Source organism: Candidatus Eisenbacteria bacterium, from assembly GCA_016867495.1.
Lineage (GTDB): Bacteria > Eisenbacteria > RBG-16-71-46 > CAIMUX01 > VGJL01 > VGJL01.
Genome location: VGJL01000005.1, coordinates 1 through 57,671, shown reverse-complemented (window position 1 = coordinate 57,671; position 57,671 = coordinate 1). Strand labels below are relative to the sequence as shown.

At 67.5% G+C, this 57,671-nt stretch carries 42 protein-coding genes (1 of these 42 running past the window's edge); 2 read left to right on the top strand and 40 right to left on the bottom strand.

The genetic code is table 11. The features are described 5' to 3' along the window. The 20 genes from FJY88_01945 to fsa form a co-directional block, all read right to left on the bottom strand. On the bottom strand, positions 1-1,696 hold the 5' portion of the coding sequence (locus FJY88_01945) for a lipid-A-disaccharide synthase (protein ID MBM3286102.1). Its footprint begins 101 nt before the window's first position; 1,696 of the gene's 1,797 nt are visible here — the first part of the coding sequence; the start codon lies at positions 1,694-1,696; its stop codon lies off the left edge, out of view. Then, a complete protein-coding gene (locus FJY88_01940) occupies positions 1,024-2,079 on the bottom strand; it encodes a Gfo/Idh/MocA family oxidoreductase (protein MBM3286101.1) in 1,056 nt (351 codons plus the stop codon). The genes FJY88_01945 and FJY88_01940 overlap by 673 nt, the downstream gene beginning before the upstream one ends. Continuing rightward, positions 2,076-2,849: an acyl-ACP--UDP-N-acetylglucosamine O-acyltransferase gene (gene lpxA, locus FJY88_01935; GenBank protein MBM3286100.1), complete on the bottom strand. Its 774-nt coding sequence runs from the start codon at positions 2,847-2,849 to the stop codon at positions 2,076-2,078. The genes FJY88_01940 and lpxA overlap by 4 nt, the downstream gene beginning before the upstream one ends. Positions 2,850-2,867: 18 nt before the next feature. Then, complete coding sequence (locus FJY88_01930) at positions 2,868-4,178, bottom strand: bifunctional UDP-3-O-[3-hydroxymyristoyl] N-acetylglucosamine deacetylase/3-hydroxyacyl-ACP dehydratase (protein ID MBM3286099.1); 1,311 nt, start codon at positions 4,176-4,178, stop codon at positions 2,868-2,870. Position 4,179: 1 nt separating this feature from the next. Then, positions 4,180-5,229, bottom strand: a complete 1,050-nt coding sequence (gene lpxD / locus FJY88_01925) for a UDP-3-O-(3-hydroxymyristoyl)glucosamine N-acyltransferase (protein MBM3286098.1) — start codon at positions 5,227-5,229, stop codon at positions 4,180-4,182. A 37-nt stretch (positions 5,230-5,266) separates the two neighbouring features. After that, entirely contained in the window at positions 5,267-5,809 is a 543-nt protein-coding gene (locus FJY88_01920; protein MBM3286097.1) for an OmpH family outer membrane protein, read from the bottom strand. 79 nt (positions 5,810-5,888) lie between these two features. After that, complete coding sequence (gene bamA / locus FJY88_01915; GenBank protein MBM3286096.1) at positions 5,889-8,222, bottom strand: outer membrane protein assembly factor BamA; 2,334 nt, start codon at positions 8,220-8,222, stop codon at positions 5,889-5,891. Between the two features lie 25 nt (positions 8,223-8,247). After that, on the bottom strand, positions 8,248-10,686 hold the full coding sequence (locus FJY88_01910; protein ID MBM3286095.1) for an ATP-dependent Clp protease ATP-binding subunit: 2,439 nt from the start codon (positions 10,684-10,686) through the stop codon (positions 8,248-8,250). A 25-nt stretch (positions 10,687-10,711) separates the two neighbouring features. Next, positions 10,712-11,194, bottom strand: coding sequence for a hypothetical protein (locus tag FJY88_01905; GenBank protein MBM3286094.1), 483 nt, complete (start codon positions 11,192-11,194; stop codon positions 10,712-10,714). A 15-nt stretch (positions 11,195-11,209) separates the two neighbouring features. Beyond that, on the bottom strand, positions 11,210-11,794 hold the full coding sequence (locus FJY88_01900; GenBank protein ID MBM3286093.1) for a hypothetical protein: 585 nt from the start codon (positions 11,792-11,794) through the stop codon (positions 11,210-11,212). Continuing rightward, entirely contained in the window at positions 11,791-12,315 is a 525-nt protein-coding gene (locus FJY88_01895) for a hypothetical protein (protein ID MBM3286092.1), read from the bottom strand. Before FJY88_01895 ends, FJY88_01900 begins: the two co-directional genes overlap by 4 nt. Continuing rightward, the gene (locus tag FJY88_01890) at positions 12,312-13,046 is read right to left on the bottom strand and encodes an ABC transporter ATP-binding protein (protein ID MBM3286091.1); all 735 of its coding nucleotides are present in this window, start codon (positions 13,044-13,046) and stop codon (positions 12,312-12,314) included. Before FJY88_01890 ends, FJY88_01895 begins: the two co-directional genes overlap by 4 nt. Beyond that, positions 13,039-14,277: an ABC transporter permease gene (locus tag FJY88_01885; protein MBM3286090.1), complete on the bottom strand. Its 1,239-nt coding sequence runs from the start codon at positions 14,275-14,277 to the stop codon at positions 13,039-13,041. The genes FJY88_01890 and FJY88_01885 overlap by 8 nt, the downstream gene beginning before the upstream one ends. 3 nt (positions 14,278-14,280) lie before the next feature. Next, positions 14,281-15,678, bottom strand: coding sequence for an amidophosphoribosyltransferase (locus FJY88_01880; GenBank protein MBM3286089.1), 1,398 nt, complete (start codon positions 15,676-15,678; stop codon positions 14,281-14,283). 6 nt (positions 15,679-15,684) lie between these two features. Further along, positions 15,685-16,251 (bottom strand): hypothetical protein, encoded by a 567-nt coding sequence (locus FJY88_01875; GenBank protein ID MBM3286088.1) that lies wholly within the window; start codon positions 16,249-16,251, stop codon positions 15,685-15,687. A gap of 3 nt (positions 16,252-16,254) precedes the next feature. Then, positions 16,255-17,058 (bottom strand): phosphoribosylformylglycinamidine synthase I, encoded by an 804-nt coding sequence (gene purQ / locus FJY88_01870; GenBank protein ID MBM3286087.1) that lies wholly within the window; start codon positions 17,056-17,058, stop codon positions 16,255-16,257. Further along, positions 17,040-19,400, bottom strand: a complete 2,361-nt coding sequence (purL, locus tag FJY88_01865; protein MBM3286086.1) for a phosphoribosylformylglycinamidine synthase subunit PurL — start codon at positions 19,398-19,400, stop codon at positions 17,040-17,042. Before purL ends, purQ begins: the two co-directional genes overlap by 19 nt. Further along, complete coding sequence (locus FJY88_01860; protein MBM3286085.1) at positions 19,385-20,695, bottom strand: adenylosuccinate lyase; 1,311 nt, start codon at positions 20,693-20,695, stop codon at positions 19,385-19,387. Before FJY88_01860 ends, purL begins: the two co-directional genes overlap by 16 nt. Then, the gene (locus FJY88_01855) at positions 20,692-21,975 is read right to left on the bottom strand and encodes a trypsin-like serine protease (GenBank protein ID MBM3286084.1); all 1,284 of its coding nucleotides are present in this window, start codon (positions 21,973-21,975) and stop codon (positions 20,692-20,694) included. Before FJY88_01855 ends, FJY88_01860 begins: the two co-directional genes overlap by 4 nt. Then, positions 21,972-22,637 carry a fructose-6-phosphate aldolase gene (fsa, locus tag FJY88_01850; protein ID MBM3286083.1) on the bottom strand — a complete coding sequence of 222 codons (666 nt, stop codon included), beginning with the start codon at positions 22,635-22,637 and terminating at the stop codon, positions 21,972-21,974. Before fsa ends, FJY88_01855 begins: the two co-directional genes overlap by 4 nt. A 224-nt stretch (positions 22,638-22,861) precedes the next feature. On the opposite strand from fsa, the gene FJY88_01845 reads away from it, so the two are divergent. Next, positions 22,862-27,865 carry a hypothetical protein gene (locus FJY88_01845; GenBank protein ID MBM3286082.1) on the top strand — a complete coding sequence of 1,668 codons (5,004 nt, stop codon included), beginning with the start codon at positions 22,862-22,864 and terminating at the stop codon, positions 27,863-27,865. Between the two features lie 45 nt (positions 27,866-27,910). Here FJY88_01845 and FJY88_01840 read toward each other — a convergent pair whose 3' ends face one another. From FJY88_01840 to lnt, 5 genes are read right to left on the bottom strand one after another with little or no spacing between them, the layout of a single operon-like run. Next, positions 27,911-28,657 (bottom strand): tRNA pseudouridine synthase A, encoded by a 747-nt coding sequence (locus tag FJY88_01840; GenBank protein ID MBM3286081.1) that lies wholly within the window; start codon positions 28,655-28,657, stop codon positions 27,911-27,913. Next, positions 28,626-29,666 carry an aspartate-semialdehyde dehydrogenase gene (locus FJY88_01835; GenBank protein ID MBM3286080.1) on the bottom strand — a complete coding sequence of 347 codons (1,041 nt, stop codon included), beginning with the start codon at positions 29,664-29,666 and terminating at the stop codon, positions 28,626-28,628. Before FJY88_01835 ends, FJY88_01840 begins: the two co-directional genes overlap by 32 nt. Next, positions 29,663-30,325 carry a class I SAM-dependent methyltransferase gene (locus FJY88_01830; GenBank protein MBM3286079.1) on the bottom strand — a complete coding sequence of 221 codons (663 nt, stop codon included), beginning with the start codon at positions 30,323-30,325 and terminating at the stop codon, positions 29,663-29,665. Before FJY88_01830 ends, FJY88_01835 begins: the two co-directional genes overlap by 4 nt. 14 nt (positions 30,326-30,339) lie before the next feature. After that, positions 30,340-31,548 carry a class I SAM-dependent rRNA methyltransferase gene (locus FJY88_01825; GenBank protein ID MBM3286078.1) on the bottom strand — a complete coding sequence of 403 codons (1,209 nt, stop codon included), beginning with the start codon at positions 31,546-31,548 and terminating at the stop codon, positions 30,340-30,342. Then, on the bottom strand, positions 31,512-33,080 hold the full coding sequence (gene lnt, locus FJY88_01820) for an apolipoprotein N-acyltransferase (protein MBM3286077.1): 1,569 nt from the start codon (positions 33,078-33,080) through the stop codon (positions 31,512-31,514). The genes FJY88_01825 and lnt overlap by 37 nt, the downstream gene beginning before the upstream one ends. A gap of 81 nt (positions 33,081-33,161) precedes the next feature. Here lnt and rpsT point away from each other — a divergent pair, with 81 nt between their 5' ends. Further along, complete coding sequence (gene rpsT, locus FJY88_01815; GenBank protein ID MBM3286076.1) at positions 33,162-33,434, top strand: 30S ribosomal protein S20; 273 nt, start codon at positions 33,162-33,164, stop codon at positions 33,432-33,434. Here the strand turns inward: rpsT and dapB are convergent. Genes dapB through FJY88_01740 form a run of 15 tightly spaced genes read right to left on the bottom strand, consistent with a single transcriptional unit; the run spans position 33,431 to position 55,752 of the window. Beyond that, positions 33,431-34,198: a 4-hydroxy-tetrahydrodipicolinate reductase gene (gene dapB, locus FJY88_01810; GenBank protein ID MBM3286075.1), complete on the bottom strand. Its 768-nt coding sequence runs from the start codon at positions 34,196-34,198 to the stop codon at positions 33,431-33,433. The two genes, rpsT and dapB, sit on opposite strands and share 4 nt — an antisense overlap. An 8-nt stretch (positions 34,199-34,206) precedes the next feature. Continuing rightward, on the bottom strand, positions 34,207-35,085 hold the full coding sequence (locus tag FJY88_01805) for a 4-hydroxy-tetrahydrodipicolinate synthase (protein MBM3286074.1): 879 nt from the start codon (positions 35,083-35,085) through the stop codon (positions 34,207-34,209). Between the two features lie 4 nt (positions 35,086-35,089). Beyond that, a complete protein-coding gene (gene dapF, locus FJY88_01800) occupies positions 35,090-36,181 on the bottom strand; it encodes a diaminopimelate epimerase (GenBank protein ID MBM3286073.1) in 1,092 nt (363 codons plus the stop codon). Beyond that, entirely contained in the window at positions 36,072-37,322 is a 1,251-nt protein-coding gene (locus FJY88_01795) for a hypothetical protein (protein MBM3286072.1), read from the bottom strand. The genes dapF and FJY88_01795 overlap by 110 nt, the downstream gene beginning before the upstream one ends. A gap of 17 nt (positions 37,323-37,339) precedes the next feature. Then, entirely contained in the window at positions 37,340-38,272 is a 933-nt protein-coding gene (argF, locus tag FJY88_01790) for an ornithine carbamoyltransferase (GenBank protein ID MBM3286071.1), read from the bottom strand. Positions 38,273-38,283: 11 nt separating this feature from the next. Continuing rightward, the gene (locus FJY88_01785; GenBank protein ID MBM3286070.1) at positions 38,284-39,231 is read right to left on the bottom strand and encodes a tyrosine recombinase XerC; all 948 of its coding nucleotides are present in this window, start codon (positions 39,229-39,231) and stop codon (positions 38,284-38,286) included. A 3-nt stretch (positions 39,232-39,234) separates the two neighbouring features. Next, positions 39,235-41,496: a type I DNA topoisomerase gene (gene topA, locus FJY88_01780; GenBank protein ID MBM3286069.1), complete on the bottom strand. Its 2,262-nt coding sequence runs from the start codon at positions 41,494-41,496 to the stop codon at positions 39,235-39,237. Positions 41,497-41,503: 7 nt separating this feature from the next. After that, entirely contained in the window at positions 41,504-44,617 is a 3,114-nt protein-coding gene (gene secA / locus FJY88_01775) for a preprotein translocase subunit SecA (protein ID MBM3286068.1), read from the bottom strand. A gap of 55 nt (positions 44,618-44,672) precedes the next feature. Beyond that, positions 44,673-45,245, bottom strand: a complete 573-nt coding sequence (locus tag FJY88_01770; protein MBM3286067.1) for a phosphatidate cytidylyltransferase — start codon at positions 45,243-45,245, stop codon at positions 44,673-44,675. After that, positions 45,242-47,494, bottom strand: a complete 2,253-nt coding sequence (locus FJY88_01765) for a lytic transglycosylase domain-containing protein (GenBank protein MBM3286066.1) — start codon at positions 47,492-47,494, stop codon at positions 45,242-45,244. Before FJY88_01765 ends, FJY88_01770 begins: the two co-directional genes overlap by 4 nt. Next, a complete protein-coding gene (gene guaA / locus FJY88_01760; protein MBM3286065.1) occupies positions 47,491-49,017 on the bottom strand; it encodes a glutamine-hydrolyzing GMP synthase in 1,527 nt (508 codons plus the stop codon). The genes FJY88_01765 and guaA overlap by 4 nt, the downstream gene beginning before the upstream one ends. Before the next feature lie 6 nt (positions 49,018-49,023). Then, positions 49,024-50,583: a bifunctional phosphoribosylaminoimidazolecarboxamide formyltransferase/IMP cyclohydrolase gene (gene purH / locus FJY88_01755; protein MBM3286064.1), complete on the bottom strand. Its 1,560-nt coding sequence runs from the start codon at positions 50,581-50,583 to the stop codon at positions 49,024-49,026. Then, positions 50,583-51,500 (bottom strand): phosphoribosylaminoimidazolesuccinocarboxamide synthase, encoded by a 918-nt coding sequence (locus FJY88_01750; protein MBM3286063.1) that lies wholly within the window; start codon positions 51,498-51,500, stop codon positions 50,583-50,585. Before FJY88_01750 ends, purH begins: the two co-directional genes overlap by 1 nt. Positions 51,501-51,521: 21 nt before the next feature. Next, positions 51,522-53,924: an MBL fold metallo-hydrolase gene (locus tag FJY88_01745; GenBank protein MBM3286062.1), complete on the bottom strand. Its 2,403-nt coding sequence runs from the start codon at positions 53,922-53,924 to the stop codon at positions 51,522-51,524. Between the two features lie 31 nt (positions 53,925-53,955). Next, positions 53,956-55,752, bottom strand: coding sequence for a hypothetical protein (locus FJY88_01740; protein MBM3286061.1), 1,797 nt, complete (start codon positions 55,750-55,752; stop codon positions 53,956-53,958). Positions 55,753-57,671: the final 1,919 nt, after the last annotated feature.

Sequence of the window (57,671 nt, the reverse complement as noted above, 5' to 3'; positions counted from 1 at the left end):
GCCTGCGCTCCGGGTCCTCGAGCCAATCGACCACCTCGCGCGACAACCCCACGGGATCCGCCCGCCCCTGCAGGAACTCGGGCACGACCCGCTCCCCAGCCAGCAAGTTGGCCATCGCGACATGAGGCACGCGGACGAGGCGGCTTGCGAGGAGCCATGTCAGGGGGTGCATGCGGTAGACGACGAGCATCGGCGTTCCGAGAATCGCTCCTTCGAGCGTCGCCGTCCCCGAGGCGACGATGGCGAGATCGGCCGCCGCGAGGATGTCGTAGGTCTGCCCCTGCCTGACGGCCACGCTCTCGCCGGCCCCTCGCGAGATCTCAATCGCTTTCTCTCCCAGACCAGGGGCGAGTGCGAGAACCCACCGAATTCGGGCATCGCCGCGGAGCCTCTCCCTGGTGGCCAACAGGACGGGCAGGATCCTCTCGATCTCGCTCCTGCGGCTGCCCGGCAGCAGCGCCACAAGCCATTCGCCGGTGCCCACCCCAAGCGATTGCCGGATCTCCTCGCGAGAGCGCCCCGCGCGGACTCGTTCCACGAGCGGGTGTCCGACATAGGTCACCGCAATCCCCTCGCGCCGGTAGAACTCCTCCTCGAATGGGAAGATCACGACCAGCCTCCGGATGAGGCGGCGCATCGAGCGGATCCGGCCTCGCCGCCACGCCCACGCTTGGGGAGCGATGTAATAGATGGTCGGGATCCCCGCCTCCCTGGCGCGGGCGGCGAGCCGGAGGTTGAAGTCGGGGTAGTCGATCGGAATGAAGGCGTCGGGGCGCTCGGTCTCGATCCAGCGGGCCATCTCGCCCAGACGCTTCCTGAGGCGCGGCAGCTCCCGAACAACCTCCGCGAGGCCCGTGACGCCCATCTCGTCGCTTCGCGCGATCAGGCGCACGCCCGCCCGCTCCATCTCGGATCCGCCGAGCCCGTAGAGCTCCACCGTCGGCATCCGCTCCCGCAGCGCCCGCGCGAGCAGGCCGCCGTGCAGGTCTCCGGAGGCCTCGCCCGCGACGAGCAAGAGGCGCGTCATCGCGAGTCGAGATCTCCCAGTCGCTCCACGCTGCGCGCGACGGCGGCGCGCACCTGCAGCGCGAGGTCGAGGCTCTTCAACCCCGCCTCCCCGTCTACCGCGACGGGGCCGAGGCCTCGGCAGCCCGCCAGAAAGGCCTCGATCTCGTTCTCGAGGGCGTCGCCCTCGCTCACGTCGATCGTCTCGTGGCTCAAGGCGAGCCCCTTCGCCGCGAGCATCGCAGCCTCCGGCGGCAGCGGCGCCTGGGCGCCTGTCCCATGCCCCGGCTCCCCCGGCGGGGCGAAGCCGCTCGCCCGAGAGAGGCGGATGACGTCCACCTTGCGAGCGTTCAGGTCGATGGAGACGTAGCGCGAGCGCTCGAAGAAGCGGATCTTGCGCATCCGCTGTCTCGAGACGCGGCTCGCCGTCAAGTTCGCGACGCGGCCGTCCGCGAACCGCAGGCGCGCGTTCGCGATGTCCGCTCCATCCGTGATCACGGAAACTCCCACCGCGTCGATCGCTTCCACGGGGGACTGGACGAGTGAGAGGACGAGGTCCAGATCGTGGATCATGAGATCGAGGATCACGTCGACATCGAGGCTCCGGGGCACGAAGGTCGCCAGCCTGTGGGATTCGATGAACTGCGGGGTCCTGAGCTCTCGCCGAGCGACGAGGAAGGCCGGGTTGCATCGCTCGATCTGCCCCACGGCGAGCGTCCGGCCCGCCTTGCGCGCGGCGGCGACGACGCGCGCGCCGGCGGCGGAATCCGCCGCCAGCGGTTTCTCGATGAGGAGGTCAACGCCTCCCGCCAGAAGCGGGAGGGCGACTTCCTCGTGGGTCGTCGTCGGCGTCGCGATGCTCGCGGCCGCGACCCTGCCAGGCAGGGAGTCGATCGTCTGCAGGGCGTCGCAGCTCAACTCGGCCGCGAGCTTTTGCGCCTTGTGCGGATCGCTGTCGACGACGGCAACGACCCGGCAACCGGGCGTCCGCGCGTAGACGCGCGCGTGATAGGTCCCGAGATGACCGCAACCGACGATCGCGACGGGGAGTGGTTCCACTTCGCGCACCGTCAACGGGTGATCCCGCGCTCAGAGCGCTCCACGAAACTGCAGAAGTACTCCACCTCCGGATACGGTTTGCACTCGCTGCGGATGCGGGCAAGGGCATCGGCAACGAGGAGGTTCTTGCGGAAGAAGATCCTGTATGCCTTCTTGAGTTCGGAGCGCAGGTCATCTCCGAATCCGCGCCGCTGTAGACCGATCGAGTTCAGTCCGTTGACGCGCAGAGGCTCTCCCGCCGCCCTCACGTAGGGCACGACGTCCTTGGGAACCCTGCAACCGCCCCCAATGATCGAGTGGGCTCCGATCTTCACGAACTGGTGGACCGGCGTCACCCCGCCGACGATCGCATAGTCGCCCATCTCGACATGCCCGGCTACATTGGCCGAGTTGGCCAGGATCACGTGGCTGCCGATCACGCAGTTGTGGGCGATGTGGGCGTAGGACATGATCAGATTGCTGTCACCGATCCGCGTCGCCTCCCCCGCCCCCGTCGCGCGATTGACCGTGCTGCACTCGCGGAAGACATTCCCGCTCCCGATGATGAGGGAGGAGGGCGCGCCGCGGTACTTCAGATCCTGCGGGGCGGTACCGATCGCCGCCCCGTGATGGAAGCGGCAGTTCGGCCCCACATGGGTGTCTCCGTCGATCAGGACGTTCGAGTCGAGCACGCACCCGGACGCGAGCCGGACCTTCCTGCCCACGATGCACCAGGGTCCGACGCGGACGTCATCGGCAAGCTCGGCGTGCAGTGAGACGCGAGCCGAGGGATCGATCTTCGGCATGGAGTAACCCCCGCCACCCTACCGGTCGACGATCATCGAGAGCAGATCGGCCTCGGCCACGAGCTGGCCGCGACAGAAGCAGCGTCCCGCCATCTTGCAGATCCGGCTCTTCATCTTCGCCATCTCGAGATCGAAGATGAGTTGATCCCCGGGAAGGACAGGCCTGCGGAACTTCGCCTTGTCGATTCCCATGAAGTAGACCAGCTTGTCGTCAGGCTCATCCACCGTGTGCAACAACAGGACCCCACCCACCTGGGCCATGGCCTCGATGATGAGAACGGCCGGCATGATCGGATGGCCGGGAAAGTGGCCGGCGAAGAAGGGTTCGTTGATCGTCACGTTCTTCAGTCCGACCACCCTCCGCCCTTCCTCGATCAACAGGATCCGGTCCACGAGGAGCATGGGGTAGCGATGCGGCATGATCCGCTCGATCGCCTGGATGTCGAAGTGGACGAGATCCGCCAGCTTCTCGTACGGCGAGGCCTGGGTCTGCGCGGCGCAGATCTTCTTCACGAACTGCACGTTCGAGTCATGGCCGCTGCGGAGCGAAAGCACATGCCCCTCGATCGGGCGGCCCAGCAGCGAGAGATCGCCGATCAAGTCGAGGATCTTGTGGCGCACGAACTCGTCTTGGTAGCGGAGGGGCTCGTCCGACTCAATGCGATCGTCATGCACCACGACCGCGTTGCGGGTCGATCCACCCTTGATCATTCCCGCGTCCCGAAGGGCCTGGACGTCGCGGAAGAGGACAAAGGTCCTTGCGGGCGCGATCTCCTTCGCGAAGGTCTCCGGAGTGATCTCATAGCTCGCGTGCTGGGTGCCGACGAGGGCGCTGTCATAGTGGATCGTGAAGGAGATCCGGAATCCGTCGTGGGGAAGGCCGATGATCTGCGCGCCCCGTTCCGAGTGCGCGATCGGTTCCGCCAGCTTCAGCGGGCGGCGCTCGGCCTTCTGCTCCGCGATTCCCGCCGCCAGGATGGCCTCGACGATCGGGCGCGCGCTGCCGTCAATCGGCTCGGGGGCCTCGGGGCCGTCGATTTCGAGGACGGCATTGTCGATCGAAAGCCCGGCCAAGGAGGCCAGCACATGCTCAACGGTATGGACTTCGGTCGAACCCGCCCGGAGGACCGTCCGGCGCATCGCCGAGGCGAGATTCCCGGCGTTCTCAGGACAGACGCGGACCTCGGGCCGACCTGAGATGTCGACGCGGACGAAACGGACTCCGGTGTCCGCCTCGGCCGGCTTCAGCGTGAGCTGTGTCTCGATACCCGTGTGGAGACCGATGCCGCGGATCGTGGCGGGGCCGGCCAGAGTTCTCTGCTGAGGCATGTCAGGCGTTCTCCTCGGGCTTCGCCGGCCGACGCTCGAGTTCCTCGAGTCTCCGGCAGAGATCCCTGATCGTTCTGAGCATCTCCGGCAGGTGGCGCATCGACGCGTAGACCCTCCGGGCCTGCTCGTGCGGCAGCGCGGGATAGCCGGAGACGCTACGGCCGGAGGGGACGGACTTCGTCACTCCCCCCTGCGCTCCGACCTGGACTCCGTCTCCCAGCTCGATGTGCCCCACAACGCCGACCTGCCCCGCGAGAGTCACATCGCTGCCCAGGATGGTGCTTCCCGAGATCCCCACCTGCGCGCACAGGAGGCTGTTCTCCCCCACCTGCACGTTGTGGGCGATCATGACCAGATTGTCGATCTTGGTGCCAGATCCTATCCTCGTCGTTCCCGTCGTCGCCCGATCGATCGTCGTGTTGGCTCCGATCTCGACGTCCGATCCGATCTCCACGTTGCCGATCTGCGGGATCTTGCGGATCTTCCCGCCGTCGCGCGCGAATCCGAATCCATCGCTCCCGAGGATGGCGCCGCTGTGAACGATCACCCGCTGCCCGAGCACGGTCCCTTCCCTTATGACGACGTTCGGATAGATGAAAGCGTCGTCTCCGATCCGAACGCCGCCGCCGAGGTAGCAGCCCGCGAGGACGGCGACCCGATCGCCGAGGACGACATCATCGCAGATGACCACGTGGGGGCCTATCGAGGCTGCCGCGCCCATGCGGACCCGCTCGCCGATCACGGCCGTCGGATGGACTCCCGGAGCAACCGGGCCTCTCTGCGCGGCGAAGATGTTCAGAACGGTCAGGAAGGCGAGCTGGGGATTCGGCGCGATGAGCGCCGGGATGGGGCAGTTGGGCCGCGGCGCTTGCATGATCACGGCGGAGGCCTCCGTGGTCGCGAGAAAGGAGTCGTACTTCGGGTTGGCAAGGAACGTGATCTGCCCGGCGCGGGCTTCCCGTATGCCGGCAACCCCGCTGATCTCGACGTCGCCGTTTCCCTCGAGCAGCGCTCCCAGCCTCCCCGCCAGCTCGCTGAGCAGCATCCGCATCCGCCTCAATCCCTCCGTCGACTTCCAGAAGCGCGCATCACTCGGGTTGGTTGAGGCCCTCGATCACCTTCTGGGTGAGATCGTGCGCCCTGTCAGCATAGATGATGTTGCCCCCCGAGGCATCGAAAACAAAGTCGTACTCTTCCTCGTCGGCGATCTTCCGCGCCACCCGCTGGATCTTGTCGACAAGGCCGCGGAGAAGCTCCTCGTTTCGCTGCGCGACGAGCCCGCCGGGGCCCCAGATCCCCTGGACATACTGGTCATACTCGGCGAGCTTGCGCTGGTAGTCCGCCTCCTTGTCCCGCCGCACCTGGTCGGTCAGCATGGGCGACTGCGACTCGAGCTCCTTGCCGAGGAGATCGAGATCCTTCCGGCGCTGCTGCGCCTCCTGATTCCAGGCGGTGACGTCCTGATTGAACGTCTGCGTGACCGCGCGCGCCCCTTCGTACTGGTCGAGAATCGTCGCGGAGCGGATGAAGCCGATCTTGATCTCCTGCCCCGCCGACAGGTGGGGGCAAACCGCCAAACCGAATATGATGAGAGCGGTTTCGAACGCCCGTCGCACCCAAATGCGTCTCATGAGCACCCCCTCCCCGGGCCGCCAACTCCGGTCCCGGATGGTAGCCGATCCGCGCGCGTCTGACGATAGGGAAAAGCGGTCAGAGCGAGGTTCCGATGATGAAGTGGAACCGCCAATCCCGGGCGGCGGTTCCGTAGGCGTAGTCCAGCCCGATGGGGCCCAGCATCGGGATCTCGAAGCGCAGACCGGGGCCGAAGGCGGCCCTCAGCCCAGTGAGGCCTATCTCCGAGCGATGACGCCAGGTGTCCCCCGCCTCGAAGAAGAAGAGGCCGTGCAGCGGGTGGACGATCGGGAACTGCACCTCCGACGTGAATGCGAACATGGACCGCCCGCCGGGGAAGCGTACGGCCGCGTTCTCCGCGGGGACGATGTCATAATCGTCGTAGCCCCGGAGGCTCTCGAAGACCCTCGTGCCGCCGAGTCGGAAGGTCTCCGTGCTCGGGACGGCGTCCTTTCCCGAGAGCGGGGCGAGCCACCCAAGGCGCCACCTGAGCATGAGGACCGGCTTCCAGAAGGGGCGGAAGTAGATCCGATGGTCCAGAGTGGGCTTTATGTAGTGCTGCTGCCCGCCCAGAGCTCCGCCGGCGAGCTCGAAGCGCGCCAGGGTCTTCGCCCCGAAGGTCGGATAGAAGGGGTTGTCGGTCGAGTTCCGCGACACGAGCAGATAGGTGCTGCTGATCACGCCCGCGCTCTCGCGCAGCCTCTCTGCGATCGGCACGCCGTCGGTGCTGGACTCCGTCTCCTCGAGGCTCCTGTCGAAGTTGCTGAACTCGAAGTCTTCCAGGTTGTAGCCCACATAGACACGAGTGTAGTCGGGGAAGCGATACGGCCAGACGCGCCCCAGGCTGACTCCTCCGCCGCGTCGCGTCTCCGTGTAAAGGTCCCGCTCACGGCGCGTGTTGAATACATCGAACCCGAATGAGATCGGCGTCCCGAGCATCCACGGGTTCTGGTACGAGATCTCGTAGTTCTCCCTCTTGCCGCCTCGCTCGAGGAAGAGGGAAACGCTCTGCCCGGTGCCGAAGATGTTCGGATGCCGCAGCTCGAGGGTTCCCGTCAGCCCGGTCTCTCCCGAGTAGCCGATGCCCCCGCCGGCCTGACCGGAACTCCTCTCCTTCACGCGGAAGGTGAGATCGACGTCGGTCCCCTCGCCCGTCGGCTCGTAGTCCATCTGGACATCCTCGAAGAAACCGAGGGCGAAGATGTCACGCTGGGCCCTCAAGAGGGCGGAGCGGCGCAGCAGGTCTCCGGGGTAGAGAAGCACTTCCCGCCGGATCACCCTTTCCTTGGTGCTGCGGTTGCCGCGGATGGCGATCTCGCGCACGTGCGACTGCCGCCCCTCCGTGACCTCGTACTCCACCCTGACGGTGTCCCCGGACAGGCTCGTCTCGGGGATGATCGAGATTTCCAAGAGGTAGCCCCGGTCGGTGTAGAGGGCATACGCCTCGCCCGTGGTCTGCTCGAGCTTCTCCTGGCTGAAGGGATCTCCGGGCACGAACTTCGCCGCCTGTTCGAGGGCCGTGGTCGCGACGGATTCGTTGCCGCGCCACGTCCGCGGACCGAACACATAGGGGCGGCCTTCCGCGACGACATAGCTCAGAACGGCGGCGCGCCCTTCCTCGAGGAACTCCGTTTCCTCCAGCGTCACCACCGCGTCCCTGTAGCCGTGATTCCGATAGAAGTCCTCGAGCTTCTGGCGGTCCTCCTGCACCCGATCCGCCGTGTATCGCTTGCGCCGAAACAGGCTGTTCTTCTTGAGGCTCAGTTTTCCGCGGAGCGTCTTGTCGCTGAAGGCCGCGTTTCCGGCGACCTCGACGCGCGAGATCTTGACCCTGGGCCCCTCCTCCAGTTGCAGCGTGACGGCGGCCTCTCCCGGAACCGAGGCGTCGACAGCCGGCAGGCAGAGCGCCTTGGCGTATCCCTCATCGACATAGGCGCGCTCCACCGCGCGGCAGCTCTCCCAGAGCCTCGGCCGGCTCAAGATCTGTCCGCTGCGGATCAGGATCTTCCCCTTGAGATCCTCGGTGCCGATCTTCTCATTGCCCAGGAAGTCGACCGCCGTGAGTCTCGGATTCTCGGCCAGCCGCACGATGAGACAGGCGGCGGAGTCCGGTTGCGCGGAGCTGACGAAGGAGATGTCCGAGAAGACCCCGAGATTGTGGAGAGCCCGAGCCCCCGCCTGAAGGCGGCGGCGCGAGACCGGCTCGCCGAGAGGGACATTGAGCGTTCTGAGGACCAGCTTGGTGTCGGCGGTCCGGTTCCCCTCGACGACGATCTGCTGGAACGGACCCAGGGCGGCCGCATCGACCGCCATCGCCAGCAGCCCCCCGGCCATGAAGAGGCCAGCCAGCATCCTGGCTCCCCCGGATCCCCTGCGACGCGGAGACTCGATCATCCGATCCGACCTGCCCATCCTGGCGGTCCGGCCGCCTTCCGTCTCAGCGCGAGACCTCGGGAACCTTCTCCTCGAAGAAGAGCTCCTCCCCCCTCTTGGAGATCTTGACCTCGGTCCCCGCTCGGATCTTCCCCTTCATGACCAGCTCGGCGAGAGGATCCTCGATCAGCTTCTGGATCGCCCGCCGGAGGGGACGCGCCCCGAGCGCTGGTTCATACCCCTTGTCGAGCAGAAGGTTCACGGCCCCCGGCGTCATCGTCAAGGCAATGTCGTTCTCCCTCAGACGGTCGCGGACCTGGTTCAGGAGGATCTCGATGATCTTCTCCAGGTCGGGCCTCTCGAGGCCGCGGAAGACGATGATCTCGTCAATGCGGTTCAGAAACTCGGGATTGAAGACCTTCCTGACCTCATCCATCACGGTGGCCTTCATCTGGTTGTACGTCACGTCGGCATCCTGCCGCTGGAAGCCCATCCGGCCCTGGCCGCGAATGAGCCTCGCCCCGATATTGGAGGTCATGATGAGAACCGTGTTCTTGAAGTTGACCTTCCGCTTCAGGCTGTCGGTCAGCTGGCCGTCCTCGAGGACCTGCAGCAGGATGTTGAAGACGTCCGGATGCGCCTTCTCGATTTCGTCCAGCAGGACGACCGAGTAGGGCTTGCGCCTGACTTTCTCCGTCAGCTGCCCCCCTTCCTCGTAGCCGACGTATCCCGGAGGGGCTCCAACGAGCCTCGAGACGGAGAACTTCTCCATGTACTCGCTCATGTCGACGCGGATCAAGGCGTCGGGATCGCTGAAGAGGTAGCGGGCGATCACCCTGGCCAACTCGGTCTTTCCGACCCCGGTCGGCCCGAGGAAGATGAAGGTTCCGATCGGCCGCCTCGGATCGCGCAGGCCAGCCCGATTGCGGCGGACGGCCTTGGCGATCGCCGTCACGGCCTCCTCCTGGCCGATGATGTACTTGCCCAGCTCGTCCTCGAGCTTGAGCATCTTCTCCTGCTCCTTCTCCTCCAGCTTCGCCAGCGGGATCTTGGTCATCCGCGAGATGATGAAGGCGATGTCCTCGCTGGTCACTTCCGTGCGGCGCACGCTCTTGGTGTCGGCCCACTCCTTCTTGAGGCGGTAGTACTCCTGTCTCAGCTCCTTCTCCCGGTCGCGGAACGAGGCCGCCTTCTCGAACTCCTGAGCGCGGATGGCGGCCTCCTTCTCGCTCGCGATCCTCTCGATCTTCTTGTCGAGCTCGTGCAGCTCGCTCGGGACAGTTGACATCGATAGGCGAGCCCGGGAGCCCGCCTCGTCGATGACGTCGATCGACTTGTCGGGAAGATGGCGATCGGTGATGAAGCGGTCCGAGAGCTTCACCGCCGACACGAGCGCCTCGTCCTGATAGCGGACCCTGTGGTGCGCCTCGTACTTGTCCCGCAGTCCCCTCAGGATCTGGATCGTCTCTTCGACGCTCGGGGCCTCCACAAGGATCATCTGGAACCTTCGTTCGAGCGCTCCGTCCTTTTCGATGTACTTCCTGTACTCGTCCAGGGTGGTCGCGCCGATGCACTGCAGCTCGCCGCGGGAGAGGGCCGGCTTGAGCATGTTGGAGGCATCGATCGCCCCCTCCGCGCCGCCCGCTCCGACGATGGTGTGCAGCTCGTCGATGAAGATGATCGTGTCTTGCGACTCGCGGATCTCGTTCATGATGTTCTTCAGGCGTTCCTCGAACTGTCCGCGATACTTCGTTCCGGCAACTACAGATGCAAGATCCAGCGTTATGAGTCTCTTATTGCGCAACAGCTCCGGGACCTTCCCCTCGACGATCTGGGCCGCCAGCCCCTCCACGATCGCCGTCTTCCCGACCCCTGGCTCCCCGATCAGGATCGGGTTGTTCTTCTTCCGCCGGCAGAGGATCTGGATCACCCGCTCGATCTCCTCGGAGCGGCCGAAGATCGGATCGAGCTTTCCCTCACGGGCAAGCTGGGTCAGATCGCGTCCGAACTGGTTGAGGCTTGGGGTCTCCGCCTTCTCCTCCGCCTCCCCCTGGCTCGCCTGAGAGGCTCCCCCGAGCAGCTTCAGAGTCTCGTCGCGGACCTTCTTGCGATCCACGCCCATGTCCATGAGAACCTTCGCTGCGACCCCCTCCCCCTCCCGGATGAGGCCGAGCAGGAGATGCTCGGTGCCGATGTAGTTGTGGTTCAGTTGCCTGGCTTCGTCGACGGCGAGCTCCAGAACGCGCTTCGCGTTCGACGTGAACGGGATCTCGCCGATCGTCAGCGTCCCCCCCGTCTGCGAGACCATGCTCTCAACCGCATGGCGTATGACATCGAGGTCGAGGCCGAGGTTGTTCAGAACCGTGGCGGCGATCCCCTCCCCCTCGCGCAGGAGACCCAGCAGAAGGTGCTCCGTTCCAATCGAATCGTGCTGGAGCCGGCTCGCTTCCTCGCGGGCCAGGAAGATCACCTTCCGAACCCTGTCGGTGAACTTGTCGTGCATCGCTTCCTTCCTGTCGACTGCGCCTCTAGGGCTTGGTCGAGGCCCGCGGCGCGTCCGTGACGCCGAGCCGCTCCTGGATCCACCTGGCCCGGAACTCGGCCCTCTCCGCGGAACCCATCTCCCTTCCGGCCAGCTTCTGCAGGTGGGCAGGCTGGCAGTAAATCAGAAGCTCGTTCAGCGTGCCGATCGAGGGGAGGTTCTCGACCCCGATGGAGTGCCCGAATCGGACGGCCGACAGGAGCGCCACGCACTCCTGCGAGGAGAGAACCCGCGCGTAGCGCAACGTTCCCAGGGAGCGTCCGATCTTGTCGAGCACCTGGGTGCGCGCGTCGCGAAGGAGGCCCTCCCTCGCCTTCGTCTCCATCTCGAGAATCTGCAGGACGACGCCCCGCAGCTTCTCGATCGTCGCCTCCTCGGAAACTCCGAGGGTCACCTGATTGCTGATCTGGAAGAAGTTGCCCACAACGTCGGTCCCCTCGCCGTGGAAGCCGCGGACGGCAAGACCCACCTGAGTCCACGCCGGTCAGGACCTCTTGATCCTCTGCGTCAGAACAAGGGAGGGGAGGTGGACCAGAAGGCTCGCGCGCAGCCCCGTTCCCACGTTGGTGGGACAGGCGGTGAGATAGCCGAACTCCTCCGACCAGGCGAATGGAACGTGCTCGCTCAGCTGATCGTCCAGGGCGTTCGCGGCCTGCAACGCCTCATCGAGCTGCATGCCGCTCTTGAGGCACTGAAGGCGGAGATGGTCCTCCTCGTTGATCATGACGCTCAGCGTCTCGTCCGACGAGATCGCCAGGCCGCGGTGCTTCGCCTCGGAAGTCAGATCGGGCGATAAGAGATGGCGCTCTAGGAGGAAGTGCCGGTCGAGAACCCCCAGCTGGTCGATCGGGCTCATCGAGCCCGGCCGCAGCGCCTCCACCAGTCGCACGGCCCCGACGATTCGCAGGAAGATCGCCTCCAGATCCTCTTCCGAGGCGCGGCCGACGAAACGCATGCCGGCCAGATTGCGCGCGAGGCGAACGCGAGTTGAGAGGATCTCGTCGGCCCGGCTTCCGCTCCCGTTGAGCCACGGGCCGCCCTCGGCGAGCATCCGATCGATCGGGATCACTCCGTCTTCCCCTCGGGACTTGCGGCTGCTCCCTCGATGACCCGAATGCGGTCGCGCAGCTCCGCGGCCCTCTCGAAATCCTCCCGCGCGACGGCCCGCTGCAGCTCCTCCTGGAGGCGGCGGACGGTCGTGCGCGCCCCGGACGGGGCGATCGGCCTCCCCGGGGTCTTGCCGCCGTGTCTAGTCGCGCCGTGGATCCGCCGCAGAAGCCTGCGGAGCTGCAGGTCGAAGGCGCCGTAGCAGTCCATGCAGCCGAGCCGTCCGTGGCGGGTGAACTCGGTATAGCGGAGCCCGCACTTCGAGCAGTGGATCTCCCCGATCTTGGCCGCGCTCTCCGGGTAGAGATTCTCGGCCATCCAGACGAATTGGCTCGCGAGCGAGAGCTTGTCCTGCTCCACGACGCCATGGAGCCCCTTCTCCTCCGCACATGCGGGACAGAGATGAAGCTCCCGCATCTCGTCGTTCTTGAGCTCCTTGAAATGGATCGACGCCTCAGCTTCGCCGCAGACTTGGCACTTCACTCTGTCAACACCTCCGGTGGACGAGCGGCCGAGGCCGAATCCAGGCCGGCCGCCTCGGTCCTCATGCGCCCCCCCACCAACCTACCCCTTCTATCGGCAATCCTCGCCAGGTTCTCGTTGTGCGTCGCGATGACCCAGGCGACTCCCCGCTCCTTGGCCAGAGTATACACCAGCTCATGGAGACGCTCCGCCGTCCCGGGATCGAGGTTGCCGGAGGGCTCGTCCGCGATGACCAGCCTCGGGGACTGGAAGAGACTGCGCGCGACCGCGACCCGCTGCTGCTCTCCTCCGGAGAGCTCCTGAGGCTTGTGGCGCGCCCGATCCTGAAGGCCGACGGTGGCCAAGAGCTCTGCGGCCCGCAACCGGGCTTCCCTGCGAGGAGCGGCGGCGATCAGGCCGGGCATCATGACGTTTTCGAGCGCCGTGAACTCCGGGAGAAGGTGGTGGAACTGAAAGACGAAGCCGATGTGCCGGTTCCGGAAGCTAGCCAGCTCCCGGTCGGAGAGATCGAGGACGTTTCCCTCGGCGAAGCGAATGACGCCGCCGCTCGGCCTGTCCAGGGTTCCCAGGATGTGGAGAAGAGTGCTCTTGCCGACACCGGAGGCCCCCTGGATCGCCAGGATCTCGCCGGCCAGCACATCGAGATCGACCCCCTGCAGCACCTCGAGAACCTCGCCCGCCATCACGAAGCGCTTGGTGATTCCGGAGGCGACGACGATCTTCTCACTCATGCCGGATCGCCTCGACGGGATCGAACCTCGACGCCCACCAGGCGGGGAGGAAGGTCGCCAGGGCGCTGAGCAGCAGCACTGCCAGCTCGATCGCCAGCACGTCCATCCCCTCCAGGCGCACGGGCAAGGTGTCGATGAAGTAGACATCCCCGGGAAGCTTGATGAACTTGTAGCGATCGAGGAGCCAGCAGAGGAGAAGCCCCGCGAGGGTTCCGAGGGCCATGCCCACGGCCCCGACGGCAACCCCCTCGATGACGAAGAGGCGGCGGATCCCGCCCTGGGTCGCTCCCATCGCCTTGAGCACACCGATCTCCCTTCGCTTGACCTTCACCAGCATGATCTGGGAGGAAGCGATGTTGAAGGCCGCGACCAGGATGATCAGGGCGAGGATGATGAACATCACCTCCTTTTCCGTCTCCATCCACGAGAAGAGGTTCGCGTTGAGGGCCATCCAGTCGTTCGTCCTGTACGGGAATCCCCCCGCAACCGCGAGCACCTCCTCCGCCACCTCCGGGGCCTTGTACATGTCACGGACCCTGATCTCCAGGGCCGTGACTCGATTCCCGAGGTCGAAGAACTGCTGCGCCTGCTCGAGATCGATGAAGGCCATCCCCGCGTCGTACTCCCACATGCCTGAGCGGAAGACCCCGGAGAGGACGAAGGTCCTCACCTTGGGGATGAAACCGAGCGGCGTGGGGGCGGTTCCCTTGGGAGAGACGAGCTGCAACTTGTCGCCGACCGTGAGACCGAGGCCGTCGGCCAGGTGGACGCCAAGGATGATCCCCGGAGTCGCCCCGGGCGCCGGCCTCAGCGGCGGCGCGTCCGGAAACGTCTCCACATACGTCATCACCTGCGTCACGAGATCCTCGCGGTCGGCGTCGATCCCCTTGATCACACCCCCATCCGCCTTGCCGTCCGCGATCATCATCGCCTTGGCGTAGACGAACGGCGCCACGGCGACGACATCGGCCACGCCCTCCAGGCGGGCCGCCAGGGAATCGAATTCGGCGATGCCGTCCTCGCCGTAGGCCAGCAGGATCACGTGCGCATTCGTGCCCACGATCCGGTCCTTGACCTCCTTCTCGAAGCCGTTCATCACGGCGAGGATCACGATCAAGGCCATCACACCGAGCGCGACCGCGCCGATCGTTATCAGGGTGATGAAGGAGAGGAAGATCCTTCCCCGATGCGGGAGCAAGTGACGCCGCGCGACGAAGAGCTCGAATCCCACGGGTCAGTCCACGTCGAACACGAGGGGATCCGCCTCGGAGGGCACGCGCGTCGGATAGACTCCCCCGAAGCAGGCGTAGCAGTAGGAGTGGGGCGCGGAGACGGCGGCGCGCAGGTCCTCGATCGATAGGTAGCCGAGCGTCGTCGCGCCGAGGAAGCTCTGGATCTGCTCGATCTCCATCCGGCTGCCGATCAGGTCGACCTTGCGCGGCGTGTCGATCCCGTAGTGGCAGGGATTGATGATCGGAGGGCTGGCGACCCTGAAGTGGACTTCCCGCGCCCCGGCCCGGAAGAGCAGGCGCACGAGCTGCCGACTCGTCGTCCCGCGGACGATCGAGTCGTCGACCACGATGAGCCGCTTTCCCCGGATGATCTCCTCCACCGGGTTGAACTTCACCCGGACGGCATCGACGCGCGATCTCTGCCCGGGACGGATGAAAGTCCGACCCACATAGTGGTTGCGGATCAGGGCAAGCTCGTAGGGCAGGCCCGTCTCCGCGGCGAAACCGAGGGCGGCGCTGTTAGAGGAGTCCGGGATCGACATCACGATGTCGGCCTCGACGGGATGCCGCCGCGCGAGAATGCGCCCGAGCTGGCGCCGGACGGCATTGACGCTTTCCCCGAAGACGGTCGAGTCGGGCCTCGAGAAGTAGATCTGCTCGAAGACGCAGTAGGCGTGCTTCTCTCCCGCCCTGTGCATCCGGCTCTGGACCCCGTGTCCGTCGAGGACGATCATCTCGCCGGGCGTCACGTCCCGGACCGCCTGGGCGCCGAGGATGTCGAATGCGCAGCTCTCGGAGGCGAGGATGTAGGCGCCGTCGAGGTAGCCGAGCGAGAGGGGACGGAACCCGAGGGGATCGCGGTAGCCGATGATCATCCGCTCGTTCATGATGAGGCAGCTGAGGGCTCCTTCCACCTGATCCACTGCGTCGAGAACTCGCTCGGGCAGCGTCTCCGCCCTGGAGCGCGCGATCAGATGCAGGACGACCTCCGAATCGGTGCTCGTCTGGAAGATGCTTCCCTCACGCTCCATCTGGCGGCGCAGCTCGACGACATTCACCAGATTGCCGTTGTGCGCGATCGCCAGCTTGCCAGCTTTGTAGTCGACAAGGATCGGCTGGACATTGCGAAGCTTGGTCGCCTTGCCCGTCGTCGCGTATCGATTGTGGCCGATCCCCATGTGGCCGTCCAGATGCGCGCGCACAGACTCCGGGAAGATGTCAGAAACGAGTCCGAGCCCTCTGTGCACGCGGGTCCTGCGTCCGTTGTGCACGACCATGCCCGCCCCCTCCTGGCCCCGGTGCTGGAGGGCGTAGAGGCCGAAGTAGATCATCTCGGCGATGTCACCCTGTCCGTAGATCCCGAACAGCCCGCACTCCTCATGGAACCCCGAAGTCTCCATCCCCTCTCACCCCGTTGCCCGCGGAAGCCAGGGCGGCGCCAGCGTGGCCGCGACGATCCTGTGATCCTCGAGATGCGGATGGACCAGGAGCCCCTCCCTTGGCCCCCGGCAGCGGGCCGCCTCGATCGTCAGGCGATCGACCTCGGCCTCGTCGAGGGCGTCCCATCGCAGCGCCCAGAGCGTGCCGCGGGCGAGCCGCATGCCGCGATCCCTCGCCTCGCGCAGGGACCTGAGCGGCCGGTCGATGTCCCGCTCGGGATCCCACGCCAGTACGAAACGCCACCTGGCGGGACTGTCGCACCCGGGCGGAACGAGCTCCACGTCGGAAGCGCCGGGCATGCGAGTCGTGGCGACCTCCTTGTTCGGGTTCCACAGCTCGCCGCTCGTCCGCACGAGCGAAAGCCCCCCCTCGACGTCGGCCTCCTCGGACGCCGTCAGCTCCCAGAGCACCCCCCGGCGCAGATCCCTCAGGCGCTCCCCGTAGCCCAGCCAGCGTTGCAGGCAGCTCTTCGCTGTCAGCGCCGTCGGATCGGCATTGCGGAGGGTCACGAGGATCTGCGCCGTGCAGGGCATCGATCAGGCTCCCAGCGCGGCCACGAGGGCTCGAAAGAGCCTCATCCCGGGCCCGGGCGATTCAGGGTCGGACATCGCTTCAGGATCGATCCAGGGGGGGATCTGCGCGCGCAGGACCGCGCGCTCCGGATGGGGCATCAAGGCCAGGACATTCCCGCGCGCGTTGGTCAGCCCGGCCGCTTCAGCCATGCTCCCGTTCGGATTCCAGGGGAACTCCTTCGCTCGAGATCCCTCGGGCGTCCTGTAGGTCAACGCCACATACCGGCCGATCACGCGAGCGATCCCGGCGTCGCGAGTCGTGAAGCGCCCCTCCCCGTGCGCCATCGGCACGGCAAGCGTGGCATCGCCCATGCCGCGCGTGAAGAGGCATCGCTCGCTGGCCTCCGCCGGCCCCAGAAGACTCCAGCGCGTGTAGTAGCCATCCCTCCCCGGCATCCGGTTGGGGGCGAGGACGACTTCCAAGCGCCCCGGTTCGATGCCCGGGACCAGACCCGCTTCGACGAGAATCTGCGCCCCGTTGCAGATTCCTAGGACCGGGGCCCCCTCGCGGGCCCGCGCCGCCACGCAGTCGAGAACGGGCAGCCGGGCGGCCACGGCGCCGGCCCGTATCCTGTCCTGGAACGAGAACCCTCCGGGAATGACATAGGCGCCGAACGCGCCCAGACGCGATGCGGGCTCGTTCCAGCGTACGATCTCCCCCCGGCCGCCGGCCAACACCACGGCGCGCAGCGTTTCCCTCTCGCAGTTGCTTCCCGGCAACTGCAGGACCGCGACCGCCCTCCTGAGATCTACATTCCCTCGATCCATGGCCCCAGCCTTCCCGCCCACCCTTCCCAGAGGAGACGGACTTCGAGGTCGAAGAGCTCGCGGCCTCTCTCCCTTGCCCTAAACCGCGGCGCGGCGATCACCTCTCCCACTCGCAGCGTCTCGACCTGCGCCGCCGCCATGACCCGGCGATACTCCGCTTCCCGCTCCGGGTCGATCTCCAGCAGGAATCCGCCGCTCTCGGAGAGGAGCGCTTCCTCCGCGCCGAGAGCGAGCCTCGTCAGGTCGAGATCGAGTCCTCGGCCCGTGGGCCCTTCCTCGACGAAGAGAGTCTCGATCGCCCCTACAAGAAGCCCGCCTTCGGCGAAGTCGTGGCAGGCGGTCACGAGGCCCCGCTCGATGGCGGCGAGGACCGCCCACGCCCGCGCCCCTTCCTGCCTCATGTCGTGCCTCGGCGCGACACCGGCGCCGCCCAACAGGTCGAGGGCTGGAGAGCCGCCGTAGGCCGGCTGCAGATCCGCAACTAGATGAACGAGACGCCCCGCGCGGGTCATCTGAGGCCGCAACGATCTCCGCCAGTCTTCGAGCGCCCCGAAACAGGCGATGATCGGCGTCGGCTTGATCCTCCTCCCCGCGGCCGACTGGTTGTAGAACGATACGTTGCCGGAGACGACCGGCAGCGCCAGCGAGCGGTCTTCCGGCAGGCCGAGGGCGACGCAGGCGTCGCGCATGCCGCGCAGGGCCTGCTCGAACTCCCAGAGGCACTCGGGATCCTCCGGCGAACCGAAGTTCATGCAGTCCGTCAGGGCGCGAGGCCGCGCCCCCACCGCCACCACATTGCGCACGGCCTCGAGGACCGTGGCCGCGGCCCCGTGGTAGGGATCGAGGTCGCACGCCCGCGCCTTGCCGTCCATGCTGACGGCCACGCCGAGCCTGCATTCAGGGATCGGCCGACAGACGCCCGCGTCCGCCTCTCCCGGGCGCAACAGCGCCTCGCCCCTCACCTCCGCATCGTAGTGCCGGTAGATGTGCTGCCTGCTGCAGAGCGAGGGATGCCGCAGCAGGGCTGCGACGAAGGAAGCCCAGTCGCCAGGAGGCCGCAACGCGTCGCCCCTCTCCTCCACCACGCGCGGCCGGGTCGGCCGGGTCAACACCGGGGTGTCGCGCACGACATCGAAGGGGAGATCGACGATGAGATCGCCCTTCCAGTAGACCTTGTAGCGTTTCTCCGCGCTCACGCGTCCCAGCAACGCGGCGCAGGCCCCCGGATAGACGCCCGGAAGATCGAACGCGTCGTTGTAGAGGGCCAGCACCTCCGGGACCACTCGCGACGGGAGGGCCCAGACGAAGCGCTCCTGGGTCTCGCCTACGAGCAGGTGTTCCGGGGGGATCGACGGGTCGGCGGCCGGGATTCGCGTCAGGTCGATCTCGAGGCCGAATCCCCCGGCGACGGCCAGCTCCGAGGAGGCCCCACCGAAGCCGCCGGCCCCGAGGTCCTTGAAGCCGGCGGAGCATCCGCGCTCCGCGAGGAGGTCGCAGACTGCCCGCGTCGCCTCGACCAGTACGCGCTTCAGGAAGGGATCGTGGATCTGGACCGCCCCGAGATTCCGCTCGGCCGCTTCGCTGTCGAGGATCTGCGACGCGAAGGAGGCGCCTCCCAGCCCGGAGCGATCGGTCGGTTTCCCGACCAGGACGATCTCGTACGGCTCCCTCCCCGCCTCCTCCGGGACCCGGCTGCGGATGATCCGATCGGCGGGGGCGATCCCGACGGCGACGACGTTGACGAGGCAGTTGTCGTCATAGCATGGATCGAAGTCGACATCGCCACCCAGGTTCGGAACTCCCAGGGCGTCGCCGTACTCCCAGATCCCGCGAACGACGCCCCGCGCGACGCCCCGCGCGATCTCGCCGCGCGGCCCGTCCAGATCGCCGAAGCGCAACCCGTCGAGCACGCCGATCACGTCCGCGCCCATGCAGTAGACGTCCCTGACGATCCCTCCGATTCCTGTCGCGGCCCCCTCCACCGGCAGGAGCTGCGAGGGATGGTTGTGGCTCTCGTGGGCCACGACGAGCGCGTAGCGCCTCCCGTTCCAGACTCCGAGGTCGACGACCCCGGCGTCCTCCCCGGGCCCCAGAAGGACGTGGGGCGGCAGCGGAGGGAGGAGCTCGCGCAGGAACCGCCGGCTGCTCTTGTAGGAGCAGTGCTCGCTGTAGGCGACATCGATGAAGAAGGCCTCGGCGGGCGTGAGGTCGCGGCCCAGCTTCCGGGCGACGGCCCGCAGCTCGTCGAGGCCTGCCCGGATCCCCGCCCGGAGCAGCTGTTCGGTCGCCTCAGACTCTGTCGCCTCGAGCAGGCGCAGCCGGTCCGTCATCCGCGACCCCATGCCGATGACAGGACGCGGTCGAAGATCGGATCGAGGTGAGCGTAGAAGGACTCAACGTCGAAGAGGCGCTCCATGCCGCCGGCCCCAAGGACCGCGAGGACTTCCCCGTCGGCGAGGAGCCTCTCGCGGAACGAGTCGCCTTCCTCCCAAGCGGCCATCGCGTGTTCCTGCACGCGGCGATAGGCGCGCTCCCTGTCCCCCCAGGCTTCGGTGAGGGCGAGGAGAACCTTCTGGGAGAAGATGAGGCCGCCCGTCGCCTCCAGGTTGCGTCGCATCGCGTCAGGCCGCACACCGAGGTTCGCGAGAACGAACCTCATCCGGTCGATCATGTAGTCCAGGACAGTGCATGAGTCCGCGAAGACAACCCGTTCCGCGGAGGAGTGGCTGATGTCGCGCTCGTGCCAGAGGGGCACGTTCTCGAGCCCCACCAGCGCGTAGCCCCGCAACAGGCGCGCAAGACCCGCGATCCTCTCACAGAGGATCGGATTGCGCTTGTGCGGCATCGCAGAGGAGCCCTTCTGCCCTTTGCCGAAGGGCTCTTCCAGCTCTCGAACCTCCGTCCTCTGGAGATGTCGGACTTCCAGCGCCCAGCGTTCGCAGCTTCCACCCATCCCCGCGAGGACGGAGAGCAGGTGGGCGTGACGATCGCGTGGGACGACCTGCGTCGCCACAGGCTCCGCCTTGAGCCCCAACCGCAGGAGCACGGCCTTCTCCAGATCGGGCGGCAGATGGGCCGCCGTACCCACCGCCCCCGAGAGCTTGCCGAAGCCTATCCCCTCACGAGCCTCCTCCAGGCGTCGCGCCTGCCTCTCGGCCTCGGCGAACCAGCCGAGCAGCTTGAATCCGAATGTGATCGGCTCCGCGTGGACGCCGTGGGTTCGTCCGACCATGGGGAGCCGGCGGTGGCGTGTCGCCAGATCCCGCAGAATGCTCCCCAGCCCCTCCCAGGCCGCCAGCAGCTTCCCCACCGCCTCATCCAGCACCAGCGCCTGGGCCGTGTCGACGAGATCCGAGGAGGTCATTCCGTAGTGGAGCCACTTCTTCTCGGGGCCCAGCTCCTCGCCCACGCTGGTCAGGAAGGCGATGACGTCGTGGTGCAGCGTCTCCTCGAGCTCCAGGATCCGCGATGGCCGCGCTTGCGCCTTTTCGCGAACCGCGGCGGCCGTCCCCGCCGGGGCCATCCGCATCTCCTCGAGGATCTCGAGCTGCGCGATCTCGACGCGCAACCATGTGGCGAAGCGATGCTCGTCAGAGAAGAGAGCCCCCATCTCGGGGCGTGTGTAGCGGGCGATCATCCCGGCCTGGCTCCTCTGCTCGGAACCGCCTCGAGCCGTATCTGCACATCCCGCCTGCTCCCCGCCCGCTCCACGCTCAGGGTGATCCGGTCGCCGACCGCGGCTCCGAAGATCAGCCTCTGGGCCTGGCTCAGCCGCGAGACGCTCTCCCCGTTCACGGCGAGGATCAGGTCGCCGACGACGATGCCCGCCCGATCGGCCGGGCTGTCGTTCTCGATCTCCCTGACGAACAGTCCATGCCCTTCCCGGAGATTGAAGTAGGCGGCGAGGTAGGGCGTCACCTCCATGACTGTCAGTCCGATCCAGATGCGTCTGACCTCTCCGTACTGCAGGATCTCCCGGACGACCCGCTCGGCGACATTGATGGGGATTGCGAAGCCGATCCCGAGGGAGCCGCCCGACTCGGTGAAGATGAAGGTGTTGATCCCGATCACCTTCCCCTCGCCGTTGACGAGAGGGCCGCCGGAGTTGCCCGGATTGATCGCGGCGTCGGTCTGGATCATGTTCTTGTAGATCCCCTCGGTCCCCGACGAGGGAGCGATATCGCGGTTCTTGGCGCTGATGACGCCCGCCGTGACGGTCGGCTGATAGTCGTTCAGAAGGAAGCCGAACGGGTTTCCAATCGCGATCGCCCACTCGCCAACGACGATCTCGTCCGAGTCTCCCAACGGACATACAGGCAGCGACTCGCCGCTGATGCGCAGGACGGCCAGGTCGTAGTTCGGATCCGATCCGATGACCCTGGCGTCGAACGTCCGTCCATCGGTGAGGGTCACCTTGATCTGTTCCGCCTCGCGGACGACATGCTCGTTGGTCAGAACGATGCCGTTGCGGTCGATGATGAATCCGCTCCCGAGACCGGGGACCCGCTCGCGGTAGATGGGTCCCGGGAGGTAGCGGTCGAAGAAGAAGCCGAACGGATCGCTCGCGGCCCGGCCGCGGACATAGCGCGTTTGAACGACGCTGATCGAGACGACCCCCGGACCCACCGCCCCGGCGGCGGCGACAATCGCGTTGCTCCGCTGCTCGCCGATGCCGGCGGCGCCGGAGGGTCCTCTGCCGGGAGGCGTAATCGCGCCGGAGTCGTTCTCTGCAGCTTCCCGCACGGAGTCGGCGACCACGCCGGTCTCAGTCCCATTGCCTCCCGGGGGAGGGGTCGGCGACCTGCCGTGCCAGAGGGTCCACAGGAGGCCCCCGGCCAGGATGCCGCCGGCGAAGAGAAGGAAGGGAAGGAAGGAGCGAAGCCGCGTCGATCCACCCGTATCAGACGGATCTCTCATCGCCGATCGGCCTTCAGCCTTTCCTGCGCCTTCCGCCAGTCATCGAGGAAGAGCTGGATCCCGCGATCGGTGAGGGGATGCCGGAAGAGCGCGTCGAAGACGGCTACGGGCATCGTCGCGACGTGCGCTCCGGCCAGCGCGGCCTCGACCACATGCATCGGGTGGCGAATGCTGGCGGCGAGCACCTCCGTCTCGAAGTCGTGCACCTCATAGATCTCCACGATCTGCCTGACGACATCGAGCCCCTCCTGAGAGATGTCGTCCATTCTTCCCACGAACGGGCTTACGAAGGTCGCGCCGGCTTTCGCGACAAGGAGGGCCTGCGCGGGGCTGAAAACCAGCGTCGCGTTCGTCTTGATTCGCTCTTCGGCCAGCGCATGGATGGCGCGAACGCCCTCGCGCGTCATCGGGACCTTGACCACGACATTCGGGGCGATCGTCGTCAGATGGTGCGCCTCGCGGATCATCCCATCGAAGTCCTCGGCGATCACCTCTGCGCTCACAGGTCCGTCGACCGCCGCGCAGATCTCGGCGAGCGTCTTCTGCCAGTCTCCCGCCTCCCTGGCGAGGAGCGACGGGTTGGTCGTCACGCCGTCGACGACGCCCAAGCGCGCCGAGGTTCGAATCTGATCCAGATTCGCGGTGTCGAGAAAGATCTTCATTGGATCTCCTTCCCCTTGGAGCAGGCAGAATAGCACAGGCCCCCCAGTGACGAAACGGGGGGCCGGACCCCGTGTCCGGGCCGGTTTGTGCAGAATTCGGGTCGGCCGTGCAGTTTGCATCGCGCGGCGCTCCGGGCGAGGTCCGAGGCCCGCGCCAGAGCGCATCCGAGGCGGAACAGTTCCTGCAACCGATTCTTCGCGTGAAGCACGGGATCCTGCCAGCGTTGTTCGCGTTGCTCCTCGCCCTCCCGGCCGGGGGCACGCGGCGCGTCGAAAACTATCCCAAGGTCCTGGCCTACTCCTGGGCCATAGGCCTCCTTCCGGAGGCGACGCGAGACACGCTGTCCTGGTACGACGTCCTCGTCTGCGCCGACCGCCCGGAAGTCCTCTCCTCCCTCCGCCAGAAAAACCCCGGCCTCCGGTTTCTGTGGACCTTCTCGCCTCAGTTCGTCACGCTTCCGGCCGGCGAGAATCCCTGGTGGATCGCCGACACGCTCTGGAGCGTCAGCCGTCTCTTCCAGTTCTACGCCGAGAAGAACGACTGGTACCTGCGGGATACCGCCGGGCGGCCCATCGAATCCGGCCCGCACCGGGTCGTGAACTGGACCCGCCACTGCCCGCCCGGGGTCTACGGAAGCTCCAGGGGACTCCGGGCCGCCGAGTGGATCGCCTCGGTCGCCCTGCCGGCGATCGCCCTCTCCGGGCGCTACTGGGAGCCGTGGTCGTGGGACTCCCGTTCCGCCTACAACGGCGTCATGTTCGAGACCCTCGTCGACTGTCTCGGTTCCTACGGATGGCAGCCCTACGCCAATGCCGACCCCGATCGCGACGGGGCTCCCGACGGCGTCTACAGCGTCTGCACGGACGGCGGATGGCAGGATCCCCTCTCTCTCCTCTTCCGCGAGGAGAACGAGATCTTCTACTCCCGGCTGCGGGATCGCTTCCCGGAGAGCTTCGCTTTCCTGATGAACGAGAACCACCAGTTCATCGGCCCGTGGTGGTCGACGCGTCTCTCGGGGATGAAGCTCGAGAACTGGATGCGGCCCTCGAACCCGAGCTGGTTCACATGGTGGGATCAGTTCTATGGTCTCACCCCGCCGTGGGAGCCGGGGTCGAACTGGGGGGCCGGCTACGCGTGGACGGAGGCTTCCTTCGACAACGGGGCCGAGGATCATCAACGCGGATGGGATCGCTCCTTCATACAAGCCTGGATCGAGCCCGGCCGCTCTGCTCAGGAGAACGAGAGGCAGATGCGGTGGGGGCTGGGAACGGCGATGCTGGGGGAGGGTTACTTCTGCTACACCGCCGACCAGCGGATGCCCGAGTGGCCGGGCGAGTTCGACTACGACTTCGGCCAGCCGATCGGCGACTTCCAGCGAGAGCTTCCCGGCGGCGCCGACACCCTCTACGTCCGCCAGTTCACCAGGGGCATGGTGGAGGTGAATCCCAACGACGCCTCGCTCGGAGGCGTCGGTCCCCGCGACAGCCGCTTCACCTTCTGGTTGCCGGTCGAGGATCTCGCCGCCGCAGCGCTCGGCCCCCGCTCCATCCGGGCGACCTGGACCGCGCCGGACGGGGAACGCAACGAGGCCGACTCGTTCGAGCTTCGCTATGCCACGCAACCGATCACCCTCGAGAACTGGGACGCTGCGGCTCCGTACCGAGGCAACCCGATCCCAGCCAGCCCCGGCGCCGCGATCGCGGCGGAGATCGACGGACTCGACGACGGCCGGACCTACTTCCTCGCCGTCCGCACCCGGACGCGCGGACGGCTCGAGCCGGTCCTCTCCAACCTGACCAAGGTCGCGACGCCCGCCGAAGTCGATCGCGTCCCCCCCGGCCAGGTCCAGGGACTGACGGCATACGGGGGGTCGCAGGACTGGATCGATCTCGAGTGGATCGCCCCGGGTGACGATGGGACGGAGGGAAGGGCCGCTGCCTATCTCCTGCGCCACCTGGCGGGAGAAATGATCGAGACGCAGAGCGACTGGACGAGAGCGACGCCCGCGTCCGGCCTGCCGGCTCCCGATGTCGCCGGCGCTCGTCAGTCGTTCCGCCTCTCGGGCCTCGCGGCGGGGACCGCCTATGGCGTCGCCATCCGCGCGGTGGACGAAGCAGGAAATCTCTCTCCCCTTCCGGCGCGCTTCCTCGTGGCGACATCGCCGCCGCCCCCCGTCGATCGGACGCCCCCGGCCGCCATCCTGGACCTTGCGGCGGCCGGTCCCGCCCCCGGGCTCCTGCTCCTCGGCTGGACCGCTCCCGGCGACGACGGGACGGCGGGACGAGCCGATCGCTATGAGATCCGTCTCGCCGACGGGCGGGAAATCCTCACGGAGGCAGATTGGCTCGAGGCGACCGAGGTTGGAGATCCGCCCGCGCCGGCCGATCCCGGCGCCGCGCAGGCCTGCAGCCTAGCCTCCCTTCTTCCGGGCATGCAGTACGGCGTCGCCCTCCGCGCGTATGACGAGGCCGGCAACCTCGGCGCCCTCTCGAATCCCGTTCTCGCGCGCGCCGGTCCGAGCGCGCCCCCGCCCGAGATCGACACCACGCCCCCGGGAGTCCTGAGCGCCCTCCTGGCGGCCTCCGTGAGCGACACGCATGCGGTTCTCCAGTGGACCGCGACGGGCGACGACGGGAGCGCGGGCAGGGCGGCCCGCTACGAGGCCCGCATCCTCGAAGGCGAAGCGATCGAGAGCGAGGAGGCGTGGGCGCGGGCCGGAGTCCCCGATCGTCTCCGTTTCCCGGCCCCCGACTCCTCGGGAGCGCTACAGCAAGGGGAGATCGGCGCTCTCCGTCCGGCAAGCGAGTATGGGATCGCCCTCCGCGCCGTCGATGAGGCGGGGAACATCGGTCCCCTGGGCGCGGCGCTCCTGCTCCAGACGGCGTTCACGGAGAGACCCGACACGATCCCGCCCGATCCGATTCTCGATGCGCGCGCGGCCAGGGTCGACTCCGCCTCGGTCACCCTTCTCTGGACGGTCCCCTCGGACAGGGGCAAGAGGGCGGCCATCGTCCGCTACCACCTCCGCATCGCTTCGACCTCCCTTGCGGACGAGAGGATCTGGGAGGAAGGCGAGGCTTACGCGCCGCTCCCCTACCCCGCGGAGTCGGGGACGGCCGACTCCGTCGCCGTGGCTCGGCTCGCCCCTTCGACCTCCTACGCCTTCGTCCTGCGCTGCGAGGACGAGGCCGGGAACCTCTCGCTCCCCTCGAACATCGTCCGGGCGACGACCTCCACGCCGGCGCTCCCTCCTTCACCGCCCGCCGCGATCAGCGACTTCGTCCTCGTCGCTTCGTGGAGCGACTCGGCGCGCCTCGCTTGGACGGCTCCAGGGGACGAGGGGGAGTCGGGACGGGCATCGCGCTACGAGGTGAGGCTGAGAACCGACGCGCCCATCGAGACGGAGGACGACTGGCTGCTGGCAGAGGTCGTGGAGCAGCCGCCTCCGCCCGTCCCGGCTCCCCCGGGAACCAGGGAGGAGTGGACCCTGCGGGGCCTTCAGGAGGCGAGGGGCTACGCGCTCGCCGTCCGCGCCGTGGATGACTCCGCCCAGATGGGAGGCCTGTCGAATCCCCTCCGCTGGACGACGCCGCCATCGGCGAGCGTCACCGCGTTCCCGATTCTCGATCTGACCAGTCCGGCTCAAGGGGAAGACTGGTGCGATCTGAGATGGAGCGCACCCGAGACCGATCCGCCGGGGGGAGCGATCAGGGGCTATCGCTTGGGCATCCTTGCCGGAGCGCAGGTAATCGCGACGGAGGCCGACTGGTCCCACGCGGAGATCAGAACCGAAGGGCTGCCCGATCCCGCGTCTCCCGGATCGGAAGCGACGGCGAGGATCGGGGCCCTGCGCCCTTCCAGCATCTATTCGATGGCCGTGCGCTCCGAGATCGCTCCGGCCGCCTTGAGCCCGATCGGCTCCGGGATTCTCGTCACGACGGCTCCGGCCGAGGAAGGGGATCCGGAGGGCCTCGATCCTCCTCCCGCGCCGATCGCCGACCTGGCGGCATCGCGGGTCGGGCCCGATTGGGTCGATCTCGTCTGGACCGCGGTCGGCGAGGATAGCTTAGACGGCATCGCCGAGGCCTACGTCCTAGGGCGGAGGATCGAGGCGCCGCTCCTGAGCCATGAAGACTGGAACGCCGCCGCTGTGTCGACCGAAGGACTTCCCCGCCCCGCCCTCCCCGGACGGCAGCAGGCGCACCGCGTGACGGGTCTCGCCGCGGGCCGGGAGCACGCCATCGCGCTGCGCGCCGTCGACGCGGCAGGCCGTATCTCTCCGCTCTCGACGGGCATTCGCGTCCGGACCTTCCCCCACACGCCGGTTCCGCCGGCCGCGGCCGAGAGCCTCCGCGTCTTCGTCCTCGGGCAAGGAAGGGCTCGCATCGACTGGCTCCATGAGCCGGCCGACGGCGACACGCTTCCTCCCGCCTCGTGCCTGCTCGCGGTCGCCGTCGCGCCGATCACCGCTGAATCATGGCCCGCGCTCGCGAAGATCGCCGTGACTCCGCGCGCCGGAAGCGATCGTCAAGAGGCTGAAGTCAGCGGCCTCCTGGCGGGCACGGAATACTGGATCGCGGTGCGGGTCCGCAGCGCCGAGGGCCTCTTCTCCGCCCTCTCGGATCCGATCTCGTTCACGACCTCCGGGGGCGACCTCTCCCCTCCCGATCCGCCGGACGGCCTCCGGATCGAGCAGGGCGAGACGAATGGGATGGTCCGACTGAGCTGGCGCCCGTCGCCGGCGCCCGATCTGGCGGGATACTGGATCTACGGGCAGCTGCCTGAAGAGAACTGGGGCCGCCTCATCGACAGCCCCCTGCCGCCGGAAACGACCACGGCTCTCGTGCCGGAGGGATGCGCGGCTTACGCTCTCAGCGCGATCGATCTCGCGGGGAATGAGGGAAGCCTGAGCAGTCCTGTCGCCCCGCCCGCGCGGGCGAGCCTTGTCGTGCGAGGACCCTACCCTCATCCGGTGGAGGATCGCTGCCGCCTCGAGATCGAGACTCCATCAGGCGACGCCGCGGCGCGGCTGCTGATTCGCGTCTACGACCTGCACGGAACAGAGGTCAGGACTCTCTTCGACGATGCAGCGGCCGGCTCGGCCGCCCTCTCGGTTCCCTGGGATCGCCGCGACGATGACGGACGGACCGTCGCGCCGGGATTCTACGTCATCGTGACGAGCCTCGGAGAACGCAAGTCGCACAAGCGGATCTTCGTCTCGCCCTAGTCGTCCAGAGGCGTTCGACACGCCCTCGGACGCGATCAGAACGCTCTAGGGCCACGGGGGCTCGTATCCCACAGCCTCGAGGCAGAGTCCCATCGGAGGCAGAGGAGCGCTCGCCAGACGCCTGTCACGCGCACCGATGATCCGCCTCATCGCCTCGCTCCCCCCTCCGCCCGGGAGCGCCTCGCGCAGCAGGGTGCCGACCACCGTTCTCACCATCTTGTAGAGGAAGTGATCGGCGCGGACGCGAAAGAGCAGGCCGTGGTCCCAGCTCTCCCATGCCGCGTGGAGGACTTCGCAGCTCGGGTCGGCCGAGTCCGCGCTGACGTTGGCGAAGGAAGTGAAGTCGTGGCGACCCAGGAGCGGCTCGCTTGTCGCACGCAGCTCGGCGAGCCCCGGCAACGCGGGGGGACAGTGCGCATGGTGGCGCCAGAGCGGCGACGGCCGCTCGAGCAGACGATAGCTGTAGGCCCGCCAGCGGGCGTCGTGCCGCGCATGAAAGGCGGGGTCGGCTTCCTCCATGACCCTGACCTGGATCATCGGTCCGCAGATCCCCCTGATGCCGGCGGCGATCCGGCGGCAGTCGAGCCGGGCCGTTGAGTGAAAGCTGGCGACCTGCCCCCTTGCGTGGACTCCGCGGTCGGTCCGCCCTGCGCCGGTCGTGCGGATCGCCTCACGCGTCAGGATCGACAGGGCGCGATCGAGCGCCCCCTGCACGGTGGGCAGACTCGGCTGAGCTTGCCAGCCGAAGTAGGACGCCCCGTCATACTCGAGCAGCAAGCGGTAGACAGGCATGTCCAGTCTCGCGGGCGTGGAGGAGGCAGGCGATCTGAACCGCGTTCCATGCCGCGCCCTTTCGGAGATTGTCCGCGACGACCCATAGCTGGAGGATCCTCGGATCGCTTCGATCGACGCGAATCCGCCCGACCCAGACCTCGTTGGTTCCGGCCGCCGCCCTGGCGGTCGGATAGATCTCGGCCGAGGGATCATCGAGGAGCTTGACTCCGGGGAGGCCGGCGAGCGTCGCGCGCACTTGCTCAACGCTGGCGGGCTCCTCGAGCTCCAGATGGACAGCCTCGCTGTGTCCGACTTCGACCGGGACCCGAACGCACGTGGGATGGACAGGAAGCTCGGGCAGCTCGAGGATCTTGCGCGTCTCCAGGACCATCTTCTGCTCCTCGCGCGTGAAACCCTCGCCCACGAAGGAGTCGCACTGCGGGATCACGTTCCCGTCGATCCGGTCGGGGAACACACCCGCGTCCGGCTGCGCTCCGCCGCGCTCCGCCCGCAGCGCCGTCACCCCCTTCTGGCCGCGCCCGGAGACCGACTGGTAGGTTGCGACGTGGACTCGCCGGAGACCGAAGCGGGCCGCGAGAGGAGAAACCGCGACGACCATCTGGATGACGGAGCAGTTGGGATTGGCGATCGGTCCGCGCCTGTCGGGAATGCGTCGGCCATTGACCTCAGGGACGATCAGCGGCACCCCGGGGTCGAGCCGGAAGGCGCTCGAGTTGTCGACCGCCCAGGCATCCATCGCCGTCACCATCGGCACGATCTCCGCGCTGACGGCGGCTCCCGCCGAGAGGAGCACGAGATCGAGTCCCGCCAGGGCGCGCTCCGTCGGCAGATTGACTTCGATCCCCTCCCCCCACGGACCCCCCTCGGGGAGATACGACCCGGCCGACCTGCTGGAGGCGAAGCCCAGCAAGGATCCGATCGGCATGTCGACCTCCCGCAGGCAGGCGAGCATCGTCCGGCCCACCGCCCCGGTGACGCCGACAACTCCGACGTTCCACTTCCTCATCCGCGTGAAGACCTCCCATCCGCCCGCCGGCGAGCCCTGGCCAGCACGGTGTAGTATCGCCGACCCGCCGTCCAGGGTTCAATCCACTGTCCCGCCTGCCCGTAGATGCGCGCCTCCCAGCCGGCCCGCAAGAGGCTCTCGATCTCACCGCGCCTCATCTGATGCACATGAAACGGATCCGACGCGGGTAGGCCCCTTCCCCTGCCCAGCGGCGTCGAGATCCAGAGCGCTCCGCCTGGATGCAGCGTTGCCTCGACCCCCTGCCAGAATGCCTCTTCATGATGCAGATGCTCCAGCACCTCCAGCGCCGTGACGGCATCGAAGACGCCCAGACCTCTCTCCCAGCCGACCTGCTCGATGTCGACTCGGGAGAATGAAGCCTTCGGATGCGCATGGTAGCGCCGCGCCAGGGCGATCGCGTCGGCCGAGACGTCGATCCCCACGACCTCCCGAGCGATGGGGCCCCGAGCGAGCTCCGCAACGCCGTAGCCGGTCCCGCAGCCGACGTCGAGCACCCGCCCCCCCACGAGTTCCGAGAGGAAGCGATAGCGGGCGAGGTGCTCCGCCAGGAGACCGTCCTCCGGCCGCCGCCCGGGCGCGAAGAGTCGCTCCTCGGTCCTCGCGATCCGCCAGCGCGTCTCCATGACCCGGCGCGTCATCGCGATTGTCCCCGCTAACCGCCGGCGTCGAGCCTTCGTAGAAGGAAGCCCTTCAAGTACTCGCCTTGCGGATGGTCGACGTGCACGGGATGGTCGGCGCCGGGGCCGAGGCGTTTCAGCCACTGGAGCGATACGCCCGCATCGCGAGTCGCCCCGAAGAGGATCTTCTGGAAGAGATCTACAGAGATGTGCTGGGAGCAGGAGAAGCTCATCAGCAGACCGCCCGGCCGCAGCCTCCTCATCCCCCAGAGATTGAGGTCCTTGTAGGCCCGCGCCGCCCGCGCGACATCCGCCTTCTGCTTCGCGTAGGGCGGAGGATCGAGCACCACGATGTCGAACATCCGCTCCTCCCGCCTCAGGAAGCGGAAGAGATCGTCCTTCACGTGCTCGACACGATCGTCGGATAGGCCGTTCTGCTGCCAGTGAGCCCTTGCCTCCTCGAGCGCCGGAGCGCTCGACTCGACCTGGACAACTCTGGCCGCGCCCCCGCACGCGGCGTAGACGCCGAAGGCGCCGGTGTAGGAGAAGCCGTTCAAGACCTCGCATCCCCGCGCAAGGCGCCCAAGGAGGGCCCTGTTCTCCCTCTGATCTATGTAGAAGCCTGTCTTCTGGCCGGCATCAAGACGGACCCGAAAGGCGAGACCATTCTCCTTGATCGGAATCGCCCCCTCGGGAATCCCCCCGCGCAGAGCCCGGCATCGTCCTTCGAGCGCCGGATCCCGCACTGCGCGCTCGGTGCGATCGATGATCGCGGCCGGCGAGAGGAGCCGGTCCAGAGCGCCGCACCAGAGCGCCTCCAGATGCGACATCCCCGAGGTCAGGCATTGCACGGCCAGATAGTCCGCGTAGCGATCGACGATCAGGCCGGGTAGGAGATCCCCCTCCGCATTGACGAGCCTGTAGGCGTCTGTTGTCTCCGCATCGATCCACCTCTCGCGCAGGGCGGCCGCCGCGGCGATGCGAGACGCGAAGAACGCGTCGTCTATCGGCTCCTCCTTCCAGGTCAGGATGCGGCAGAGGATCTGCGAGGAGCGGTGCAGGGTGCCGCGGGCCCGAAAGCCGCCCTCGGCGTCGAGGAGATCGCACACGCCGCCGTCGACGGCGCCCGCAAGCGACTCCACCCGCTCCACGGCGCCCGAGAAGACCCAAGGATGGCGGGCCGCCACGGAGGCCTCCCGCCCCGGCTTCAGGTGGATCCGGTGTTGAACCTGGTAGGAGTCCAATGCGCCCTCCCCACGATGATTCTACATATCACGAGCGCCATGGCCAGAGCGGCGAGGGCGCGGCACAACCACTCGCCGTGCCGGACGTAGAAGGTCGCCCCCGATCCCAGGGCGACGCGCCTATCCACTGTCGCCTCGACGAACGTGTCCGTTTCCTCGATGACGCGTCCCCAGGGGTCGACGACCATCGAGACCCCGGTGTTGGCGCAACGGAGGAGGGGCCTGCGCGTCTCGACAGCTCGAAAGATCGCCATCTCCGCGTGCTGAATCGGGGCGGCATTGTCCCCGAACCAGAAGTCGTTCGTTATGTTCAGCAACAGATTCGCTCCCTCGTCCGCGAACCTCCGCGCGAGATCCGGGAAGATCGACTCGAAGCAGATCAGACAGGCGATCCGCGCGCCACCGAGGGGGAAGAGGACATACCGGTCGCCGGGCGTGAAGTCCGACTGGCCGAAGTTGAGCCCCGCAAGCAGGGGGCTGACGCCCTGAAACGGCATCCGCTCCGAGAACGGCACCAGCCGCTGTTTGTCGTACCGGTCGACCAGGTTGCCCCCGGAGTCGAAGAGAGCCGCCGAGTTGTGGGCGACGTAGCTCCCCGCTTCCAGTCTGTGATCGAGGGTCCCGAGGAGGACCGGGGTTCCCACGGTCCGTATCGTCTCGACGACACGCGTGAGATACTCGGGCTCTTGCAACAGAACGATCGGCGCGGCCGTTTCCGGCCAGACGATCAGGTCGGGGCGGCGTTCCGCGGCGCGCCTGGTGCGTTCCAGAAGATCCTCCACCACGATCTCCCTGTAGCGAGGATCCCACTTGATCGTTCGGCTCGTGTTCGGCTGAAGCATGACGACGTGAACGCCGGCGCCGTCATCTGGCCGCGCCTCCCGGGAGGAGAGGGCCAGCATCCCATGAACTCGCGGAGCGAGGAGCAGGAGCGCGAGCGCGATCCCCGTGGGCAAGCGCAGGCGTCGGGCGCCTGTCAGAGACTCGTAGAGGAGTCCGCCGCACAATGCGACCCACAGCGAGAGCCCCCAGAAGCCCGTCGCCGTCGAAAACTGGAGAACCGCCGGATCGCGGGAAAGCGCGTAGGCCGGGGACGCCCACGGGAATGCCAGCTCCCCGATCGATCGTCCCACGTCCGCAAGCGTCACGAACACGGGCCAGATGAGCCCAAGGGGAACCGCCAGCCGTCTCGAGATCCAGACGGCGACCGCCGCGGCGGCGCCGAAGTAGAGGGCGAGATAGGCGGACATGAAGATCAGAGAGGGGATCATCAGGCCGGGGATCGTCACCTCCTCGCTGGGGAGAGCCAGGATCCAGTGAAGGACGATCAGGAAGTGCAGGAACGCCGCCCACCAGCCGAGAACGAACGAGCTTCGAAGCCCGGCTCCCCGGGCGCGCGCCAGGCCCCAGAGAAGCGGAACCGGGGCCACGAAGACGAGGGGGGCGAGCCGAAAGGGAGGAAAGGCGAGGGCTGAGAGAATCCCGCTCAGGATGGCCAGGAAGGGAGCGCTGTCTTGACCGAGCTTTCGCATCTCGGCTAAGGTAGGAGTCCTAGCGGCGGGGCGGCAGCTCCCCGCGTGGAGTCAGTCCACAGAAAGGGAGGAAGCACCGCGATGCCCCATCACAAGTCGGCCAAGAAGAGGATGAAGACGAACGAGCGCGATCGAAAGCGAAACGCCGCCGTCAAGAGCAAGGTCCGCAAGGTCACGCGCGCCCTTCGTCAATCGGCCGATCCGGGCAAGGTCGTCGATCTCCTCAAGTCGGCGTCGTCCGCGCTCGACAACGCGGCCCGCAAGGGGGTCATCCACAAGAAGACCGTCGATCGGCAGAAGAGCCGTTTGGCGAAGAAGGCCGCTGGCGTCGGGCGATCCAAAGCGAAGGCCTAGAGCCCGCGAGCGAGATCGTTCCACTCGTACCACCCCGGGCCCTTGCGCAGGAGGCTGCGCAGGGCCTCGACGCTTCCGGATGCGAAAGCGGTCCGATCCTGCACCCTGTGGACGACCTCGAGCGTCTCGCCCGAGCAGCCCAGCAGAACGCGGTGCTCGCCTACCACGTCGCCCAGCCGCAGCGCGTGAATCCCCACCTCGGCCGCGCCACGCGGCCCCGACGGACCGTGCCTGCCATAGCGAATCTCTCCCCCCCTCTCGTCACGCCAGGTCTGGGCGAGTCTGAGGGCGGTGCCGCTCGGCGCGTCTCTCTTCCCAGCGTGGTGGGTCTCCGCGATCTCGATCTGCCATCCCCGCGGCAATCGCCTGGCCAGCTCGCGCAGCGCGCCGTCGAGAAAGGGGATTCCGACGCTGAAGTTCGGAGACCAGCAAACAGGAACGTCCTGAGCGGCCCTCCTGAGCGCCGCGAAGGCATCGTCATCCAGGCCTGTCGTCCCCGAGACGAGGGGACAACCCAGGCGGCTCGCCGCCACCGAGGCCGCGACGGTCCCCTCCGGCTGACTGAAGTCGATGATCCCCTCGACCTGTCCGGGGGCGAGCGAGATCAGGTCCGGACCCGAGCGCGGCGGACCGGAGGTCTCCTTGAGCGCGCGATCGGCGCGGAAGACGAGGATGAGATCGTCGCACCTCGCCAGCATGGCCTCAACGGCCTGCCCCATCCTTCCCCCCGCCCCCATCAAGGCGATTGCCGCCGGCCTAGGCATCTCCCCTGTCAGATCCCCCCCAGCCGGCGCTCCGATTCCTCGGCGATCCGATCGCACTCTGCGGCGGTCGCCGCCGACACGGGAACCAGAGGCAGCCTCAGCTCCTCGCGGATCAGGCCGCGCCGGGCGAGGAGATGCTTGATCGGCCCCGGATTCGTTTCGATGAAGAGCCCCTTGAAGAGGGGGAAGAGCGCGAGGTGGATGCGCCTCGCTTGCGCCTCATCGCCGCGGCGGTGAGCCTCCAGCATGCGCGCAATCGCCGCGGGGAAGAGGTTCGCGGCGACGGAGACGACGCCGGCCGCTCCGACAGCCAGCATCGGGAGAGTGAGAGAGTCGTCGCCCGAGAGAACGGTCATGCTCCCCGAGGCGCAAAGCTCGGAGACCTGGTCGAGCGAGCCGCAGGCTTCCTTGATCGCGACGATCCCGGGGATCTCGCCAAGCCTCAGGACTGTCGCCGGCTCGAGCTTCACACCGGTCCTCCCCGGAACGTTGTAGAGGACGATGGGCAGGGACGAGGCGCGCGCGACTTCCTCGTAATGGCGGAAGAGCCCTTCCTGAGTCGGCTTGTTGTAGTAGGGGGTGATCACCAGGGCGCCGTCGGCTCCCCATTGCTCCGCGCGTTTCACGAGGTCGCAAGTCGTGCGCGTGACGTTCGTCCCGCAGCCAGCCAGCACGAAGCCCCCCGCCGACCTGGCGGCCACGCAAGCACGAATCAACCACTCCCGCTCCGCCAGATCGAGCGTCGCGGCTTCCCCCGTGCATCCCGCAGGCACCAAGCCGCGGACACCGCCCGCGACGAGATGTTCCAAGATCCTTTCGGCCGCGCCCTCATCGAGACGGCCATCCGCGAACGGCGTCACAAGGGCCGTCGTCAAGCCTTCGAACACGAGATCACCCCCTGCGCGCCGTCTGTCGCGCCTCCGCCGCCCAGCCCGGGACGCGCCGGTCGAACCTCCAGAACCCCTGGTAGACGGCGGCGGTCGGGCCCTCGAGCCAGTAGAGCCCGGAGTCGTCCAACCAGACCCGCATGAGCTCCTCCCCCTCCGTCAGAACCTGCAGCGGCCCGCGGCTGCCGGCAAGGGCCCAATGCGCCGCCGCGACGCAGCCCGACCCACAGGACAGGGTCTCCCCCTCCACGCCTCGCTCATAGGTCCGGATCCGGATCTCGCTCCTCCGCTTCTCGACGAAAGTGACATTGGCCCCCTTCGGACCCGGCCAGGGGTGATGGCGCAGCGGCTGGGCGAGACCGCTCACATCGAGTCCGTTCAGGTCGCCGACCGGGACGATCCAGTGATCGACTCCCGCCTTGATCAGAGCCGCCGGTCGCGGGCGGAGGCGGGACAGCTCCGGCATGGGTCGCTCTTCCGCGACGCCGACTCGGACGGCGATCGAGCCCCCCGTCCGTCTCGCGACGACCTCGATCTTCATCAGGTGGAAAGTGATCGGACCCTGTTCCTCGCCCAGGAGAATGGCCGCCGCGCAGCGCGCTCCATTGCCGCAGAACTCGGCTGCGCTGCCGTCGGCGTTCCGGTAATCGACCACCACGCGGCCGGCTGAGTTCGTTCGCAGGATCAGGAGCCCGTCTCCCCCGATCCCCCTGTGTCGATCGAGAATGAAACGAGCCATCGGCGCGGTGAACTTGGGACCGTCCTGGGTCCGGAAGTCGAACAGGACGAAGTCGTTCCCCGCTCCCTCCAGCTTGAGAAAGGGGAGCCCCGGACCCGGCCCCTCGGACTTCCCCTTCATGCCGCCTCCTTCCATGCACGTCAGAGCACGATCGCCACTCCACGAGTTTCGTCGAAACGGGGATGCCGCGCAACCGGCGATCCCACCGGCTCCCTCGCCTTCCCGCCTCTCTCCCGTCTCCTCCGGCTTACGGGCGGGGACGGAGAGGGAAGTCGACCCCGGTCTGGTTCCGCCCGGGCAGGAGCTCGATCGGGAAAGGAAACTCCCCGGAGGCCTCGCCGCTGTCGGGCACTCCATCGGCGTCGAGATCCCGGAAGGCGCGGAGATGGTAGGTGCCCGGCGCCAGATCGCGGAAGCTGAACGCCCCGTCCCCACGGACTTCGGCGACCAGCCCGCTGTCCGGATCGACCAGCCTGACAATCAGCGGCATCGCGCAGCGGGCCGAGTCGAGCCGCGCTTCAACGATCATCGCCGGCATTCCATCGAAGCGAGCGCGGACCGACGCCGTATCGAGGTCACGGCCGACATCGGGACGGAATCCCCGGAGAGAATCGTTCGAGGCGCCCGCCTCCCCGTTGCGGAGCCCGAGGAGAACGGCAAGGCTGTCGCGCTCCTTCTGGAGGCCCGCCAGCGCCTCGGCCCCGCGGCCGATGCAGCTGCTGTCGATCGCGCTACCCGCGAGGCTCCCCGGTTCCTCCGGCCAGACCAGGTAGATCTCGAGCCCGGTGCGAACGAGCGATGAGTCGCACAGGAGAACGGACTCCTCGGAGCAGCCCCAGATGTCCTCTTCCGGATCGAAAACCCGGTCGCGGCGCGCGTCGTGGTGCGCGCAGACTCGCAGGGGAACGCCTGCCGGCAAGAACGGGATCCGGAATCTCCCTTCTCGATCGCACTGCCCCATGCGCACCGGTTCGGGAATCTCGCCCGAGGCGGCGACCGAGTCGTCCCAGAGCCAGACATAGAGATAGACGCCCGCCGGCTTGATGCGCCGGCCGATGATCGAGCCCTCGATTGTCCCGCCGTCAAGCCGGGATCCGGTCGAGAATGCCGTCGCATACGGCCCGAGCGCGTTTCCACGCCGATCGACAACCTCCGAACCGAGCAGGATCGTGTAGGTCCTTCCGGTATCGGGCGGGCTGCCCAGGATGAGGTCGAGTGAGGCCCGCCTCCAGCGCGACTCCGCGACTGCGACGCGCGGCGTCACGAAGAGCCAGTCGCGCACGCTCCGGCGGTCCATCGGTTTGCTGAAGCGGATCGACAGAGTCTCGGGGCGCGCCCAGACCGATCCGGAGTCCGGCGAGAGGGATACGACTCGCGGCGTCGATCGATCTTCAGGCCCGCCGCCCGGCGAGACTACCTTGGCGCAGTCGGCATGGAGCGCGCAGACTGCGATGACCGCAGCGATCGGCCAGAGTCCGCACGACGTCAGGGCCCGCATGAGGCGCGGCCTCCCGGCTAGACCGGGCGCGCGGCCGAGGAGATGCAGTGCACCAGGATCGCCTTCTGGGCGTGTAGCCTGTTCTCGGCCTGATCGAATACGACGCTCTGAGGCCCATCCATGACGGCGTCGACGATCTCCTCGCCGCGATGCGCCGGCAGGCAGTGCATCACGAGAGCGCCGGGCGCGGCCCTGGCGACAAGCGGCTCGTCGACCCGGAAGCCGCGGAAGGCGGCCCTCCGCTCCTCTGCCTCGCCCTCCTGGCCCATGCTGGTCCATGTGTCGGTATAGAGGACCCGCGCTCCCTGGACAGCCTCCTCGGGGTCGCGCAGGAGGCGGACCCTGCCGCGCCCTTCGCGCTCGACGCGGGCGAGGGCCGCGGGATCGGGGTCGTATCCGGCGGGGCAGGCGAGCCTCAGATCGAGCTCGAAGGCGAGCGCCGCGTCGATCCAGCTCTTGGCGACGTTGTTTCCGTCGCCGATCCAGGCGACCGACAGGCCGTCGAGCGCGACTCCCTTCTCCCGGATGGTGAAGAGGTCGGAGAGGATCTGGCACGGGTGGTCCGAATCGGTCAGACCGTTGATCACGGGCACGCGGGCATGGCGCGCCAGTTCGCGCACATGCTCCTGGCTGAAAGTGCGGATCATGATCGCATCTACGTACCGCGACAGAACGCGCGCGATATCGTGGATCGACTCGCGCTTCCCGAAGCCGATCTCCGCGTCCGTCACATAGAGCGACCGGCCGCCCAGCTGCGCCATCCCGACCTCGAAGGACATCCTCGTGCGCAGCGACGGTTTGTGAAAGACACAGGCGAGCACCTTCCCCGCGAGCCTCGGATCGCTCTTGCCGGACCGCCATGCGTCCTTCAACGTCCCCGCCAGGTCCAGCAGGAGCTGAAGCTCCTTCCTGCCGAAGTCGGCGATCGCCAGAAAGTCGGTCTTTCCCATCTCCCCTCCCCTCACACTCTCGCTCCCCTGCGGGAGCGAGGATGACAGCGGTCGACGGCCTCTCGCAGGGCCTCTACCGAGACGTGTGTATAGATCTGCGTCGTTCCGAGATTCGCGTGCCCGAGCAGCTCCTGGATGGCCCGGATCTCCGCACCCCGGTCGAGCAGGTGTGTCGCGAAGCTGTGGCGGAGAGCGTGAGGGGACGTCCCTCCCGCGCGCGCCAGCCGGCGGAGGTGCAGGGCCACCCGCCTCTGGACGGTCCTCGGATGGAGCCTCCTTCCACTCGGTCCCACCAGGAGAGCGCTCCCCTCGCGTCTCCTGCCCCCTTCGGCCGTCGCGGAGAGATAGGCGCGGAGCGCATCCGCCGCGGGCGGGCCGAAGCAGACGATCCTCTCCTTCCCCCCCTTGCCCATCACGCGGGCCGTGCCGCTTCTCGGATCGACATCCTCCAGGTCGAGCCCCACAAGCTCCGAGAGGCGCATCCCCGTCCCATAGAGCAGCTCGATGATCGCCCGGTCGCGAAGGGCCCTCCAATCGCCCGGCCAGGGGCCGTTGAGCAGCCGGGCCAGTTCGGGCTCGGGGATGAATCGAGGAAGCCGCTTCCCCGGACGGGGCAACACCAGCCGCGAGGCCGGATCCTCGCCGATCAGGCGGCGGAGGAGGAGGTAGCGACCGAAGGAGCGCAGCGCCGCGACCTTCCGGATCACCGTCGAGGCCTTGGTCCCTCGCGTCGTCAGCACGCTCATGTAGGCGCGCAGGACCGGAAGCCGCCAGGCGGCCCACGCATCCTTCCCGTGTTCGGCGGCCCATTCCAGGAAGAGGCGCAGATCGCGGCGGTACGCGCTCGCCGTGTGGGGGCTCTTCCCCTCGACGGCGAGCAACTGCCTCTCGATCCAGTTCTCCAGCGCTCCGGAGAGCGTCATGCCCCCCTCCCCCGTCCTGTGCTCGCTCTCCTTCACGCGTCAGTCCTTCGCCCCGGCCGGAAGCTCGGGCTGCACCACGCTCCCGCACTCCTTTCGCGGACACTGATAGTGGAATCCCTTCGCCTTGGTCTCCTTCTCGATCAGGAGGGGAAATCCGCAGGAAGGGCAGGCCTGCGCGACCGGCCGGTTCCAGACGGCGTAACTGCATCTAGGATACTGGTCGCACGCATAGAAGACCCGTCCCCTCTTGCGCCCGCGCTTCTCCACGAGGTGTCCCGGGCAGCCCTCCATTGGGCACGAGACGCCCGTGCGAACCGAGGCGGTCGTCTTGCACTTCGGGTAGTCCTGGCAGGCCACGAAGCGGCCGAAGCGGCCGGTCCGCACCACCATCGGCGACCCGCAATTCGGGCACGACTCCCCTGTCGGGACGGGGATCTCCTCCTCCTTCAGGGGCTTCGTGAACTTGCAGTCCGGATAGCGCGGGCACGCCAGGAAGGGCCCATTGCGACCGAACTTCTTGACCAGCGTCGACCCGCAGAGATCGCACGCCTGGTCGCTCTCCACCTGGACGGCGCTCTTGAGCGCCTCCTTGCTCGATTCCGCCGCGCTCAGGTCCTTCTTGAACGGCTCGTAGAAGGAGCGGACGACATCGACCCACTGGTCCTCTCCCGTCTCGATCTTGTCGAGCTCGGTCTCCATCCGGGCCGTGAAGTCGATCTCCAGAATGTCGGGAAAGGCGTGCACCAAGAGCCTGGTCACCGTCCGGCCGAGGTCGCTCGGATGAAGCCTCCCCTTCTCCCTCTGGACGTAGGCGCGCGTCAGAATGGTGCTGACGATCGTCGCGTAGGTCGACGGCCGCCCGATTCCCTTCTCCTCGAGCGCCTTCACCAGCGTCGCCTCCGTGTAGCGGGGGGGAGGCTGCGTGAAGTGCTGCTCTTTCTCGTCCGAGCGGTGTTCGAGACTCTCGCCCACCGCGACCTCGGGAAGGCTTCCGCCCTGTTCGTCGGGACCGAGCGCTGAGGCGTCCTCATCCGGCTTGTCCTCGTAGAGGCGCGTGAAGCCGTCGAAGAGCTGGCGGCTGCCGGTTGCCCTCAGCAGGTGCCGGCCCGCCGTCACCTCGATCGTCGTCACTTCCCCGAGGGCCGGCGCCATCTGAGAAGCGACGAAGCGGTTCCAGATCAACCCATAGAGCCGCCACTGGTCGGCCGTGAGGTGGCGCCGCAGGGAGTCGGGCGTCCGCAAGACGGAGGTCGGACGGATCGCCTCGTGGGCATCCTGCGCCCGCGCCCGCGATGGATAGCTCGGCCGGCCCTCCGGAAGGTACTCCGCGCCGAAGCTCCTCTGGATGAAGGCGCGCGCCTCCTCCTGCGCCTCGGCGCCGATGCGCGTCGAGTCGGTGCGCATGTAGGTGATGAGCCCCGCGGTCTCTTCGGTTCCGATCGCAAGCCCCTCATAGAGCTCCTGCGCGACTGCCATCGTCTTCTTGGCGGGGAAGCGCAGTCGCCTGTACCCCTCCTGCTGAAGCGTGGAGGTGATGAAGGGCGGAAACGGGTTGCGCTTGCGGGTCTGGGTCTTGACGTCAGAGACCGCGAAGGCCTGCCGCCGCAGTTCCTCGATCACGCGATCTGCGGCGGCCTCATCCGGCAGGTGGGACTTCTCGCCGTCCGTTCGCACGAGGCGAACGCGCAACGTCTCCCGCCGTCCCGTCAGCAGCAGGACATCCAGAGTCCAGTACTCCGCGACCTGGAATCGCTCGATCTCATCCTCTCGGTCGCAGATCATCCTCAGGGCGACCGATTGTACCCGACCTGCCGACAGGCCGTACCGGACGGTTGTCCAGAGGAACGGAGAGACCTGGTAGCCCACCAGGCGGTCCATCACGCGCCGGGCCTGCTGGGCATCCACGAGATTCTGATCGATCTCGCGCGGCCGGCTGAGGGCGGCCTGGATCGCGCTCTTCGTGATCTCGTTGAATTCCATCCTCAGGATCGGAACCCCTGCCCCCGCCAGGTAGTCGGCCAGATGCCAGGCGATCGCCTCGCCCTCCCGATCGGGGTCGGGAGCAAGCAGGATCCGCTTGGTCCCCTTGGCGCTCTCGCGAAGCTCCTTCAGCACCTTCGCCTTCGAACGGAGGGTGACGTACTGCGGGGCGAAGTCGCGCTCGACGTCGACTCCAAGCTTCGTCTTGGGGAGATCGCGTATGTGCCCCATCGAGGCGATGACCTTGTACCCCTTCCCTGCGAACTTGCCGATGGTGCGGGCCTTGGCCGGCGACTCGACAATGATCAGCGAACTGCTCATGGACACCTCACTCGGACGCGCCGCAGCACTTCTTGTACTTCTTTCCGCTTCCGCACGGACAGGGGTCGTTCCTGCCGACGCGTGGACGCGCCTGCGGGGTGCGGGCGCCGTCGCCCGCCGCCGCCGGCGCTCCACTCCCCCCCCCGAACGCCGACATCGAAGCATGACTCTCCATCCGCTGCGCCGGGGCCGAAGCTCTGGCCGGACGCCCGAGCGTGAGCGCGGGCTCGAGGCGCGTCGCGCCCCTCTCACCCGGCGGCCCGGAGGCTCCGGGAACCCGGCCCTCCGCCGCCGACTCGAACCTGGGCTGGGTGACGGGCACTACGCGGAAGAGGAGCTTCACCGTATCCGCCTCGATCGCCGTCATGACTTCCTCGAACATCCGAAAGGCCTCGCCCTTGTATTCCAGCAGGGGATCCTTCTGCGCGTAGGCGCGAAGGTAGATCCCCTCCTTCAGGATGTCGATCTCGTGGAGGTGATCCCTCCACTTCTCGTCGATCGCCGACAGGAGCACCCTGCGTTCGATCTCCCGCATGGCAGGGCCGAAGACCGCCTCCCGCCCCGCGTAGGCCTCGCGAGCGGCCTCGACGCACCGCTCCCGGATCTCGTCCCGCCCCGACGCCTTGAGAGCGGCGAGGTCGACCGGCGCGACGATGAGGCTCTCCATCTCACCCTGCAATCCCGCCAGGTCCCAGCTCTCCGGCCGACTCCCCTCCGGCAGATGGTTCTCAAGGCGCGCGTCGACCGCCCGGGTGACCATCTCCCAGACGCGAGCGCGGATGTCCGCGCCATCGAGGACTTCGTTGCGCAGTCCGTAGATGACTTCCCGCTGCTGGTTCATCACGTCGTCGTACTCGAGGAGCCGCTTCCTGATGCCGAAGTTCTGAGCCTCGACGCGTTTCTGGGCCCCCTCGATCGAGCGGGTCACGAGCGGGTGGGTGATCACCTCCCCCTCCTGCACGCCCAGCCGGTCCATGATCCCCGCGATCCGTTCCGACCCGAAGAGGCGCATCAGGTCGTCCTCGAGCGAGAGGAAGAACCGGCTGGAGCCGGGATCGCCCTGCCGGCCCGAACGCCCCCGCAGCTGCCGGTCGATCCGCCGGCTCTCGTGACGCTCTGTGCCGACGATGTGCAGTCCGCACGGCATGTCCCCGCGGCAGATCGCGACGCCCGGCGAGGCGGTGCAGTCGCCGATTCCATGGCCTGAGTTGACGAGGCACTTGCGCCCCTTCACGACCTCGGCGGCTAGCTTGATGTCGGTTCCGCGCCCCGCCATGTTCGTCGCGATCGTGACCGCTCCCACGCGCCCGGCGAGCGCTACGATCCCCGCCTCCTGCTGGTGGTACTTGGCGTTCAGCACGCTGTGCGCGATCCCCCTTCTCTTGAGCATCCGCGAGAGCGTCTCGCTGACTTCCACGGAGACGGTTCCGACCAGCACCGGCCTGCCGCGCCCGTGCATCTCCTCGATCTCCTCGATGATCGCGTTGTACTTCTCGCGCCTCGTCCGGTAGATCAGGTCGTCGTAGTCGACTCTGCGAACCGCCTCATTGGTGGGGATCACGGTGACATCGAGCTTGTAGATCTGATAGAGCTCCGCGGCTTCCGTCTCCGCGGTTCCGGTCATGCCGGCGAGCTTGCCGTACATCCGGAAGTAGTTCTGGAGCGTGATGGTGGCCAGCGTCTGGTTCTCCCCCTCGACGCGGACCCGCTCCTTCGCCTCCAGCGCCTGGTGCAAACCGTCCGAGTAGCGCCGCCCCGGCATCAGCCTGCCCGTGAACTCATCGACGATCAGCACCTTGCCGTCCTGGACCACGTACTCGACGTCCTTCTCGAAGAGCGTGTAGGCCCGGAGCAGCTGCTGGACGTTGGCGAGCTGCTCGCTCTTCTGCGCGAACTCCAGGTGGAGCTTCTCCTTGGCCTCGACCCGCTCCCGGGGACTGAGATCGGTTCGCCTGTCGATCTCGCCGAGCTGCTCGGAGAGATCGGGAAGGATGAAGAGATCTCCCTCGCCCGGAGGGGCCAGCTTCTCGCGGCCCGCATCGGAGGTCGAGATCGTGTGGCCCCGCTCATCCACGTAGAAGAGCAGGTCCTCATCGACCTCGTGCAGCCTCTTCTCGCGCATGAAATCGGCCTCGACCTGCTGGATCAGCTTCTTCAGGTCGCCTTCGCTCACGAGCTTCAGGAACTTCTTGTTCTTCGGGCCTCCGTGTTGGACCTGCAGCAGCCGGATCCCGGCCTCGTAGCGCGAGTCCCGGTCGCCCTTGGCCAGCAACTCCTTGGCTTCCTCGATGTAGCGGTTCACGAGGGCGTTCTGGTCGCGCACCAGATTCTCGACGTAGGGGCGCAACTTGTCGAACTGCTGATTGGAGCCGACGACCGGCCCGGAGATGATCAGGGGGGTCCGGGCCTCATCGACGAGGACAGAGTCGACCTCGTCGACGATGGTGTAATGATGTCCTCGCTGAACGCGGTCCTCGCCCCGGATGACCATGTTGTCGCGCAGGTAGTCGAAACCGAACTCGTTGTTCGTGCCGTAGGTGACGTCGCAGAGGTAGGCCGCCCGCCGCTGCTGCGTGTCCATGTCGTGCTGGATGACGCCCACGGTCAGGCCCAGGTCGCGGAGAATCTGGGCGACCCACTCCGAGTCGCGGCGCGCCAGATAGTCGTTCACCGTGACGAGGTGGCACCCCTTGCCGCTGAGCGCGTTCAGATAGAGCGGCATGACCGCGACCAGGGTCTTGCCCTCGCCCGTCGCCATCTCGGCGATCTTGCCCTGGTGTAGAACGACCGCCCCTATGATCTGAACGTCATACGGGACCATCTCCCAGCGCGTTTCCTGCCCGACAACCTGCCAGGATGAGCCGACGCGCCTCCTGCAGGCTTCCTTGACAAGCGCAAACGCCTCTGGAAGGAGATCGTCCGGCGTGGCGCCGCGCGCCAGCCTATCTCGGAACTCGAGGGTCTTCGCCAGAAGCTCCGCGTCGCTCAGCGACGACATCGCCCCGTAGGCCTCGTTCGTCGCCTGCACCATGGGGCTCAGCACCCTCATGTCGCGTTCCGACTTCGTCCCGAAGATGCGAGTGGCGGCGCGCACGCCCCCCTTCTTCAACGATCCCAGCATCTTGACTCCACTCTCCTCGACTGGCGATCAACCATGGCCGATTCGTATCCTGTCGCTATCGCAACAGCGTCATCGTAAACCCGGCGGAGAGAGATATCCGCATGTTGTCATCGAGCGGTATGGGCAGCAGCTCGAAGATCGCCGCCATCGCCGCTCCTCCCAACATCATACGCCACGTGAACGGGTCGCCCGGGTAAAGCCAGGCCGCGGCGAGGCAGGAGAGGAAGCAGGCGAGGCTACCCTCGATCGACTTCCCAAAGAGGCGGGGGCGGCCGAAGCGTCTGCCGACGATGGCGGCCATCCCATCTCCCAGGGAGAGGAAGGCCATCGAGGCGATCGCGATCTCTCTATCGAATGCGTAAGAACAGAGCAGAGCGGAGAGAAGGACGTAGGTCGATCCCAGGAGGTTGTTCCTCTCGTGGTCGCGGACGATGCTCCCGAAGATGTAGTAGAAGAACGTCCGCACCCGCCGTTCGTTCAGGCGCACCAGGTCGGCGAGAAGGGCCAGGACGGTCAGGGCGAGCAGAATGTGCCGCCCCGCCGGCTCGGGCGTCAGGTAGTAGCCGATCGGCACGACGACCCCCGAGAGATGGAAGGCCTTGCGGCGGACCTCGGAGAGAAACCTCATTCCCGCGTCCTCCCCCGTTCCGACTCATAGGCGTAACAGTAGGTCCAATAACCGTCCAGCACGAAGCGAACGAACTCGCGCGTCTCTCGCCACCCGACCCGTTCGATGAGCAGGTCCGGATCGCTCCAGCGCGCGGCCCACTCGCTCGCCTTGGCAGCCCCGGCGTTGTACGCGGCCACCAGGGCCGGGAGCGGCCAGTCGTTGTCGTCCATCAGATCGCGCATGTGGCGGCATCCGAGCGCGAGGTTCCGATCCCCTCGTTCGAGAGGAGCGGCTGGCATTCCCCAGCGTTCGGCCGTCTCCCGCGCGGTCGGCTTCATCAGCTGGAGAAGCCCGGTAGCGCCGGCGCTCGAGACGGCGCCCGGATCGAAGAGCGACTCTCTGCGGGCGAGCGCCCAGATGAACTCGGGCCTCAAAGCAACTGCCCGAGCCTCCCGGAGAACCCAGGCCCAGTAGGGGCGAGGATACCGCAGATGGGGCGCCGAGCCGCCGCCGAGAATGCCCGCCCGGATCGCCAGGTCCGGCAGGCCCAGGCAAAGAAACGCCTCAGCGCGCCCCTCGGGAGCGAGAGCCCCTTCGAGAGCGCGCCGCCGGTCATCCGCCCAATCGACGCGACCGAATCGGCGAAAGAGACGAAGAAGCCTGGCGTGCTCGATCGCTGCCGGCCCGGCCGGGGGGCAGCGCAGGGTGTCCCTCACGCCCATCGCGCCGCCTGGGCGGCGGAGCTCCTCCAACTCCAGCCTCCAGAACTCCTCGCTCTCGCCCCTGCTCCGCCGCCTCCATTCGGCGTCCGCTCGCCTCGCGTAGTAGCCGCTGCCGCGTCTCGCCTCGGCAAGAGCGCCCTTCGCCGCGACCGAGTCGGCGCGACCCTCGTGGATCTTGAATCGCCAGAAGGCCGCCGCTGTGGCCTGGTCGGTTCCGCCGAGAAGATCCAGATCGCGGAGCGCCTCGCCCCAGAGTCCCGCGGCGAAGCGGGCGATCGCCCTCCGCAGGCGTCCTTCCGAGGCCATCGCGGGAAGCTCGGCGAGAAGCGTATAGAGCGAATCGGCGAGAGCTTCACGCCCCTCCGACTCCGCCTCTCTTCCCCACTCGACCAGCGCCCGCTGCCGCGTCTCTCTGCCGAAGGCGGCCGCCGATGCGTAGGCGCGGGCCATCGGGTCCCAGCGGGCGCTGTTGCGCGCGGCGCGAGCGCGGACCAGGTGCCATCTCGCCGCAAGCGAAGGGTCGGCCGGGCATCTCCGGGAGTCGGTTCGATCGAGCACTTCACCGTTGCGCCGCCCCTGCAGGAGACCTTCCAGCCAGACGATTCGCATCGAGTCGGGATCGCCCATGAGGACCAGGAGGGACTCTGCGGAGTCGAGCATCCCATGGCGCATGAGCACGCGGAAGAGGGCGCCCCCTTCGCGCCGCGCAGCGAGCTCCGGAGCTTCTCGAAACCTCCGCAGCGCCTCCATCCGCGCGGTCCGCGTCCCCGGATGCTCGCGAAGGAGCGTGTCCCCGACCGCCCGGGCCGCCCCATGCCTTCCGAGGGCCAGAAGGGCGCGAAAACGCGCGGCCGTCTCGTCGGCGCCGCGCCCGAGCGTTCGGCGCATCCGCTCTCCTTCCCTCAAGAGGCCCTCGGCGTCTCCGGCCCGTTCTTTCGCGCGAAGCAGTCGCCTCGCGGCCGGAAGCGTCCATTCCTCGCGCGGGAAGCGGGCGCGCAGCTCCTCGGCGTGAAGAGCTGCCGCCGCGGAGTCGAAAGCCATGTCGAGGAGCTCGAGCCTGAGGAGATCGCGGTACTGCCCAAGACCCGGCGGCATCCTTCCCTCCTCGATCCAGCGCAGGGCGTCGCGAGGTCGCTCCGCCTCCGCGCATGCGAGGGCCGCCGCGAGAGGAAGCAGACCCGAGGGGTCGGCCTGCGCCCAGTCGACCGGAGAATAGGAGACGATGAAGGCGGCAACCGTTTGCGCGCCCCCATAGGCGAGGCGATCGGCGATCCAGCCCACGAGGAGCGGGGACGGACGATCGGGAGGAGGAGGAGAGGCGGCAAGCAGGGTGTCGATCATCGCGCGCACGGAGTCGGCCATGCCCCGCGCCGACTCCGAGAACGCCTCCGGCACGAGCTCCGTCGCCAGCGGATCGATCGAAGGCTCCGGCCATGCCGGCGCGCCACTTCCGATTCGGGCCAGGACGAGCGCCCCGAGCGCGGCTCCGCACACGCCGCCCAGGCGCCTCGGACGCCCCCGAACCCTCCTGCCCGAGCCGTTCACTCCCACTCTATGGTCGCCGGCGGCTTGCTCGTGACGTCATAGAGGACGCGATTGACCCCGCCCGTCTCGTTCACGATCCGGTTCGCGGAGCGCTCGAGGACCTCGGCCGGCAGCCGGGCCCAGTCCGCAGTCATGCCGTCGACGGACGTCACCGCTCTCAGGACGACGGTCAGACCATAGGTCCGTTCATCCCCCATCACGCCGACCGATCGGACCGGCAGCAGCACCGTGAAGGCCTGCCAGACCTGATCGTACGTGCCGCTCTGGCGCAGCTCCTCCATGAAGATCGCGTCTGCCGCCCGCAGCAAATCGAGGCGCTCCTTGTTGACCTCGCCGGCGATCCTCACGGCGAGCCCAGGGCCAGGGGACGGGTGCCTGCCGAGCATCTCCGAGGGAATCCCGAGCCCCTTTCCCACTTCCCTGACCTCGTCCTTGAACAGCTCGCGGAGGGGCTCCACGAGCCTCAATCTCATCCGCTCGGGCAGGCCGCCGACATTGTGGTGGCTCTTGATCCGCGCGGAGGGCCCAGCCGCGCCCTGTGACTCGATCACATCAGGGTAGAGGGTGCCTTGCACAAGGAAATCGGCGTGTCCAAGGCGCTGCGCCGCTTCATCGAAGACCTCGATGAAGAGCCGGCCGATTCGCTTTCGCTTCTCCTCCGGATCCTCCACTCCGGCCAGAGCGGCCAGGAACCGATCGGAGGCCTCGACGAGATGGACATGGATCCCCAGGGAAAGCAGCTTCTCGCAAACCCACTCGACCTCGCCCAGGCGGAGCAGCCCGCTGTCGACGAAGATCGCGTGCAGGCGCTCTCCGAGGGCCCGCTGGCACAGGACGGCGGCCACGGTCGAGTCGACGCCGCCGCTCACGCCGCAGACCGCGACGCCGTCGCCGACCTGGCGGCGGATCGACTCGATCGACTGCTTCGTGAAGTCCTCGAGGCTCCAGTTCGTGCAGAGCCCTGCCAGCCCGAACAGGAAGTTCGACAGGACCTTCATCCCCTGCGGCGTATGGCTCACTTCGGGATGGAACTGGACAAGGAAAATCTTTCGCGCCGGATTCGCGACCGCCGCGTGCGGACAGGTAGCGGTTCGGGCGAGCGTCCGATAGCCGTCGGGCAGCTCGACGACCTGGTCGCCGTGGCTCATCCAGACCTCGATCGGCTCCTCCAGCCCGTCGAGGAGCCCGCCCGGCTCGATGACCGCAAGCCGCTGCCTGCCGTACTCGCCGCTTGTTCCCCTGACGACGCGGCCGCCGAGGAGGTGGCTCACTGCCTGCATGCCGTAGCAGATCCCGAGCACCGGCAGGCCCAGAGCGAGGATCTCGGGACGGGGCAGGTAGCGGCCGTCGACGGCCGAGGCCGGGCTTCCCGAGAGGATGAGGGCCGATGCGCCCCGCGAGCGGAGCGTCTCGGCGTCCACGTCGTAGGGGAAGAGCTCGGCATAGAGGCCGAGCTGCCGGACCCGGCGGGCGATCAAGAGGTTGTACTGGCTCCCGAAGTCGATGACCGCGACGATCGACATCTCGCCCTATCCGTGCCTGAAGCAGCGCGCGTCGTTCAGCACCATCGCCATCCCCCACCGATCGGCGGCTTCGATCGACTCGGTGTCCCTCTTCGATCCACCCGGATGGATCACTGCAGTGACGCCGGCTTTCGCCGCCTCCTCCACGCAGTCGGGGAAGGGGAAGAAGGCGTCCGAGGCCATGACCGCGCCCTTCAGCCGATGTCCCGCCCTGCGCGCCTTGTGCATCGCGATCCAGAGGGAGTCGATGCGGCTCGTTTGCCCGCCCCCGATGCCGATCGCGCGGTCCTCCATCGCCAGGACGATCCCGTTCGATCGGACGGCGCGGACGACCTTCCAGGCGAAGAGAAGGACGCGCTCCTCCTCCACGGTCGGGGGTCGGCGCGTGACTGTCCTCCATCCGGATTCCCCAAGGCGTAGCGGGATCCGATCCTGAAGGAGGATCCCCGCCCCCAGGTCGCGGAACGCGTAGGGGCTCCGCGGCCCCTCTGCGTTGAAGAAGAGCCCGGGGTCGCCCTGCAGCAGGATCAGGCTCTTCTTCGATTCAAGCCGCTTGCGGGCCTGCGGATCGAAGGCCGGCGCCGCGACCGCCTCGAGAAAGATCCCGCCGATCTCATCCGCGCAGGCTGCGTCGACCACGCCATTCAGAGCAACAATGCCCCCGAAGGCGCTCAATAAATCGCAATCGCGGGCGCGCCGGAAGGCGTCTGCGAGATCGGGCCGGGTGGCCGCGCCGCACGGCGTCGCGTGCTTGATGACGGCGGCGGCAGGGTCCGGTCCCAGGTCCCGCACCAGCGAGATCGCGGCTTCGAGATCCTGCAGGTTGTTGAAGGAGATCTCTTTTCCCTGGAGCTTCTCGAGCCCCCCCGGAAAGCCGCGCGCCGGACCGTAGAAGGCGCCGCGCTGCGACGGATTCTCTCCGTAGCGCAGCTCCCAGAGGAGGCTGCCTCCCCGGACAATCGAGTCAGGCAGGCCGCCCTCTCCGTCCCCCAGGTAGGAGGCGATCGCCGCGTCATAGAGGGCCGTCGCCCGGAATGCGCGGGCGGCGAGCTCGGCAGCCATCGACTCGTCGATCGATCCCGCCCCCTCCCGCAGGGCCCGCGCGACCCGGGCATAGTCGCGGGGATCGGAAACGACGACGACCGAGCGATGGTTCTTCGCCGCGGCACGGAGCATCGCCGGTCCGCCCACATCGATCATCTCGATGGCGCCCTCCCGATCGTCCGGGCGGCGGGCGATCGTCTCCTCGAACGGGTAGAGATGAACGACCACCATGTCGATCGGTTCGATTCCGTGAGGAATCCTCTCCGCCTCGTCCTCGGGGACTCCTCGCCGATAGAGGATGCCGCCGTGCACGCGGGGATGGAGCGTCTTCACCCGACCGCCAAACATGGACGCAAGCCCGGCCCAGTCCTCCAGCGAGATGACGGCGAAGCCCCTCATGCGAAGCCACTCCGCCGTGCCGCCGGAGCTCAGGATCTCGGCGCCGGCCTCCGTGAGGGCGGACGCCAGCTCCTCCAGACCTTCCTTCTGAAAGGCGGAGAGCAACGCCCTGCGGACTCGGATCATTCGGAACTCCGGCCTCGGCCCAACTCGGGCGCGGATCCTCCCGCCCCGATCCGATCGTGGACCCGCTGATAGCGCCGGAAGGTCTCCTCGATGATCTCCTGAGGGAGAGGCGGGGCCGGAGGATTCCGGTCCCACGCGGTCCCCATGAGGTGTTCGCGGACGAACTCCTTGTCCAGCGACACGGGCGCGCCCGCGGCGGGGCGTTCGGCGTCCCAGTAGCGCGAGGAGTCGGGCGTCAGGACCTCGTCGATCAGCGTGAGCTTCCCGTCGATCCAACCGAACTCGAACTTCGTGTCAACCAGAGTGAGCCCCCGCGCCGCGGCGAACGGCTCGGCGAGCTCGAAGATCCGCAGGGAGATCCTGCGGAGCTCGGCCGCGAGCCCGGCGCCCACGATCTCTTCCAGCTCTTCGAAGGAGACGGGACGGTCGTGGCCGACGTCCTCCTTGGTCGTCGGCGTGAAGAGAGGGGCGGGGAGCTTTCCGTAGGGCTCGATTCCGGGAGCGACCTCGATCCCCCCCACTGTTCCCTTCTGCGCGTACTCCCGCAGGCCCGATCCGGCAAGGTGGCCCCGGACGACGCACTCGACCGGGATCCGGAGCGCCTTGCGGACGAGCATCCACCGATCGCGAAGCGACGGGAGGATGTGGCGGAGCTCGGCCGGGAAGTCGCTCTCTCCGTCGCTCACGAAGTGGGTCGCGACATGAGACGAGAGACCTCGAAACCAGTGCGCGGAGATCCGGTTCAGCAACTTCCCCTTCCCGGGGATCGGCGTCGGGAGGATGCAGTCGAAAGCGCTGATCCTGTCGGTCGTGACGATCAGGAGCGTGTCGCCCAGATCGAGCGTCTCGCGGACCTTGCCCGATCGGGACGGAGAGACGCCGAGATCTCCAAGCCCCAAGAAGGAAGCTTTCATCAGTTATCCTCCAAACTGTCCTTATAGCACAGCCCGCCACCCCCCACAACGCTCGGGGCGGAGCCAGAGCCGCCCTCCATGCCATCTGAGCGCCAGTTCCCCCTCGCGGTCGGTGCGATGGACCTCGATCCTCCGCCGGGACAGCCTCGATAGCACGGACCGTGAGGGATGGTCATGCCGGTTTCTAGCGCCGCAGGAGATGATGACAATCCGGGGCGCGACCGCGTCCAGCCAACGGTCGCCGGTCGATCCGCCGCTCCCGTGATGTCCCGCGAGAAGGACATCCGCGCGCAAGCCCTCCCCCATCGCCGCGAGGGTCTCCTCCGCGCCGCCGCCGAGATCCCCGGGAGCGAGCAGCCGCCCCGCCCCGCCGCTGATCTCGATGACCAGGGAGCCCTCATTCCCCGAGGCGGCCTTCTCTCCCGAGCGAGGGTGAATGAGGCGCATCCTGAGCGAGTGGGCTTCGCGGCTCCAGGGCGCGCACAGGGGCAGGATGGCGGGCATGCGCCGCCGCGGAAGCCTCAGGCGAACGTCGACAGCCTGACTCACGTAGACGGTGTCGACACCGATGCCGCCCAGGAGCAAGCCGCGCAGGCCGCCGATATGGTCCTCGTCCCCGTGCGTGAGAAAGACCCCGCGCAAGCGGCCCACGCCATGGGCCCGCAGCGCGGGCGCGAGGAACCTCTTGCCACGCAGCCCGTCCGGTCCGCCCGGACCGGTGTCGATGAGAAAGTCGCCTCCAACCCGGGCACGGATCAGCATGGCGTCCCCTTGCCCTACGGGCAGGACGACCGCTTCGACGGGCGCTTGCGCCAGCCAGCGTCCCGCCAGCGGAAGCACGGGGGCGGCCGAGCCCGCGAGAAGGGCAAGGGCGCCGAACAGCAACCCTCCCTTCCGTCCCCTCATCCTCGAGGCGGCGTGGAGAAGGAGCAGGACAATGCCGGTGCTCCCGAGCCCCACGGCCTCGCCGCAACCCGCGCGGACCGTGAGCGACTCCCCGAGCGGGAGCAACAGCCGCAGAGGCGCCACCCAGCTCTGGATGAGGATCCCGGCCGGTCCCCAGGCGAGGGCCTGGAGAGTCGGGTCCGCCGGATCGCCCCATGCGAACCCCCAGAGAATCGCGACCAGCACGGGCCCGAACGCCGGGATGCCGGTCAAGTTTGCGAGGATCGCGACGGGGGAGCTCTCACCGAAGTGCGCCCAGAGAATGCCCGAGGTGGCAGCGACGGCGACGGCAGATCCGACGATCGGGACCAGTTTCGCCGGGACCCGAGGGCAGAGGATGAGCGCGGCCGTCCCCGCGTACGAGAGCTGGAAACCGGGCCTGCAGATCTCCCCGGGCGTGAAGCAACCGACAAGGAGCAACGCGACCCAGAACGACGAGGCAACGCTGGCCGGACGCCCCATCGCCTTGCCGACGAGCAGGCAGGCCGCCATCGTGATCGATCGGACGACGGACGGGAGCGGGCCGACCAGGGCGCCGTAGGCGCCGATAGCGGCGATGACGAGAGCCGCCCGCGCCATCGGCTGGCGTATGAGCAGGCGCAGGAGGAACTCCAGGAGAAGGGCGACGAGAGTCACGTGCAGACCGGAGATGGCGAGCAGGTGCATCGTGCCCGTCGCGCGGAAGACTCTCTCGAGATCCTCATCGATGATGCCGCTCTCCCCCCAGATCAGCATGGGGATCATCGATCGAAAGATCTCCGGGAGCGATCTGCCGATCCGCCCCGCGAGCCACGCGCGGACTCTGTCTCGCACGACGGTCCCGGATGCGGCGTCCGGCCCCGGCATCGCCCAGGCCTCCTTGACCTCGAGCACGCCCCTGTACATTCGCCACTTGAGCCCCGCGTTGCGATTCGCCAGACCGCGCGGCTGAGGCTCTTCGAGCGAGACGAGATACGCCCTGCCAACGAACCCTCCGGCAGACAGGCCGCGGCCTCGGATCTGAAACTTCCCGCCCACCGGGTGCCAGCGCCCCTGGTGCGCGAAGCTGACTCCCTCGGCTTCGAGCCCTGCGCCCGCCGCGCGAGCCCTGCCGCGCACGACAAGCTCCGGTATCCCGACGGGGAGCGGGCTCGCCGGACGCCGCTCCGCACCGAAGGCAAGCCCGACGCTAACGAGCATCGCGACGAGAAGGGTGTCCGCGAGACACCGTCTCCGTCGCCGAAGGGACAGAGCCAGGCAGGCCGCGACGACCAGGACGAGGGCTCCGCCGACGCAGACCCAGTTCGGAACGCCGAGCCGCCCTCCGAGCAGATAGGGCGGCAGAAGGGCGACGCAGAACGAGACGATTCCGGAGAACGGGCGCGCCGCTTCGGTGCCCCGCTGGCCCGGGTAGAGGGAAGGATCGCCGCCGTCCACGTCCCGGAGGCGCCGCACGGCGCATGCCACCGGACATGGGAAGGCCCGGATCGGCTTCCCCATCCGGGCCTCCCGCCGTCGCTCTTATGTCAGGTCAGTCGACAAGCTGCATCTTGCGCACGATCCGCTCTCCGTTCGCCTCGATCACGCAGAGATAGACCCCCTGGGCGAGTCGCGATCCCTCATCGTCCGTCCCGCCCCAGTGGACTTCATGCTCGCCCTCGCGGAGGATCCCGTCCACGAGCGAGCGGACTCGCCGCCCGGCCACATCGAAGAGCTGCAAGCGGACCGGCCCCTCCTCCGGCAGGGAGAAGCTGATCGCGGTCGAAGGACTGAACGGGTTCGGACTGTTCTGATCCAGCCGCACCTGGCGCGCGGGGCGCATCCCGTCGGCGACATCGACCACGTAGGTCGTGGAGGCGCTGAACTGGAAGTCCTTGCCCGTCGTCCCGCAGGCCCTCTTCATCGGGACCGCCATGAGCATGTACTCGGTGGCGTCCCATTCAGTCGCCTCGAAACTGGCGGCGCCCGTGCCGTTGACGGCCACCGGCCAGATCTGCCACACCGGCTGTCCGAGGAGCTTGCGGACAAACCAGATCTGGTGGTTGTAACCGCAGGAGTTCAGGGCCTGGTAGCTCACGAGGATCTTGTTGTCCGTGGATCCCGACTGCCTGTAGAAGCGGGTCAGGTTCATGCCGAGCCCCTGCGGCCAGCGTCCGCTCGTCGGATGAAGATTGGTCTGCGGGTAGGTCAGGATGTTGTTGTCCTGCACGACGAGGCGGTTGTAGGCCCCCCCCTCGACATAGTGTTCTCCATCATCCCGGGTCGAGGTGAAGCAGTTCCAGAGGGTCCACTCGGCGACCGCCGTGTCCAGGTTCTTCCCGAAGGCCGCCAGCTTGTTGTCGAAGCAGGTATACAGGTTCGTGTTCGAGGCGTACGCGGTCCAGACATCGCGCACCACCGAGTGTCCGAAGGCCTCCGATAGGAAGGTCGGCCAGAGGAAGCAGCCGTATTCGAACCCTCCGTTCGCGTAGTCGAGCCTGGTCCACGGGTTGTTGGTATAGAAGGCAAGGTAACCGTAGTTGTCGTTCACCTCGTCGTAGACCTCGTCCTCCATGAAGGTGGCTGTGTTTTCCATCCACCACCCGGCCCCCGCGTTCAGCCCGATCTGGATCACATGGTTGTACTCGTGCGCGACAGTGACCTTCATCGGCCAGGTTCTGTCCGTGTAGCCGAAGCCCTGGTAGTCGTTGTCGATGCAGAAGTAGGCCGTCCAGTCGTTCGGGTAGCCGCCGGGAACCTGGGACTCCGCGTAGGTGACTCCGTAGTAGGCGCCTCCGTTGTCCTCGACGTAGCAATCGATCAAGCCGATGCCGCCGCCGTTGGATCCGTCCGATGGAGGATGCGGCCATCCCCGGCGGTCATTCTGGTAGCTGTAGCTCGAGTCGCATGCCGCCACGACGGCGTCCCTGTACGCGGTGTTGGGCCACTGGTAGATCATGTCCAGCCCCGACGTGGCGTAGTGGATCCGGAAGTTGTCGGTGTCGACGTACGAGTCGAGGATCGGCCGCACCAGAAAAGCCGCCGCAGCCTGACGCATCTCGGACGACATCGCATCGAGATGGGCGCGCGCCTCCTGTACAATGAGCGTCCCGCACTTGATCGGCGGCGCTTCTGGAACGGCGAAGCGCGAGGGAAGGCGGCCGGACCGGTGCAAGGCGAGCAGCTTGTAGAAGGCACCTTCAGCCGGTGTGATCTCTCCGGCCGCAAGGGCCGTCTCGATACGCGCCAGAGGAGAAGGAGCGCTCTCCCCTCTCTGATCGCCCCAGGCCTCTCCGCAGGATCCGAGCGCCGCGCAGAGGAGCATCATGGAGACCACCCGCAGTGTCATCGGCGAACCTCCCGTCCGTGGATGGAGCCCCGACCCGGGCGCGAGCCCGGGTGGATCGTCTCGTCGAGTACTCTCTAACTAACTATACCCTGTGGAGATCCGCTGGTCAAGGCCACCGAGCTCATCGGAGCGGATGGATGCAGCCGGACGCGCCAGGAGAAGGGGCCGCGTCGCGCCGATGAAGCCGCGAGGGCCGGCGAGGGCGGGGCGGCTCCCTCCGTCCTCAGGGGCTCGTGGCGAGCGAAAGCTCGCTCACGGGAGTGAAACGATAGAGCTCCGAGGAGAGGGTCGATCCCTCCGAGGTCTGCGTCGTGAAGTAGTAGACGACAGGGCGGTCCATGGGGACCCACCGGGGGTCGACCATCCCCACATACGCGCCTCGTTCGGGGTCCACCGGAGCGAGAGGCAGATCCCTCGAGAGCGGGTCGAGGCCTGGCAGGCGCAGTCGCGGATTCCTCGGCGCGCTCCCGTCGGGCGAGGTGAAGACCGCCGTCAGGAGGATGCTCCCGCTCACCAGTACGCGGCCCGGTTCCTGATGGGAGATTGTCGGCCATGCCTCGAGACCGAAGCGCGGGTCGACGATGCGGTTGCCCCCTGCTTCGAGATCTACGACCTCCGTCCAGGTCTGCCCCGAGGCGCCGAGAACCTTGACGCCGTGCAGGCCGGGCGCGACGTCCTTTTCCCAGGGCGTCAGGCCGACGAACCGGCGATCTACGAAGACGCTGTCGCCCGCCGCCGACCGCATCCCTCTCCCTCTCTGGTAGAGCCACGCCTCGACCCTCAGAAGCGCCCGGTCCATCGCGAAGGCGTTGTTGATGCGTACGGACGTCTCCTCGCCGTTTTGAACCAGCGCCTCGCGTTGCCAGAGCGGGACTGTGTCGTCCTCGTAGAACACGGCGATCGATCCGACCGGGAGAGACCTGAAGACGCAAGGCGGCGTCCCCTCCTCGCCTCCTTCGAGCCAGACCCTCCCTCCCGGCCTTTCCTGCACGCAGCTTATGGACAGGCTGCCAACCGCGCGGGGACGGAGATCGGTCGTTCCATCGCTCTTGATCCTCACCGTCTCCTCGATCACTCCGAAGACTCCGAGGTCGAGAAGCACGCGGTGCGTACCGGGTGAGACTCCCTCGAGGATCGCCGGAGAGCCGGTCTCCTGATCGACGCCGTCAATGAAAATCGCCCGGGCGGGAGGCGTGGGCTCGATGCGCAACACACCCCCGGCGCCGCCGGAGCCGCGATGGGCTAGGAAGCGCTTCGTCCCCGGTATGGCGAGCACCCCGAGCATCATGACGACGGCCACTGCGAAGGCCGCCGTCCACTTCCTCCGCGGGAACCGTTTCGCGGCGCGATCCGGCTCTGCGACGGACGCGCACGACTCGCCGGCAGGCGCCTCCGGCGCGTTCGTCGGCCCCACCCCTTCCGAGGCCGCGCAGATCATGACTCGATCATCCTCGCGAGGACTCTCAGGCTGACCGGCCTCGTCCGAGGTCCACCGGGAGCGGCCCGCAGAAGTGACCATCCCCGGGTCCTTGACCTCCTCGAGGAAAGCGGGGAGCGGAATCTCCTTCGCGCCGTCTTCCCACCCGAGACGGACCGGGAGCGACATGGACGGCTCGACGGGCGCGTCGATCAGCCACTTTGCGTCTGTCTCTCGATCCGAGCCCGCCTCCGCTTCTCGATGCGAGCGCGCGCCCGCCTCTCGGATTGGAAACGCGTCGCGAGAGTCGACGACCAGATCCTGAGCGATGTCGCGGAGAATGGAGTTGCCATTCGCCGGGATGCCGCCTTGACCGACCGGGACAAACCGCATCGCCACGGCGCCCGCGCCGCTCGAGCGGAGGCCAAAGAGGTTGACCAGGCCGTCGCAGGCCCGTTTGAGGTCGACGCTCTGCTCGAAGACGCGCGTCACGGCCCGGTGG

Coding starts and splice junctions, on each gene's coding strand:
- lpxA (MBM3286100.1), bottom strand. CDS start 2,849: ATGCCGAAGATCGATCCCTCGGCTCGCGTCTCACTGCACGCCGAGCTT.
- FJY88_01930 (MBM3286099.1), bottom strand. CDS start 4,178: ATGCCTCAGCAGAGAACTCTGGCCGGCCCCGCCACGATCCGCGGCATC.
- lpxD (MBM3286098.1), bottom strand. CDS start 5,229: ATGCGGATGCTGCTCAGCGAGCTGGCGGGGAGGCTGGGAGCGCTGCTC.
- FJY88_01920 (MBM3286097.1), bottom strand. CDS start 5,809: ATGAGACGCATTTGGGTGCGACGGGCGTTCGAAACCGCTCTCATCATA.
- bamA (MBM3286096.1), bottom strand. CDS start 8,222: ATGGGCAGGTCGGATCGGATGATCGAGTCTCCGCGTCGCAGGGGATCC.
- FJY88_01910 (MBM3286095.1), bottom strand. CDS start 10,686: ATGCACGACAAGTTCACCGACAGGGTTCGGAAGGTGATCTTCCTGGCC.
- FJY88_01890 (MBM3286091.1), bottom strand. CDS start 13,046: ATGAGTGAGAAGATCGTCGTCGCCTCCGGAATCACCAAGCGCTTCGTG.
- FJY88_01880 (MBM3286089.1), bottom strand. CDS start 15,678: ATGGAGACTTCGGGGTTCCATGAGGAGTGCGGGCTGTTCGGGATCTAC.
- FJY88_01875 (MBM3286088.1), bottom strand. CDS start 16,251: ATGCCCTGCACGGCGCAGATCCTCGTGACCCTCCGCAATGCCGATCCG.
- purQ (MBM3286087.1), bottom strand. CDS start 17,058: ATGGATCGAGGGAATGTAGATCTCAGGAGGGCGGTCGCGGTCCTGCAG.
- purL (MBM3286086.1), bottom strand. CDS start 19,400: ATGGGGTCGCGGATGACGGACCGGCTGCGCCTGCTCGAGGCGACAGAG.
- FJY88_01860 (MBM3286085.1), bottom strand. CDS start 20,695: ATGATCGCCCGCTACACACGCCCCGAGATGGGGGCTCTCTTCTCTGAC.
- FJY88_01855 (MBM3286084.1), bottom strand. CDS start 21,975: ATGAGAGATCCGTCTGATACGGGTGGATCGACGCGGCTTCGCTCCTTC.
- fsa (MBM3286083.1), bottom strand. CDS start 22,637: ATGAAGATCTTTCTCGACACCGCGAATCTGGATCAGATTCGAACCTCG.
- FJY88_01840 (MBM3286081.1), bottom strand. CDS start 28,657: ATGCCTGTCTACCGCTTGCTGCTCGAGTATGACGGGGCGTCCTACTTC.
- FJY88_01835 (MBM3286080.1), bottom strand. CDS start 29,666: ATGAGGAAGTGGAACGTCGGAGTTGTCGGCGTCACCGGGGCGGTGGGC.
- FJY88_01830 (MBM3286079.1), bottom strand. CDS start 30,325: ATGACGCGCCGGGTCATGGAGACGCGCTGGCGGATCGCGAGGACCGAG.
- lnt (MBM3286077.1), bottom strand. CDS start 33,080: ATGCGAAAGCTCGGTCAAGACAGCGCTCCCTTCCTGGCCATCCTGAGC.
- rpsT (MBM3286076.1), top strand. CDS start 33,162: ATGCCCCATCACAAGTCGGCCAAGAAGAGGATGAAGACGAACGAGCGC.
- dapB (MBM3286075.1), bottom strand. CDS start 34,198: ATGCCTAGGCCGGCGGCAATCGCCTTGATGGGGGCGGGGGGAAGGATG.
- dapF (MBM3286073.1), bottom strand. CDS start 36,181: ATGGAGTGCCCGACAGCGGCGAGGCCTCCGGGGAGTTTCCTTTCCCGA.
- FJY88_01795 (MBM3286072.1), bottom strand. CDS start 37,322: ATGCGGGCCCTGACGTCGTGCGGACTCTGGCCGATCGCTGCGGTCATC.
- argF (MBM3286071.1), bottom strand. CDS start 38,272: ATGGGAAAGACCGACTTTCTGGCGATCGCCGACTTCGGCAGGAAGGAG.
- topA (MBM3286069.1), bottom strand. CDS start 41,496: ATGAGCAGTTCGCTGATCATTGTCGAGTCGCCGGCCAAGGCCCGCACC.
- secA (MBM3286068.1), bottom strand. CDS start 44,617: ATGCTGGGATCGTTGAAGAAGGGGGGCGTGCGCGCCGCCACTCGCATC.
- FJY88_01770 (MBM3286067.1), bottom strand. CDS start 45,245: ATGAGGTTTCTCTCCGAGGTCCGCCGCAAGGCCTTCCATCTCTCGGGG.
- guaA (MBM3286065.1), bottom strand. CDS start 49,017: ATGTCGATCGTCGCGGTCATCGACTTCGGGAGCCAGTACAACCTCTTG.
- FJY88_01750 (MBM3286063.1), bottom strand. CDS start 51,500: ATGAAAGCTTCCTTCTTGGGGCTTGGAGATCTCGGCGTCTCTCCGTCC.
- FJY88_01745 (MBM3286062.1), bottom strand. CDS start 53,924: ATGGGGAAGCCGATCCGGGCCTTCCCATGTCCGGTGGCATGCGCCGTG.
- FJY88_01740 (MBM3286061.1), bottom strand. CDS start 55,752: ATGACACTGCGGGTGGTCTCCATGATGCTCCTCTGCGCGGCGCTCGGA.